This window comes from Rhodanobacter sp. FW021-MT20, from assembly GCF_041107475.1.
Lineage (GTDB): Bacteria > Pseudomonadota > Gammaproteobacteria > Xanthomonadales > Rhodanobacteraceae > Rhodanobacter_A > Rhodanobacter_A glycinis.
Map to the genome: position 1 here is coordinate 55524 of NZ_JBGBPX010000011.1, position 57671 is coordinate 113194.

Consider the following 57671-nt stretch of genomic DNA (forward strand, 5'->3'; position numbering starts at 1 on the left):
GGACGGGCAGTAAACCCAGCAGGGCTGAGGGTTTACCCTGGAGAAGATATACGCCATTGACGCATATACACCATTGGCGTAGATTTACGACATGATCTTCATTGAGACCTCGGTTTTCACTCGTCAGATCACCGCGCTTGTGGATGATGATGACTACGCCGATTTCCAGCGTGGATTAGCCGATGATCCCGAGTCAGGTGACGTGATTCCTGGGCGGAGGGCTCAGGAAGATCCGCATGGCCGCCAAAGGCCATGGCAAGCGTGGCGGCGCCCGAGTGATCTATTACTACTTCACCAGCGCTGCCCAGATAGCCCTTCTGCTGGCATATGCAAAAAATGAAGCCGATGATCTCACCGCTTCACAGAAGAAGGGGCTGAAGCAAGTGATCGAGCAGTGGAGGTAGCCATGGAAAAAGAACTTTTCAAAGACCTGCTACAGAGCGTCACCCAGATGGATGAAATCCGTCGAGGCGAGCGAGCTCCGTCACGCGAGACCTACGTTGCATCCGAGCAGGTAAAACGCATTCGCGCCCTTACCAAACTCTCTCAGGCCAAGTTTGCGAAGGTCATTGACGTTGAAATTGGCACGCTTCAGAACTGGGAGCAGGGGCGCCGCAACCCGACCGGCCCAGTAAGAGCGCTACTGCGTGCCATCGAGAAAGATCCACAACACGTCCTTGCCGCGCTACTCGACTGAAATGGCGATGTAACAAACAGACCGCTGTCTGGTCTGGTCCTCCAGTGACTGTATGGCCTGAGCAGGTGTGGTCGCCACTGAACAACCAGATCTTCGTCTGTTGAAAAACCTTCCGCCTACGCAGAAATGACGAACAGAATCAAAGGTTTCCTAAAGGAAACCTCGAATAACGGAACCATTCAGGCTGGATCCCTGTCATCAGACTTGATAGTAATGCAATGTAGCATTACATTGTGCCTTGACCGTAACTCAAGGACACCCTCATGACTACATTGACCGTTACCGCACGGGGACAAGTCACCTTTCGAAAGGAGGTACTCCAACACCTCGGCATCAAGCCAGGGGAGAGGATCGAACTGGATTTGCTGCCTGATGGCCGGGCCGCACTGAAGGCAGCCAGGCCTACCGGGTCAATCGCTGGCTTTGTCGGTCTGCTGGCGGGGCGGACAACCAAGGTCGCCAGCATCGAGGAAATCAACGAGGCCGCGGCCGAGGGCTGGGCGGGCCGCAAGTGAAGATCACGGTCGACACCAATGTTCTGGTTCGCGCCGTTGTTCGCGACGACGCCAAGCAAGCGAAGCTTGCAGCCAAGCTGCTGACGGATGCCGGCCTGATAGCTGTTGCGCTGCCGTGCCTTTGCGAGTTCGTCTGGGTGTTGCGCCGCGTGTATGGTTTTTCTCCTGCCGACGTGGGCGGTGCGATCCGTGCACTGCTCGATGCAGCCAATACAGAAACGAACCGACCGGCCGTCGAAGCTGGCTTGGCCGTACTCGAAGCCGGGGGTGATTTCGCCGATGGGGTGATCGCTTTTGAGGGTCAATGGCTTGGCGGCGAAACCTTCGTATCGTTCGATCAGAAGGCGGTCGCGTTGCTTACCGCTCAGGGTCAATCCGCCCGTTTGCCATGACCCGCGGGCTCCAAGCTCGATCCCAGCGCATGCCCGTCACCATCGGAACCTTGATCCGCTGGAATCAGCACGGTGATCACGGCGTGCCAGAATCCTGATCACTTATCGCCGGCACGCACATGCGAGACATGCGCACTCACCGCTATCTGGGTGTGGATACCGAAATGACATGGGGCGTCGAACGCGATCTCGAGCCCGTCAACATGACCATCGAGAAAATCGCTGCCCAGCTTGGACTGCATCTGCCCATTTACGGCTGTTGACGACAACACACCCGATGTACATGGCTCGCCCGATTTTCCAGACGGGGCGGTCGGATTCCGCACCGTCACAACATCACTAAGTCAGGCATATTGAACGGATGCGGCACACTAAGAATGTTCTGATCAATCGGCTTTTTGTTCGTCATTCCTGCGAGGCGCGTTTTAGCAGCCGAAGGGCTGGTCAAACAGGAAACGCTTCTCAACAGACGAATGTCTGGTCATCCAGCGTCTTTGCTTTCAATGACCTATAGACACTGGATCCCAGCCTCCGCTGGAATGACGAGCAAAATCAGAGCTTCCCTAAAGCACGTATTCCAAATCAACGTGTCCAGCTTGCACTAGTCCCAATATGGGACTATCATGTGTGCATGAGGATCATCGCCGTAAGCACGCTCAAGGACTTCTGGGTGCATCATCCGGATGCCGAGCAACCGCTCAGGGCATGGTACGACGAAGCAAAACACACTGTCTGGACGGCACCACAAGACATCAAGGCTCGCTACGCCAGCGCCAGTTTTGTCGGCAACAACCGCGTAGTTTTCAACATCAAGGGCAACACTTACCGGCTCATCGTCGCCGTGGCTTATCGCTTCCAAACCGTCTACATCAAGTTCATTGGCACACACGCCGAGTACGACCGGATCGACGCCGAGACCGTGGAGGCTCCATGAATATTCGTCCCATCCATACCAAGAGCGACTACAAGGCCGCCCTGCGTGAACTGTCGGCCTATGTCGACAACGAGCCCCGCCCGGGTAGCGAGGACAGCGATCGCTTCGAAATCCTTGCCACCCTGGTTGAGGCCTACGAAACGAAGCACTTTCCTGTCAAGGCTCCCGACCCCATCGAGGCCATCCGGTTTCGAATGGAACAGGCTGGCCTGACTGTGAAAGACCTCGTACCCTACATCGGTCGGACCAACCGCGTTTACGAGGTACTCAACCGCAAGCGCGGCCTCACCATCGAGATGGTTCGCAACCTGCATCGGCACCTTGGGATTCCGGCGGAAAGCTTGATCGGGGCCTGACCTGGACTGGACCCGCATGGGCGTGGCCGCCCGCATGCCTGTTCGACCTTGCCGCCCTGCGCGACGACTTGGTAGCCGCTATCGCCCGTCCGGTAGACGTGATCAGTGAAAACGGTATCTACCTGCTCAAAATCTTTCTGGCGAGCGCTCAGCCTTGGGGTAAAAGCGGCTTAAGCCGCGATGCTCTTCAAACCTTTCCGAGGCCACGCCCAAAGCATCGCGGCTGAAGCCGCTCCGACCCCGGAAAGATGAGGGCTACAGACGAAATTTTGGGCAGGCCTCCTCATTTCTGGCCCCCTGTTTCGGGACGCCAACCGGACGCCAACCGACGGCCTTGAACCTGCCTTGACTCCACTCCACCGCAGTAGCAGACTCGTTCGCAAGGAGCGTAGAAACTCCACTTAGAGCGGTACCCACCTCCGACAAACCGGTGGGTTTTTTGTGCCTGCACTCGCAGGTGCAACCGACGTGACACCTGCGTCGGGAGGGCGGCTAATACAACACCCTTCGGGGGAATACGCCCGCCGACTCTAAGCGGTTTCTAACCTCCCGACTTCCCATCGCCATCCTGGCGTGCGGGTGCTTCATGGAACGAGGAGGCAATCATGTCCAAGATCGAACTGGAAGATATGGTTACGACCGGCTATTTCCTGCCGGAAGATACTCAACTGCGGCTGAAGCAGCTGCGCGAATACGTGACATTCCTGTCCAACCTGGCCCGGCCGCGCCGGCCGGACGAGGACAACGAATGGTATGCAGAGATTCGCACGGGCGAGGTGGCGATCTGCCTGGAATTGCTGGCCGAGCAGATCACCCAGGTGCTGGACGAACTCTCGTATCCGGCCAAGCGTGGCGACAAGGTGGCTGCGCCCGAGGTCACGGCGGATGCCGAACCGGAAGAAGAAGAGCAGGAAGCGGGTGCGGCGTCCGCTGACGCGGATGACACCAAGCCGGAATCTGCCATCCCGCCGATGAACGAGGCGGGCAAGCGCTATGTGTCTGGCGTCACTCTGGATCAGATCGACGAGTTGGCCCGGCTGGGCGACATGCTCCGCGCCCATGGCGACGTGGTAACAGCCACCGATCAGGCGGATTTCGCCGACGTCACGCTGTCGATCATGGGTGACGCCATCATCCGCGACGCGGAGAAACTGCGCGACATCATCCACGACATCGACAGTGTGCAGCACCTCGATGGGCGTCATCGTTCGCATGCCGACGTCAGAGAGGAAGCCGCTACCTACCTTGCCTCGCTGACATGCTGGCCCCTGCAAGGCGTGCCGCGCCCCTCGGCACGACGTACCGTCGTCGAGCCGCTCGGCGCTTGCGGAAGAACACCTGCACTGGCATACGCCGGGCTTGGCGTCTGAGGCAAAGTCGATACGACCGGGCGCACCGCTTACGCGGCGCGCCCGGTCGGTCGGGTCCGTGCAGTAAGTAGCACTGCCCCGGTGCACTCAAAGCTCGGAAAGTGCACTCTGACCCTGAGGTTTAGGTTTCCCCACGTTTTTCATGCTGGCACACCCAGTTGATCGAGCAATAGTGGGCTTGGATGTCACAGCTGATCAATGAGTTCGCCCACTCGCGTACTTGACCATCGTCGCACCAGCGCTTCGCGCCCCAGCCGCATGACCGAATACAGCCGGCGCTTGCTTCGATAGTGCATCAGCCAGGCCTTCGAGCAGCTCGCCTCGACCCACCAACTGGATGCCACGCTTGCCGTGCGCCTGCGCAAGGCGGTTGGATTCCGCAACCTCGCCGTGCGCAGCTCAGCAGCATCGACGGGACCTCGGTGCGCGCCATCGCCACCCGCCACCCGCCACCTGAGCGACTTCACCGGTTTCACCGCATGGATAGCACCCCAAAAAGCAGACGAGGCCAAACATCGCAACACGGCTTCACATCGCCATTTCGATGAGCCAGCTTCGCCCGGACGCCATGTGATGCACATCACAGTTCATGAGCCAGACGCACCATCTCCCTGAATTGGTACAAGCCGTGCTTACCCGCTGACGTCTCCAGGGGGAAACACAACCATGTCAAACACCCGTTCGTCGCAGGGCTTCACCCTGATCGAGCTGATGATCGTCGTGGCGATCATCGCCATCCTCGCCGCCATCGCCATCCCGGCGTACCAGAACTACTTGATCAAGGCCCAGGTAAGTGAAGGCATGAGTCTCGCTGACAGCGCGAAGGCAGCTGTATGGGAGTACATATCGAACACTGGCACCTTCCCGGCAAGTAACCTGACTGCAGGGTTACCCGAGGAAGCGTCGATCAGCGGCAGCTACGTATCCAGTGTCAATGTCGCCAATGGCAGAATTACTGTCGCCTTTGCAAACCCAAAGGCCAACATAGCCATCCAGAATCAGGTTCTGGTGCTTTCGCCTGCCACGACCGGAGGCAGCATCACGTGGGATTGCAGCACGCACACCACACTGTCAGGCAAGTATCTGCCGTCTGTTTGCCGCAAATGACATGACGGATACGAAAGCCGGGAGCACGCCGCAAGTGACAAAATGCGTCACTTGATGACACAAACATACGGTCACCTTGAGCCCATGGAATTGCACTCGGACGACAACGGATTCGCCAGATTACCGACGACGACGCCGGCATCGTGATGACCTGCACAAACTTGGCGCGATCCGGTATGACAAAGTACGCAGGCCTTGTCGGTGGCACGCATACTGCTTCGACTTTGCACGCTTCCTGGTCGTTCCTGACCAAGTGCATGGGGTCTGATCCCGCCTAGGGGGATTCGGGACTGAGGCTCAGGGGGCATCACAACGGTCAGCTGACCAATCAAGAGGAACCACCATGAAGAACATGCAGAAAGGCTTCACCCTGATCGAACTGATGATCGTGGTCGCGATCATCGCGATCTTGGCCGCCATCGCCATCCCGGCCTACCAGAACTACCTGATCAAGTCGCAGGTTACGGAAGGCATTACGCTGATGGACGGTGCCAAGGTCAACCTTACCGAGTATTACAGCAACTACGGCAAGTTCCCGCCTAGCCAAAAAACAGCTGGCCTCCCTCTTCCCACCTCCATTGCCGGCAGTTATGTGAGCAAGGTGAATATCGACAACACGGGCCTGATCACGGCTACCTTCAGCAACGCCACCGGCTTCAAGGCAAACAAGGCGATCAATGGCGCAGTGGTTTCGCTATCTCCGATCACCATCGCGGGCGGCAACATCAAGTGGACCTGTGAAGCCACGAAGAACGTGGCGGGCACTGGCGTCGACTCCAAGTATCTGCCGTCGACCTGCCGTTGATATCTATCAACTGCTACTGACGTATACAAAAAGGCCGCCCAGTGCGGCCTTTCTCTTGTGGCCACACTTTAGAAAGCCTGATGTGACTCTGCAAAAGCATCACCCATTCCTGCTCCTGCTAGCCAGTGCACTGCTGTTGACCGGCTTGGCCTACGCTCCCGGTCTGCACGGCGGATTTCTGTTCGACGATTTCGCCAACCTGCCGGTGCTGGGCGCCACTGGGCCGATCGATCACTGGGCCACCTTCTGGCGTTACATCACCTCGGGCACTGCTGATCCTACGGGCCGTCCGCTGACCCTGTTGAGCTTCCTGCTGGATGCGCACAACTGGCCGGCTGACCCGTACCCCTTCAAGCGCACCAGCCTGATCCTGCATTTGCTCAACGCCGTGCTGCTTTACGCCTTGCTGACCAAGTTAGGCCGCTCGCTGGATCTCGATGAGCGCCGTCGCAAGCTGGCAGCACTCCTTGGCAGTACGCTGTGGTTGTTGCATCCACTGCTGGTATCCACCACGTTGTATATCGTGCAACGCGAAGCGATGTTGCCCGCCACCTGCGTGATGGCCGGGTTGATGCTGTGGTTGCATGGGCGCCAACATTTGGAAGCAGGCAAGATCAAAACCGGACTGGGCTGGAGTGTGCTCGGGCTGGGTGGATTCACCGTACTGGGCGTCTTGTCAAAGGCCAACGGCGCACTCTTGCCGCTATACGCTCTGCTGATCGAAATTATCGTGCTGGCACCACGCCGCCCCCTGCCCGATGGCAACACACGACGTACCCATCGAGCAGTCATGCTTATGTTCGGGATCATTCCCGCCACCGCCATCGGCATCTACCTAGCGTATATCGGCGTACATGGCATTGTCCTCGGCGGCGTAGAGGACGGGCGATCGTGGAGTATCGGTCAGCGGCTGTTGACCGAACCACGCGTGTTGATGGATTACCTCAAGTTGCTGTGGCTACCGCGACCATTTTCCAGCGGGCTGTTCAACGATCAATACGCCGCTTCCAGTTCGTGGTTGCACCCAGCAACCACGTTGCCGTCACTACTGGCCATAGTCGCCTTGATCGCAGGAGCGTGGCACTGGCGCCGACGTCATCCAGCACTGGCACTGGCCGTAGTGTTCTACTTCGTCGGCCAACTACTCGAGTCCAGCTCCATTCCGCTTGAGCTGTATTTCGAGCACCGCAACTATGTACCGGCATTGTTGATGTTCTGGCCACTGGGGCTGTGGCTGGCCGACACGCGCACGTTGCGCCTGCCAAAATACGCCCTCATGCTGGTATTGCTGCTCACTTTGGCATGGATGACCCATGCGCGTGCCGAGGTTTGGGGCAACGTACAGACGCAGGCGTTGGTATGGGCCACGATCAATCCCGATTCGCCGCGCGCGCAGGCTAATGCCGCTCAAGTCGAGGCGCAGACGGGGCATCCGCGCGCTGCCGTACGCAGGTTGCAAGTCATGCTGGCTAGCCAACCCGATCAAGTCCAACTCGCACTCAACCTGATCGGTGCGCGCTGCGAGAGCGGCGGTGTAAGCCCTGCCAATCTCACTACTGCGCAGCAGGCCATGCGCAACAGTAGCCCCAACATCGGACCGCTATTCGCTCACTGGTTCGAACGCATGCTGCCTGTTGCAATGGCCGACCGCTGCCCAGGCCTGACCTCAACGGCCCTACTCAGCCTAGTCAATGCAGGATTGCAAAACCCGAATCTGTCTGCAGCAGGACCGCAGCAAAGCCTGACCTATCTGCGCGGGCGCATTGCCCTTGCTCAACATCAACCAGACATTGCACTGACCGACTTCACTCGCGCGCTCAGCCTTCAGGTGTATCCCGGCATGGCACTGGAAGCTGCGGCCACCCTGGGTTCACATGGCTACCCGGTACAAGGCCTGCAAATGCTCGACTACTACCAGCAGGTGCAAAGCAAAACCATGCCGCCAAGCTTTGGCATGCCGATGGTGCATACATGGGTAATGGCGCGCGAGAACTACTGGCCACATGAATTGGCCCACCTGCGACATCAGCTAAGCCTCGACGCGAAAGCCGACAGCACTAATACTGCGCCATCGGATTCTGCCCGGAGCACACCCTCTTGATACGCTTGTCGTTACACCGCTGGGTTCTTGCCGCCGCCATCATCGTCACGGCTCTCGTGTACTGGCCAGGTCTCTCCGGCGGTTTCCTCTTCGACGACTACCCCAACATCGTCGACAACCACGGGGTGCAGCCGCATGACGTCAGCGTGCCCTCTCTGGTGCGCGCCGCGTTGTCGTCGCCATCAAGTGAGTTCAAGCGGCCGCTGGCCTCCTTGAGTTTTGCAGCCAATTATCTGGCCACCGGACTTGACCCATATTGGATGAAGCTGACCAACTTGGTCATCCACCTATTGAACGGGCTACTGGTATTCCTGCTGGCGCGGGAGTTGTTGCGATCCGCGTGCATACGCGTAGGAACCCGCTCGCGGGCGATGCCTTTCGACACATCCGAACAGGAGCCCACCAAGAGCATCGCCCACGAGCGGGCTCCTACGACAACAGATGGCGGTGCTGGCGAAGCACAGCGAGCTGGCGTAACCGCAGCGCTGATCGCTGCCGCTTGGATGCTGCTGCCGATCAACCTCACCGGCGTGCTGTATGTGGTTCAACGCATGGAAAGCATGGCGAACCTGTTTGTCTTGCTGGGCCTGATCGGCTACGTCGCTGGGCGGCGACGCATGCTTGTACCTACCACCATTGACCCGGACATTGCTTTTGCTCCCGCCCTTCTCCGCAGGGGAAGGCAAGGACGAGGTAGCTTCTGGCTATGCGTCACCAGCATCACCCTCCCCGCCGCGGTCGGTGTTTTTGCCAAGGAAACAGCGGCGATGCTGCCGCTGTACGCACTGCTTATCGAATGGGCGTTGTTTCGCTTCCGTACAACCAACGGCTCACGTGATCGCCACCTGATCGCACTATTCTTGATCGTGCTGGTGTTGCCGCTGATCACGGGGCTCACGTGGCTGCTGCCCAGCGTACTAAATCATACGGACTGGGCCACGCGCGATTTCACACTGGGCACGCGACTGCTCAGCGAAACGCGTATCGTGGTGGACTACATCAGCTGGACGCTGTTGCCGATACCGCACGAACTGTCGTTTTATCACGACAATTTCCGCATCTCGACCGGCCTGCTTTCCCCATGGACGACGCTCGTCAGCATCTTCGTGCTGGCTGGGTTGGTGGCGTTTACATTGTGGTTACGCCCACGCCGCCCGCTGGTGGCTCTGGGCATCGCCTTGTTTCTCGGCTGCCAATTGCTCACCGGCACCATCATCCCGCTGGAACTGGTGTACGAACACCGCAACTACTTCGCCAGCTTTGGGTTGATGCTGGCCGTGGTGCCGCTGCTGACGGCATTTGCATCCGAGGGAATATCCGCACCCTATGCATTGCCGCGGCGCGTATTGCTTGGTGGCTTGCTGCTGCTGTGGGCCGGTGAAACGGCAATGACCGCCGTAGCATGGGGCAACCCACTGTTACTGGCTGAAACCCTCGCCTCACGCGCACCCGACTCGCCTCGCGCAGAATACGAATTGGGCCGCACTTACATCATCTACTCGCACTACGATCCAGCTTCGCCATTCACCAAGCTGGCTTATACACCGCTGGAACGTGCCGCCGCATTGCCGCACGCTTCGATCATGCCGGAGCAAGCGATGATCTTCATGAACTCGCGCATGCACTTGCCGCTGAAGGACACATGGTGGGACAGCCTGATCACCAAGCTCAAGGCCCGCAAACCTGGTGTACAAGACGAAAGCGCGCTAGGCGCGCTGACTGAGTGCGATCGTGAACATCATTGCGTCTTGCCCGACAATCGTATGACCGAAGCCTATCTTGCCGCGTTGTCACACCCCGACCCAAGCGCGCGCCTGTTGGCGATGTACGGCGATTTCGCGTGGAATGTGCTGCAGGACCGCGCATTGGGTCTGCGCATGACCAATGCCGCCGTGGCCGCTGCACCCAGCGAACCCGCTTACCACATCACGCAAATTCGCATGCTGGTGGTGGAAGGCCATGTGAATGAGGCCCATGAGGCGCTTGGCAAGTTGCAATCGTTGAACATCGGCGGGCGACTGAATTTACAGTTGGCCAACCTACGCAAGCTACCTGGCATGTAACAAATGTAGACGTTGAAACCACACGTAATTTGTCTGACATACCCTTCCACCATTCAGGCAATGCTCGCCAGAAAGCTAATCACGTACCAATCTCCCTTTTCGTCCGAAGAAGGTACGCAGGAACAACGATGTCAGAAGCGAAACCCGATTCCATACCTCCCTTGATGACGATCGGCATGCCCGTTTTCAACGAAGAACGCTTCATTGATTCTGCGTTGACCTCGTTGCGCCACCAAAATTACCCGAACCTGGAAATACTGATTTGCGACAACGCATCGACAGACTGCACTCTGGAAATCTGCCAGCGTCACGCTGCTGAAGATTCGCGCATCCATATCGAACGCGCGGTTGAGAACCGCGGTGCCATCGCAAACTTCCAGCGCGCACTGGACAGGGCATCCGGCACCTATTTCATGTGGGGCGCCGGGCACGATCTGTGGACAGAAAACCTGGTATCAGAATGTGTCGCATTGCTGGAAGCCAACGACGAAGCTTGCCTTGCATTTGCCAGCTCCCGCTGGATCAACGCAGGCGGCGAACCTTTTGCAAGGGCATCAGGCTGGAGCGATACTCGTGATCTCTCCGCAACGGCACGGCTTTTCACCATACTCTGGGGCAATATGCATCCGGTCGTGGGCGTGATAAGAACAGCTCAGTTGCGCGCGTGCTCACCCATTCCAAGCATGGTTGGGGGCGACTTGGTTTTGCTCGCGGATCTCGCTCTACGCGGTAGCTTCCTGCACGCCACAGGATCGTGCTGGTCTCGCCGAGAATTTCGCGTGGAGAAGCACCACAATGACAAATTGAAACGCTATGCATCGGTCTCTACAGGCATCGCCAGATCACGTCTCGCACGCATGTTTCCGCTACTCCAACTCCCTTTCGCACTTCTCAAAGTTGCCTTACGTTCAAAACTTCCGATCATCGACAAGTTACTTGTCGTTGCCGCACTGATTCCGTCACTGCCCCTGCGTTATCTGGTCGGCCGGCGCAAGCATGCTGAATAAGGTCAAAAATGCCTTGCTCGGCAACAGCACACTCCTGCGCATATTCGCCGCATCGCGCTGGATCTTCGGCCCCGCTGCAGTGGCCTTCCTTATCATCGCCGGAATACATGCGCGAGGGGCTTTCCAGTCAGTCTCGTTGCATACACAGCTGATCCCGCTGGTCATCACCGCTCTGCTCTGGGCCTCACTCAACCTGCTTGGCCCGGTCTTTACCTGGCTCGTGTTGCTCGAAACCGGCGCGAACGTTCCATATGGAGCTGCGTTGAAAATCCAGGTAAGCAGGCTCCCCGCCAAGTATCTCCCAGGCGGCATCTGGCAAACCGTTTCGCGGATGATGGATCTGCATCGGCTAGGCGTTGATCGCGCGCAACTCAGCGTACTCGTCATGCTGGAGAACTTGATGCCACTTGCCGTTGCGATGGCCACGGGCGGGGCGTTCATGCTGATCGCTGGCGATGCCAGGCATCTCGCACTGGCGGCGATGCTGGCCGGGTTGATCTTGCTGGCGTGCCTCCCGCTTGTCTTGCGACACCGGCTTTTGTCGCGGAAGAGCCGGTTTAGATTGCGCACCTACGCCCTGGCAGCACTCATCAACGTGGCTTTCTGGCTCATGGCGGCTACTGCTTTTGCCTGCTACTGGTATTCATTTCCTACCATCCACGCTGACGTTTCCCGGCTGCAAGTGTATGGCTCGTACCTGCTCGCCTGGTCCGCAGGGTTCATGAGCATATTTTCGCCTCAGGGTATCGGCGTGTTCGAGTCGGTGATCAGCATTTTCCTGAAGGGCGTGCTCCCCTTTGGCGAAGTTGCCGTCCTGGCGGCGGGATTTCGTGCCGTGATGCTAGCCGCGGATTTCATCGCCTATGGCGCGTGGTTCCTGGGCCGGCATGGCCGCAGGGTTCTTCGTCTGCACAGGCATTGAGGGTATTCTGTTCAAAGGTTCAGCCTGAAATGGCAGCACTACCAGCGAGCACATGACGCGCACTTGCTTCTTCGGAAAAGATCGGACATGAAAGCTGTAATTCTTGCAGGAGGGCTCGGCACCCGCCTGAGCGAAGAAACCACCATCCGCCCCAAACCCATGATCGAGATCGGGGGTATGCCAGTGCTTTGGCACATTCTCAAGATCTATTCCCACCATGGCATCAATGATTTCATCATCTGCCTGGGCTACAAGGGCTATGTGATCAAGGAATACTTCGCCAACTACTTTCTGCACATGTCAGATGTCACCTTCGATCTGGCCAACAATACGCTCGAAGTCCATCAAAAACATGCAGAGCCATGGCGCATCACCTTGGTCGACACCGGCGATCGCACACAAACAGGTGGCAGGTTGATGCGGGTCGTGGATTATCTGGACAGCGAGACATTCTGCTTCACCTACGGCGACGGCCTCGCCGATATCGATATCACGCAGCAACTGGCCTTCCACAAAGCCAAAGGCAGCTTGGCGACCATGTGCGCTGTGCAGCCACCTGGTCGTTTCGGCGCCATCGACATTCAGGATCACCGCATCACCCGTTTCGAGGAAAAACCCTCAGGCGATGGCTCGTGGATCAACGGTGGTTTTTTCGTGCTCGAACCGGGCGCCGTGAACTACATCAAGGACGACACCACGGTGTGGGAACGAGGGCCACTCGAAAGTCTTGCGCGTGAAGATCAATTATCTGCCTACACCCACCATGGTTTCTGGCAACCCATGGACACTCTGCGCGACAAAGTAAGACTGGAAGAGCTCTGGCAAACGGGCAAAGCACCGTGGAAAGTATGGCCTTGAACAGCCTCTTCAGCGGCACGTATACCGATCGCCGCGTTCTGGTAACCGGTCATACCGGCTTCAAGGGCTCTTGGCTATGCCTATGGCTGACGGCACTGGGCGCGCGCGTCACCGGCTTGGCGCTCGCGCCGGATACAGACCCCTCACACTGGTCCCTACTTGGCTTGAACCAAGTGTGCGACTTGCGTTTGGACCTGCGCGACAGCATGAAAGTGCAGCAGGCGCTTGAGCAGGCCCAGCCCGAAATCATTTTTCATTTGGCCGCACAACCGCTTGTGCGACGCAGTTACCGCGAGCCATTGGCCACCTTCGATACCAATGTGCTTGGACTGGTGCATCTGCTGGAGGCCATCCGTAGCGTCCCGTCAGTACGCGCGCTGGTAAATGTCACCACCGACAAGGTGTATCTCGAACAACCCGTCGATACCGGTTATCATGAAGGCCACCCTCTGGGGGGGCATGATCCTTACAGCACCTCCAAGGCTTGTGCCGAACTGGTGACGGAGTGTTATCGCAAGAGTTTCTTCGACGATGGCGGACCACGAGTGGCGACGGCGCGTGCCGGCAACGTGATCGGTGGCGGCGACTGGTCGGAGGACCGACTGGTACCCGATCTGGTGCGCGCCGCGTCGAGTGACTCCGCCTTGAAGATCCGCCACCCGGAAGCCGTCCGTCCATGGCAACACGTGCTGGAACCGCTAGCTGGCTATCTACGGCTAGGCGAACGGCTGCTTGCCGGCGACACGGTCGAAGGGCCATGGAATTTCGGTCCTGCAGCCGATGCCACCCTGCCAGTGCAGGCACTCGTCTCCATGGTGCAAGAGCACTGGCCGAAGCTACGCAGCGAACAGCAACCGGGGCCACATCCACACGAGGCCTCGACCTTACGGCTAGACGCCTCCAAAGCAGCACAGCGCTTGGGCTGGTATCCGGTGTGGGATGCGCAGACCACCTTGCAGTCGACCATCCACTGGTATCGCGACTACTACGAGCGCGGCCAGCTACATAGCCGCGCCGATCTGCAGGCTTATGTCGATGCCGCTAGGCTGGGCGGTCTGGAGTGGACCACGTGAAGTTTCATCCCACGCCATTGACCGGCCTCACCGTAATCGAAACCACGCCGATCGCGGACGAACGCGGCCAATTTTCCCGGGTATTCTGCGCGACCGAATGCGCGGCGCTGCAACACGACCTGCACTGGGTCCAGGTCAACGTGTCACGCACCTATAACAAGGGCACCGTGCGGGGTATGCACTTCCAGTACCCACCCGCGGCAGAAGCCAAACTGATTCGCTGCTTGCGCGGTCGTGTGTTTGATGTGGCCGTCGACCTGCGTGCGGATTCGCCCACCTTTTTGCGTTGGCATGGCATTGAACTGGACGGGGACGGAGCGACCCAGTTCTTCATACCGAAAGGTTTCGCCCACGGCTTTCAGGCACTCACCGACGACGCACAACTGCTGTACCTGCACAGCGCGGCATGGAATCGTGAAATGGAAAGTGGACTTCGGCACGATGATCCCGCCCTTGCCATTGACTGGCCACTGCCCGTGGCACAGATCTCCGACAAGGATCGGTATTTACAGCTGGTAAAAGAAAGCAGGTTCGCGGGAATCAAACCATGAAATGTCGCCATTGCGCCACCCCGTTGCATGATGTCTTCCTCGACCTCGGTAGCGCGCCACCTTCCAATGCGTTCCTGACTGCAGACTCGCTCAGTGCGCCGGAGACTTGGTTTCCGCTGAAGTTGTTCACCTGCGACAACTGTCGACTGGTGCAGGTCGACGAAGTGCAGTCGCATGCCGAGTTGTTTGCACCGGACTACGTTTACCACTCGTCGTTCTCTCGCTCTTGGCTCGCGCATGCCGAGCATTACGTTGGGCAAGCGGCGGCACTGTTGGACTTGAATCAAAAGAGCTTGGTGGTGGAGATTGCCTCCAATGATGGCTACCTGCTGCAATACGTGGCGGCGCGCGGTATCCCCTGCATCGGCATTGAGCCCACCAGCGGTACCGCTCAGGTGGCACGACAGAAGGGCATCGAGACGCTGGAGTGTTTCTTTGGCAGCGACTTTGCCGCGAAGTTCGTGAGTGAGCACAGGACTGCCGACCTGATCGTGGCAAACAACGTTCTGGCCCACGTTCCTGACATCAACGATTTTGTAGCTGGACTAGCCGCGGCACTGGCACCCGAAGGCTCGATCACAGTCGAATTTCCGCACCTAATGGAACTGGTCGCAAAGCGACAGTTCGACACTGTTTACCACGAACACTTCTCCTATTTTTCATTCCACACAGTGCATCGAATCTTTGCGGCGCACGGTTTGAAGATCTGGGATGTGGAACAGCTGCCAACACATGGTGGCTCCTTGCGCCTGTGGGCGGCGCATGCTCACAGCCATCATGCCGAAACACCTGCCGTGCCGGCGCTGTTGCACGTCGAAACGGTGACGGGAATGTTGGACAGCGCCTACTATCAAGGCTTTCAAGCGCAAGCCGATGCGGTCAAGAACGAGTTCCTAACCTTCCTGCTGGAACAGCAGCGAGCTGGACGCAGAGTCGCCGCCTATGGCGCAGCTGCCAAAGGCAACACCTTGCTGAACTACGCTGGCGTGCGACCCGACTTGGTGCCCTACGTGGTCGATGCCTCACCACACAAACAGGACCACTGGCTGCCGGGGTCACGCATTCCCGTCGTCGCCGAGGCGCGACTACGCGAGGAGCGGCCTGACTTCGTGTTGATTATGCCGTGGAACCTGCGCGAGGAAATCATGACCCAGCTCGGCTACATCCGGGAATGGAACGGCCAGTTTGTTGTGGCCGTCCCGCAATTGGCGATCCTATGAACACCGAACCGCCTTCGCGTATCTACTACACCAAGCCATCGATCACCGCGCTGGAGATCGGCTACGCCAATGACGCCGCCAGCAACGGCTGGGGCGAGCATTGCTACGACTACATTCACCGCTTCGAAGCAATGTTTCGTGAACACTTGGGCGTGAAGCATGCGATCGCCACCTCGAGCGCCACCGGCGCATTGCATATCGGCATGGCGGCCATGGGTATCGGCGCGGGTGACGAGGTCGTGCTCGGCGATATCAACTGGGTCGCTTCGGCGGCACCCATCATTCATCTGGGCGCAACTCCGGTGCTGGTCGATGTACTGGCTGACAGTTGGTGCCTCGATCCCGTAGCGGTCGAAGCGGCGATCACCCCTAAGACGCGGGCGATTCTTGCCGTGCACCTGTACGGCAACCTATGCGATATGGATGTCCTACGTGAAATCGGTGAACGTCATGGCATTCCAGTGATTGAGGACGCCGCCGAGGCGATCGGCTCGGTCTGGCATGGCTGTCGCGCAGGCTCAATGGGCATCTTCGGCGCGTTCTCCTTCCATGGCACCAAGACCATCACCACCGGTGAAGGTGGCATCTTTGTCACCAACGACGACGCGCTGTACGAAAAGGCACTGACCTTGTCCAATCATGGACGCGCACGTGAGGAGACACGACAGTTCTGGCCCGCGACCATCGGCTTCAAGTACAAGATGTCGAACCTGCAGGCAGCTATTGGCTGCGGCCAGATGGAACGCATCGAAGAGCTGATCGCTGGCAAGCGCCGGGTATTTGAGTACTATTGCAACGCCCTACGCATGCTGCCCTTGCGCATGAATCCCGAACCTGCCGGTACCATCAATGGGTACTGGATGCCGACCATCGTGGTCGATGACCACGCGTTGTTCGACCGTGACGCGTTGCTAGACGCGTTCAAGGCCAACCATATCGATGGCCGAGTGTTCTTTTGGCCACTGTCGTCGCTACCATCGTTCAAGCCGCGCCCCGAAAATATCGTGAGTCATTCACTATCAAGCAGGGCGATGAACTTACCGAGCTACCACGACATGACGGACGAGGGGCAGAATAGGGTCATTACTTGTGTGAACAAGCTGCTGGCGCTTGAATCATGAAGGAGGTGATCCTCTGGGGCGGCACGGGGCAATCTCGGGTGCTGCGCGAGGCGCTTGCATACTCCGGCTTCCAGGTGGTTGCCATTTTCGACAATCGGCCTATCCGCTCTCCATTTCCCGATGTTCCGATCCACCTCGGTCAAGAAGGATTCCATGCATGGCTCGCAAGCCGAACCACGGCCACCACACTTCATGCCTGCGTGGCCATCGGCGGCAGCCGGGGAAGTGATCGCCTGTCACTGTTGCAATGGCTGCAGCAGCAAGGCGTGCAGCCACTCACCGTGATACACCCGCGCGCCTTCGTCGCCTCTGATGCCCACATCGGCGACGGCGCTCAAATCCTGGCGATGTCTGCGACCTGCTCCAACGTGACACTTGGGCGCGCGGTCATCGTCAACACGTCAGCCTCGATCGATCATGACTGCGTGATCGGCGATGGAGTCCACATTGGCCCGGGCGCGAATCTGGCAGGCGAGGTTTGCGTTGGAGAATATGCGTTTATCGGTGCCGGCGCCGTGGTGTTGCCGCGACTCAAAATAGGACGCTCGGCTATCGTTGGCGCAGGCGCCGTGGTGATTCGTGATGTTGCGGCCGATGAAGTCGTCGTCGGCAATCCCGCTGTAACGCTTCGACGCTGACACGCGTTATATACCTATCCAACTATTCAATCGGTGGAAGATTAAATGGATGCCAGAGAACAGTTTGAAAGTGAATGTCAGAAAAACATTACCTCCATGGGAAATGATCAACTGCTGAAAGAGCATGCTTTTCAGTGGTTCCAGCATTCTCTCCAGTATAAGTACTCGTATAATTTTTCTTCACTTGGCCGACCCATCATCCAGTACCCACAGGATATGGTGGCGATGCAGGAATTGGTCTGGCAGGTCAGGCCGGATCTCATCATTGAGACGGGAATTGCCCACGGCGGATCCCTGATTCTCAGCGCATCGATGTTGGCGTTGCTTGATTACTGCGATGCTGTCGAAAGTGGACAAACGCTTGACCCCATGAATACCCATCGTCGTGTATTGGGCATCGATATCGACATCCGCGCACACAATCGTACCGCCATCGAGGCGCATCCCCTATCGCACCGGATCGACATGATTCAGGGTTCATCGATTGCATCCGAAGTCATCGCACAGGTGCATCAAATTGCGCAGGTGCATCAGCGAGTCCTGGTGATCCTCGACTCAAACCACACCCACGATCACGTACTGGCCGAGCTCGAAGCATATGCTCCATTGACCAGTCAAGGCAGCTACTGCGTGGTATTCGACACCGTGGTTGAGGACCTTCCTGATGCCATGTTCCCCGACCGCCCCTGGGATAAAGCCAATAACCCGAAAACAGCAGTATGGGAATATCAGCGCCGTTTGAAAGAGGAAGGTCGATCGGCAGTCGACGGTGCGCCATTGACGTTTGAAGTCGATAAGGTGCTTGAAAACAAGCTGCTTATTACCGTTGCGCCAGAAGGTTACCTGAGGCGCACTTAAGTAAATTTTCGCCGAACGTCGATGCAGATTCTCCGAGGAGGAATCGGTATCGACGGGGCAAGTTTGTATCCAATAGCGACAACGCTAATCTGCAACATCGCTGACTCTGGCTATATATCGCGCCGGTACGTCAATGCCGTAATCTGCTCAGATACCAGCCCAATCAAGAAAACAATTACAGCCGCGCTCCAGAGAAGCGTACTCATGTTGGTAAGGCGACCGGCATGCATGAAAGTCCACGCATAATTGGCGCAACCCAACAAAAAAAACACTGCGCTCGCCGGCACAAACAGCTTCAACGGCGAATACAACGTCGCAATCTTGAAGATGATGAGTAGAAAACGCACCCCGTCGCGCAGTGGCTTGATATGGCTCTTGCCAACCCTCTGCGCCGCCTTGATCGGCAAATAAGTCACCGGATAAGCACTACGGAAGAACGCCATGGTGCTGGTGGTGGGGTAGCTGAAGCCATTGGGCAGCAGGTGGATGAATTCGCGGAATTTGTCTGCGCGCACGGCACGGAAACCAGAGGTCAGGTCAAGCACCGGGTGGCCGGTCATGCGGGTGGCCAGCCAGTTATAGAAAGTATTGGCGACGCCGCGACCGACACCGGCCTGGCTACCCCAGTCACGGGCGCCGACGACCATGTCGTAGCCTTCGTCCAGCTTGGACAGCAGGCGGGCGACATCGGCGGAGTCGTGTTGTCCATCGCCGTCCATGAATACGAGGATGTCGCCAGTGGCGGCGCGCGCGCCACGCTTGATCGCCGCGCCGTTGCCCATGGAGTACGGAGACGACAGGCATTCCACGCCAGCGGTGGCGCAAACTACACGGGTGTCATCCGTGGAACCATCGTCGACCACGATAATTTCGGCACCCGGCTGGGCTTCGCGCAGGCGTGGCAGCAGGTCGACCAGCGCCTGGGCCTCGTTCTTGGCGGGCAGAATGATGCTGAGACGGCTCAAACGATGACTCCCCTTGATGAACGGCGATCATAACGCGGGAGACGCCTTGGGAATGACAGGCCGTGGGCAAAATGGGGAATTACTGGCCCGACAAGGAATTCGGACGGGCCGCGTTGACTTGCCGTCCAAGTAGCCCTGCACCAGATCAGTGTCATCGTATTCGTCATCCAGGCGAGGGCCGGATCCCGTAGCGATCACGCCTGCTCGGGCCAGACAGTCACTGGATGACCAGACATTCGTCTGTTGAAAGGCACCTCCCGCCTGCGCACACTGCTGTCCGGGATATTTTCGGTTACTGGATTAGCCCCCTCCCTTGCCTGCAGGGGAAGGTGGGAAGGGGCGACGCTTTGATTTCCAAGTCAAAAGCACCCCTCCCCAGCCCTCCCCTGCGCGCAGGGGAGGAAGCCATCAGTCCGCCCGCCGAGGCATGCGGATAGCCTTTGCCGGACTCCATTCGCGGATCTTTGGTACAACCGCTTGATCGAACTCAACAAGTATTTCGGACAGTAGTGGACGAAGGCCGGTATCCAGCAGCGATCACGCCTGCTCAGGCCAGACAGTCACTGGATGACCAGACATTCGTCTGTTGTAAAGCACTTCCTGCCTTCGCAGGAATGACGAGCAAGGGCGTGGTGTCGATGCGCGCTGAGTATGATTGCGGATATTCAAAATTATTCCGGACAGCTCAGTGCGCCCACGCGGGAATGACGGTAGCTTTCGAGGCGCCTGAAGCGGGGTTTCCCGGGCATCTACGGCGTGTCCACGTGGCCGCTGTCAGTATTTCAGCCATGCAGGCGATTTCGGCCACCCGCGCCTCCGGGTATGTGCGGTAGATCGCACCTGGCGTGTGCCGCCCATGGCTTGCAGGCGGAATGTGCGGTAGATTTCCCCATAATTCAGGGGGCTGGGTCACTCTCATCATGTCGTCGCAACCGCAACCAACGCTGGTAGGCCTGTCAGGCATAGCCAGACGACTGGTGACTGAAGGGCTGATGCCCGAAAGCGACGTGCGTCAGGCCGTGGCCGATTCGGGCCAGCAGAAAGCCTCTCTGACCAACTGGCTGCTGGACCGCAACCTGGTCGACAGCATGGTGCTGACCCGGCTGGCATCGGTCGAGTTCGGCATGCCGATGATGGATGTTGCGTCCATCCCCCCGGCCAACATGCCGCTGAACCTGATCAGCGAGGCCCTGCTCAGCAAGCATCATGCCCTGCCCTTGCTCAAGCGTGGCAAGCGCCTGTACGTGGGCATCGCCGATCCGATGCAGTTGCACGCGCTGGACGAGATCAAGTTCCACTCCAACTGCATGGTGGAACCGATCCTGGTCGAGCGTAGCCAGCTCAATCGCGTGATCGAAAGCGCGATCAGCGCGATGAACAACGTCATGCCCGACCTGGGCAGCGACGAGCTGGACGAGTTGGCCCTCGAATCGGCTAGCGACGACGATGCACCATCCAGCGGTGTCGACGCCACCGGCGACGAGGCCCCGGTGGTGAAGTTCGTCAACAAGATTCTGGTGGACGCGATTCGCCGCGGCGCTTCGGACATCCACTTCGAGCCGTTCGAAAGCATGTACCGCGTCCGCCTGCGCATGGACGGCATGTTGCGCGCGGTGGCCAGCCCGCCGATGAAGCTGGCCAACCGCATTTCCTCGCGCCTGAAGGTGATGGCCGGTCTGGACATCGCCGAGCGCCGCGTGCCGCAGGATGGCCGCATCAAGCTCAATCTGTCCAAGAACCGCTCGATGGACTTCCGTGTCAGCTCGCTGCCCACGCTGTTCGGCGAAAAGATCGTGCTGCGTATCCTGGACAGCTCATCGGCCAAGCTGGGCATCGACAAGCTGGGCTATGAGGAGGAACAGAAGAAGCTCTACCTCGATGCCATCGCCAAGCCCTACGGCATGGTGCTGGTCACCGGCCCGACTGGTTCCGGCAAGACGGTGTCGCTGTACACCGCGCTGAACATCCTCAATACCAACGAGCGCAATATTTCCACCGTGGAAGACCCGGTGGAAATCCGTGTCGAAGGCATCAACCAGGTACAGCAGAACGTGAAGCGCGGCATGACCTTTGCCGCCGCGTTGCGTTCGTTCCTGCGCCAGGATCCGGACGTGATCATGGTCGGCGAAATCCGCGACCTGGAAACCGCCGAGATCGCGATCAAGGCAGCGCAGACCGGCCACATGGTGTTGTCCACCCTGCATACCAACGACGCCGCGCAAACCATCTCGCGCCTGATGAACATGGGCATCGCGCCGTACAACATTACCGCATCGGTCACTCTGATCATCGCCCAGCGCCTGGCCCGTCGGCTGCATCACTGCAAGAAGCCGATGGACTTGCCGCCACAGGTGCTGCTGGATGCGGGCTACAGCCAGGCAGACATCGACGCTGGCCTCACGATTTACGAGGCCGTGGGCTGCGACGAGTGCAACGAGGGTTACAAGGGCCGCGTGGGCATCTACCAGGTGATGCCGATGCTGGAAGATATCCAGAAGATCGTCCTGCAGGGTGGCAACGCCATGCAAATCGCCGAAGTGGCGCGCAAGGCCGGCATCAACGACCTGCGCGCCTCAGCGTTGAAGAAAGTGAAGGATGGGGTGACCAGCCTGGCCGAGATCGACCGGGTGACCAAGGATTGATGGATGCACGCCGAACTGACGGATACACGATCGACTGTAGGAGCGCACCCTGTGCGCGAAGATTTGGCACAGAGGTCCAGGCGAGCGTTTTTCGCGCACAGGGTGCGCTCCTACATGGCATCGCCGGGTTTCCGCGGGCTCCCGCGACGATGAAACTGAAAAGCGATAAAGGCCACGGATAGCCAAACTGCGATCAGGATCATGCCGAACTTGCGTTCAGCGGCACGAAACCGGACCAGGTTGTAACGTAAGCTGACATTTGCCCTGCCCGTCGGACAACCAAGACTGGGCTGGATCGGACCACTGGGGGGAACAAGCGCATGGCCACGGCTACCGCTACCGCAAAAAACGCTCACGCCGTCGGCGCCCAACGGGCCCAGGTCAGCCAGCTGACTCCGTACGACTGGATCGCGCTGGACAAGCGCGGCAAACGCATGAAAGGCACGATGCCAGCGAAGAATGCTTCGCTGGTGAAAGCCGAACTGCGCCGCCAGGGTATGAATCCGCAGACCGTGCGCGAGAAGTCCAAGCCACTGTTCGGCTCAAGCGGCAGCACGGTCAAACCCGGTGATGTCGCCATCTTCAGCCGTCAGATCGCCACCATGATGGCCTCCGGCGTGCCGATGATCCAGGCCTTTGACATCATCGCCGACGGCCAGAAAAACCCACGCTTCAAGAACATCCTCAACGATGTGAAGCAGGGCATCGAGGGCGGTCAATCGCTGCATGAATCGCTGGGACGCTACCCGGTGCAGTTCGACGAGCTGTACCGCAACCTGGTGCGCGCGGGCGAATCGGCCGGTGTGCTGGATACGGTGCTGGATACCGTGGCCACCTACAAGGAGCGCACCGAGGCAATCAAGAAGAAGATCAAGAAGGCCTTGTTCTACCCGATGATGGTGCTGGCCGTGGTGTTCATCGTCATCCTGATCATGCTGTTGTATGTGGTTCCCGTGTTTGCCCAAACCTTCCAGAGCGCGGGCGCGTCGCTGCCGGCACCGACCCAGTTGCTGCTGGATGCCTCGCATTTCATGCAGGGCTACTGGTACATCATCGTCGGCGTTATCGGCGGCAGCATTGCTGCGGTGGTCATCAGCAAGAAGCGTTCACCGAAATTCGCCCACTTCCTGGATCGGGTCGCGCTGAAGATGCCGGTCATGGGAAACATCGTGCGCAATTCGGCGATCGCGCGCTTCTCGCGCACGCTGGGCGTGACATTCCGGGCCGGCGTGCCGCTGGTCGAAGCGCTGGACGCCGTGTCCGGGGCCACCGGCAGCGTTGTCTATGGCGACGCCGTAAAGCAGATGCGCGACGACATCGCGGTGGGTCACCAGTTGCAGTTGGCGATGCGCCAGACCGGTCTGTTCCCCAACATGGTGGTGCAGATGACCGCGATCGGCGAGGAGTCCGGCGCGCTGGACAACATGCTGTTCAAGGTCGCCGAGTTCTATGAGGAAGAGGTCGGCAATGCCGTCGATACGCTGTCGACCTTGCTAGAACCGATCATCATGGTGGTGCTCGGCACCATCGTCGGCGGCATGGTGATCGCCCTGTACCTGCCGATCTTCAAGCTGGCAGGTACGTTCTAAGCCCATTGCCCACGTCTTCCTCCCGTAGGAGCGCACCCTGTGCGCGAACGCTCTTTGCCGGTTCCTGGCAACGGCTTTTCGCGCACAGGGTGCGCTCCTACCGGTAACACCGTACTCTTGATTGTTCCATTTGCAGCTTGATGCACATGCCCGACCTGCCCCTTACCGTCTGGATCATCTTCGCCGGCATCCTCGGCCTGCTGGTCGGCAGCTTTCTCAACGTGGTGATCCTGCGATTGCCGGAGCGCATGGCAGCCGAGTGGCGACGCGATGCGCGCGATGTGCTGGAGCTGGGCGATGACGCCGAGACGACGCCGCTGCCGCCGGGTATCGTGCGCGAACCGTCGCATTGCCCGCACTGCAAACACCCGCTGTCGGCGCTGGACAATATCCCGCTGTTCGGCTGGCTACTGCTGCGCGGACGCTGTCGCTACTGCAAGACCCACATCTCGATCCAGTATCCGCTGGTGGAGTTGCTGGGCGGCGTGCTCAGTGCCATCGTGGTGTGGAAGTTCGGCCCCACCTGGACGGCACTCGCCGGCCTGGTGTTCACCTGGGCGCTGATCGCGCTTTCAGGCATCGATTTCCGCACCCAGTTGCTGCCGGACCAGATCACCTTTCCGCTGCTCTGGCTGGGTTTGTTGCTGGCCTTGCTGCCGATGTTCGTGGCCGCGCCGGCGGCCATCATCGGCGCGGCGATCGGCTACCTCAGTTTGTGGAGTGTGTACTGGCTGTTCAAGCTGCTCACCGGCAAGGAAGGCATGGGCCACGGCGATTTCAAGCTGCTGGCTGCGCTGGGCGCATGGATGGGACCGCTGGCGCTGTTGCCGGTCATCCTGCTGTCCTCGTTGCTCGGCGCATTGGTTGGCGGCAGCCTGATTGCGCTGCGCAAGCACGAGCGTGAAATCCCCATGCCGTTCGGCCCATTCATTGCCGCCGCAGGCTGGGTCTGGTTTATCGCCGGACCGCAACTGCTGCACGCCTACATGCATCTCACCGGCTTGCGATGAACGCCACGCATCGTCCCGTCATCGCCCTCACTGGCGGCATTGCCGCGGGCAAGAGCACGGTGGAGCAGCGCTTCAGGGCGCATGACATCTGCGTCTACGATGCCGATCAGGCCGCACGCGAAGTGATCGAACCGGGCACTGACGGCTTGGCGCAAATCGTCGAAGCCTTCGGCCCCGAAGTGATTGGTACCGATGGCCGACTCGATCGCCCGGCGATGCGCCAGCGCATCTTCGCCGACCGCGAGGCACGCCACACCCTGGAAAGCATCGTCCACCCGCGCGTGCGGTTGTGGCTGCAGCAGCGCGCACTGGCCGACACCGGCCCCTATTGCATGCTGGCGATCCCGTTGCTGGCCGAGCATATCGGCCATTACCGCTGGACCGATCGGGTGCTGCTGGTGGACGTGGACGAAGCCACCCAGATCCGACGCCTGATGGCCCGCGACGATATCGACGAAACCCTCGCCCACCGCATCCTCGCCAACCAGGCCACCCGCGAACAGCGACTGGCCGTGGCCGACGACGTGATCGACAACAGTGGTGATCCGGCCATGCTGGATGCGCAGGTGGCGGCCTTGCACGAGCGCTATCTAGCGCTGGCCGCCAACGGCTGACCATACGCCCGAAAGTGTATGGAGATACCCCTGCTTGGGTAGGAGCGCACCCTGTGCGCGATGGCTTTTGACGCTCGACAACACCATCAGGCCATCGCGCACAGGGTGCGCTCCTACCTTAGGGTGTTGAACCTTTCACACCTGCCTGGCCATTGCACCCGCCCCGCCTTCGGAAACCCGCACCGACAGGGTAAACTTGCGATTCTTCAGTCTTCACGTGCAGCCAAATTCCCGATGTCCACTGATTCCGCCGCCAAGCCCGCCGCCGACGCCACCGCCGAGCCGCGCGACTTTGTCCGCCAGATTGTCCGCGACGACCTGGCCAGCGGCAGGCAGGCGGCCATCCGTACCCGCTTTCCGCCCGAGCCGAATGGTTACCTGCACATTGGCCACGCCAAGGCGATCTGCCTGAGCTTCGGCATCGCGCGCGAGTTCGGTGGCTGGTGCAACCTGCGCCTGGACGACACCAATCCGGGCAAGGAAAACCCCGAGTTCGTCGAGGGCATCAAGGAAGACGTGCGCTGGCTCGGCTACGACTGGCACGAACTGCGCCACGCCTCGGATTATTTCGAGGTGTTCTATCACGCCGCGATCAAGCTGATCGAGGACGGCGTGGCCTATGTCGACGACCTCGATGCCGAGCAGGTGCGTGCGTATCGCGGCACGCTCACCGAACCGGGCCGCAATTCGCCGTTCCGCGACCGCAGCGTGGCGGAGAACCTCGACCTGTTCCGGCGCATGCGTGCCGGTGAATTCGATGACGGCAGCAAGACGCTGCGCGCGAAGATCGACATGGCCGCGGGCAACATCAACCTGCGCGACCCGGCGCTCTACCGCATCCGCAAGGTCACCCACCAGAACACCGGCGACGCGTGGCCGATCTACCCGATGTACGACTTCGCCCATGCGTTGTCCGACGCGCTGGAAGGCATCACCCATTCGTTGTGCACGCTGGAGTTCGAGGATCATCGACCGCTGTACGACTGGTGCGTCGACAAGGTCGACCTGGCCCATCATCCCGAGCTGTGGCAGTCGTTGGTCGACGCCGGTCTGCCGACCACACCAGCCAAACCGCGCCAGATCGAATTCTCGCGGCTCAACCTCAGCTACTGCATCACCAGCAAGCGCAAGCTGGCCCAGCTGGTGAACGAGGGGCATGTCGACGGCTGGGACGATCCGCGCATGAACACCTTGCGCGGTCTGCGCCGCCGCGGTTTCACCCCGGCCGGCCTGCGCCTGCTGATCGAGCGCATCGGCATCTCCAAGCAGAACAGCGTGATCGATTACGCCGTGCTCGAAGGCTGTATCCGCGAAGATCTGGACGCCACCTCGCCGCGCCGCATGGCCGTGCTCGATCCGCTCAAGCTGGTCGTCACCAACCTGCCTGACGACCACGATGAAACGCTGGTATTCGCCAGCCATCCCAAGGACGAAAGCTTCGGCACCCGTGACGTGCCGTTCTCGCCGCAGCTGTGGATCGAGCGAGAGGACTTCGCCGAAGTGCCGCCCAAGGGCTTCAAGCGCCTGATCCCGGGTGGCGAAGTGCGCCTGCGTGGCGTGGGCATCGTGAAGTGCGAGGACGTGATCAAGGACGCCGACGGCCACGTGACCGAGCTGCATGTCACGCTGGACCCGGAATCGCGCCACGGCCTTCCCGGCGCCGACCGCAAGGTGAAAGGCACCATCCACTGGGTCAGCGCGAAGCAGGCCGTGGAGGCCGAAGTGCGCCTGTACGACCGCCTGTTCAGCGTGCCGGCGCCGGACGACGAGAGCGACGGCCAGCCGTGGACGGCGCACATCAACCCCGAGGCCAAGCGCATCACGCGTGGCTGGCTGGAGCCGGCTGCAGCAAGCGCCGCGCCGGAACAGCGCTTCCAGTTCGAGCGCATCGGCTACTTCGTGGCCGACCGCGTCGACCATCGCCCCGGCGCGCCGGTGTTCAATCGCATCGTGACCTTGCGCGACACCTGGGCGAAACAGGCCGGGGCGTAATCCGATGTCGATGCTGCCGACCCAGATCCACCTCACCCTGCCGCCCTGGATCGGCGAGGTGGCCGACACCCGCAAGCGTTACCTCACCGACGAGGAACGCGTGGGGTTGGCGATCGAGCTTTCGCGGCGCAATATCGCCCACGGCAGCGGCGGCCCGTTCGGGGCTGCGGTGTTCGACGAACACGGCCGCCTGATCGCCGCCGCGTCAAACCGGGTGGTACCGCAAACCTGCTCCGTGGCGCATGCCGAGATGCTCGCCTACATGGCCGCCCAGCAGCGGTTGTCCAGCTTTCGCCTCAACGAACAGGGCGGCCACTACACCCTCGCCACCAGCGCCCAGCCGTGTTGCCAGTGCTATGGCGCCACCGTGTGGGCCGGCGTCGATGCGTTGCTGATCGGCGCCCGTTCAGAGGATGTGGAAGAGCTCACCGAGTTCGACGAAGGTCCGCTGCCAGCAGACTGGATCGGCGAACTGGAGCGCCGCGGCATCGCGGTGCGTCGCGACATCCTGCGCGACGAGGCACGCGCCGTCCTGGCCGAATACGGCGCCAGCGGAACCCCCTATTGAAGCGCCTGCGCGCCGCGCTGCCGCTGCTGCTGCTGATACTGGCCGGCATCGTGTTGTTCGCCTCCGGGGCGTTCGCGCGCCTGCATCCTGAACATCTGGTGGCCCATCAGCGCGAGCTGCACACGCAGATCATCGAACACCCCTGGCTGAGCCGACTGGTTTATGTCGGCGTCTTGACCCTGGCCACGGCCACCGGCGTTCCGGGCACCATCGTGGTGATCCTCGCCGGTGGCTTCGCCTTTGGCGTGGTCGACGGCACCCTGACCTCATCGGCAGGGCTGACCATGGGGTCGCTGATCCTCTACCTGGCCAGCCGTTACGCCTTCGGCAGCGGCAGCAAACACCCCCCGGCCATCGTCGCGAAACTGCACCACGGCTTCGAACGCCACCCGGTCAGCTACACGCTGTTCCTGCGCTTCGTGCCGGTGGTGCCATTCGGGCTGGTGACGGTGAGCCTGGCGTGGCTGCGCTGTCGGCTATGGCTGTTCCTCGGCGCCACCTGGCTCGGCGGCACCACCATGCTGGTCTTCGAAACCTCGATCGGTGCCGGGCTGGGCAAGGCGCTGAGCCAGGGCGAGCGAATCGGCCCGCACATGCTGATGCATAGCGATGTGCTGTGGCCGCTGGGTGCCATTGCCCTGCTCGCGCTGCTGCCGCTGCTGATCGAATATATCGCCCGCCGCTGGCGCTCGACGCACCACTGAATCACGACGCAGTACCCGCACGTGCGCAGAAAGCGCATGTCGCGCCCATAAAAAACCCGCAGGGCTTGCACCATGCGGGTGAGGTCTTGGTGGGCCGTCCGAGACTCGAACTCGGGACCAATAGATTAAAAGTCTACTGCTCTACCAACTGAGCTAACGGCCCTTGCATCAAGGCAAGCCGGTGATTTTATGGGTTGCGCGCCGATGGCACAAGCCAGGACATGTTCAGACGTAGCGCGTCGGATCGACAAGGCCCGCTTCACTGAAGCCCTGCGCGCGCAAGCGGCAGGCATCGCAATGACCGCAGGCACGGCTCTGCGCGTCGGCCTGGTAGCAGCTCACGGTCTGTGCGAAGTCGACACCAAGCCGCGTGCCTTCGCGTGCGATGTCGGCCTTGCTCATCGCCATCAGCGGTGCACGGATACGGATACCCGCACCTTCCACGCCGGCCTTGGTGGCGAGGTTGGCGAGCTTTTCGAAGGCCTCGATGAAGGCCGGCCGGCAGTCGGGGTAGCCGGAATAATCCACGGCGTTGACGCCACACCAGATCTCGGCTGAACCCAGCACTTCGGCCCAGCCCAGCGCGATGGACAACATGATGGTGTTGCGCGCCGGCACGTAGGTCACCGGAATCTCGCTCTGGCCGGCGGCATCCAGCGGCACGTCGATGTCGGCGGTAAGCGCCGAGCCACCGATGCTGCGCAGGTCCACCTGCACCACCTTGTGCTCGACCGCGCCCAACAGGTGCGCAACGCGCTCGGAGGCTTCCAGTTCGGAGCTGTGGCGTTGGCCATAGGCCACGCTGAGCGCGTGCACCTGATAGCCCTGCTCGCGCGCAATGGCGATGACGACGGCCGAGTCCATGCCGCCGGAGACGAGCACGACGGCCTTGCGAGGCGTGGTTTCAGACATGATTTTGCATCCACTTGCAGTACGGCCGGTCACCGGCCGGGAAAGCGCATGCGGCGACACAGGCCGCAGCGCGTCAGGCTCCCTCCCCTGCTCGCAGGGGAGGGTTGGGGAGGGGTGCTTTCCGGTCGGGAAAAGCTTTACCCCCTCCCGACCTTCCCCTGCAAGCAGGGGGAGGAGGAGAACATCAATGCCCCGCCGCGTCATCCCACAGCAGCTTGTGCAACTGCAACTGGAAGCGCACGGGCAGCTTGTCTTCGATGATCCACTCGGCCAGCTCGCGCGGCTGCACTTTGCCCCAGACCGGCGAGAACAGCACCATGCAGCGACGATCCAGCGCGTGTTCGGCAACGACGCCGCGCGCCCACTCGTAGTCGGCGCGGCTGGCAATCACCACCTTCACCTGGTCGTGCGGCAGCAGATGCTCAAGGTTCGACCACAGGTTGCGCGCGCTTTCGCCGGAATCGGGGGCCTTCAGGTCCATCACCTTGTGCACGCGCGGGTCGACGGCGGAAACATCCAGCGCGCCGGAGGTTTCCAGCGACACCCGGTAGCCCGCGTCGCACAGGCGCTGCAGCAGGATCAGGCAGCGTTTCTGCGCCAATGGCTCGCCGCCGGTGACGCAGACACGCGGCGCACCGTGCGAAGTCACTTCGGCGAGGATGTCGTCGATATCGCGCCAGCCACCACCATGGAAGGCGTATTCGGTATCGCACCACACACAACGCAATGGACAACCGGTAAGGCGCACGAACACGGTGCGCCAGCCGATCGCATCGGCCTCGCCCTGGATCGAGTGGAAGATCTCGGTGATGCGCAGGCGTTCGCCCACGGCGGATGTCGGCGCGTCGGGCGCCATGGTTTCACTGCTACCGACCATGACCGACCCTCAATGCGCCTGGTCGAGGCGACGCAGGCGTTCCTGGGCCAGGCTGGCGGCCTTGGTACCCGGGTATTTGGCGACGACCGATTTCAGCGTGGCCTCGGCCGCGGCATGCTGCTTGAGCTCAAGCTGGGTATAGCCGAGCTTGAGCCGCGCATCGGGCGCCTTTTCGCTGTCCGGGAATTGCGCCAGCAGGTGCTGGAACGCTTCCAGTGCCACCGGATAGTTCTGGGTGACGTAGTACGACTCGCCCAGCCAGTAGAAGGCATTCGGGGTCAGCGAGGTATCCGGGTATTTCTGGATGTAATCGCGGAAACCGCGCGAAGCGGCCACGTAGTCGCCGCCACGCAACGATTTGAATGCGGCGCCGTAGGCGGCCTGCATGGTGGCGTTGGCGGGCGTGGGTGCGGGTGTACCTTGGCTGGCCGCGGAAGCGCTGCCGGCCGCGGGCGGCGGGCTGGCAGTAGCCGCGGCAGCGGCTCCGGTCGACGCAGCATGGGCGGGTTGGCCCGCCGGGTTTGGCGAGGCGCTCGCATGCTCAAGACGCCCGATGCGGGAGTCCAGATCCACGTATTGCGCCTTGCCCTTGTCCTGGAGATCCTGCAACTGATGCTGCAGTTCCTCGATCTGGCCTTGCATCTGCTGCATCTGCGATTGCATCTGCTGCAGGCGATTGACCAGGCTGGTGCCGCTCTGGTCGCGATTCTGCGCCTGCTGCTCAAGCCGGGCGACCCGGTCGGCGAGGCTCAGCGGCGAGTTCTGTGCGTGGAGCGGCCCGACAAACAGCACGGCGGACGCTATCGCGCCCGCCGTGCCGATCCTGGCCATGAAACGTTTAGCCAGTATTTGCTTCATTACTCAGCCGTGTAGACGATCTCGACGCGACGGTTCTTGCTCCAGCAATCCTCGTTGTGCTCACGGCACACGGGCTTTTCCTTGCCGTAGCTGATCACGTTGATCTGGCTGGACGACGCGCCATTGGCTTCCAGAGCGCTGCCCACGGCATTGCCGCGACGCTCGCCGAGGCCCAAGTTGTACTCGCGGGTGCCACGCTCGTCGGTGTTGCCTTCAAGGCGCATGCGAGCGGTCGGGCGATCCTGCAGGTACTTGGCGTGGCACGCCATGATCTGCTGGAATTCCGGCTTGATCTCGGACTTGTCGAAATCGAAATACACGACGCGCTGACGCAGGCAGGCATCGGTATTGAGATCGGCAGGGGTGTACTTGCCATTGCTCTGGGGAGCCGGAGCCTGGGCAGTCTGCTCGGGAGCAGGTGCTTGCGGCTTGACTTCCTGCTTCTTGGCACATGCGGCCGCGCCAACGCAAAGCAGGGCGACCAGAGCGACGCGAACGGTCTTATTCATGGTGACGTTCCTTCAAACGGGTTTGAGATCCGACAGTCGATGACGATTGCGGTTACGGGACAACCATCGCCGGTGGTCCGGCTGTTGTTTTATTTTGACACCTTTAACTGTGCAGATCGCGCGATGTCTTGCCACAACCTGCACGACCGGCCACGACGAAACCGCCGTGGCCCGACAACCGGGGACGCTTTGAACGGCCTCGGGCCCCTCCTTAGGTCACCCGGTGACAGCTTGCAATCGCTGTCACCGAGCCTGATTCAATGCGTCCGGTATGGTCCCCAGGCCGGTTCGCGCACGTCGCCATCGGAAAGCACGAGACGCTGCCTGACCATGCCGTCGTCCGAAACGGCGTAGAGCACACCATGATTGCCTTCGCTGGAGGCATACAGCAGCATGCTTGCATTCGGCGCGAAACTCGGTGATTCGTCCAGCGGACCAGGCGAGATGTAGCGGATCTGGCCGCCCAGACTCTGGTCCATTATCGCAATACGATACACGTTCCCGTTGGCCTGCACCATGGCGATCTGCTTGCCGTCGTAGCTGACGTCGCAATCGTAGTTGCTCTGGCCCTGGAAGGTGACCCGGGTGGGCGTGCCACCGGTCGCCGGCATCTTGTAGATCTGCGGCCGACCGGAACGGTCGGAGGTGAAGTAGATGCTCTGGCCGTCCGGCGACCACACCGGCTCGGTGTCGATCGCAAGATTATGAGTCAGGCGGGTTTCCTGGTGGTTGGCCAGGTTCATCACGAAGATCTCGGGATTGCCCACGTAGGAAAGCGACATGGCCAGTTTGGTGCCATCCGGCGACCACGCCGGCGCGCCATTGATGCCCTTGGCGCGGCCGGATACCAGGGTGCGTGCACCGGTGGTGATGTCCTGCACGTAGATCGCCGAATTGCCGCTTTCGAAGGACACGTAGGCGATCTTGTTGCCGTCGGGCGACCAGCGCGGGGTCAGCAGCGCTTCGTGTGAGCGGGCCACCACCTGCGGGTTGTAGCCATCCGAATCGGCCACGATCAGCGAATAGGTGGTGTGATTGCCCAGCCCCACCGCTGTGATGTAGGCGATGCGCGTCCAGAACGCGCCGCGCACGCCGGTGATCTTCTGGTAGATCTGGTCGGCGATCTGGTGCGCCACGCTGCGCAGGTCACCCACCGGAGCCGGCGGCATCTGCTGGTGCAGCAGGCTTTGCTGCTTGTTCACGTCCCACAGTTCGTACTCGACCTGCACCTTGCCGTCGCCGGCATTGGTGATGCGGCCGACCACGATGTAGTCCTGCTTGAGCAAGCGCCAGGTGGCGAACTTGATCTCCGAGCCCTGCGTCGGCTGTTCGACGATCTCGCTCTTGGCCAGCGAGCGGAACTTGCCGGAGCGGTTGAAATCGTTGCGCATCACGTCGGCCACATCGGTCGGCAACGCGGCGCCGGCGGGCTGTGCGAACGGCACCACCACGATCGGCGTGGCGGTCTTCAGGCCGCCGACGATATCGACATTGAGCGACTGCGCTGCCGCAGGACCCGCAAGAAGCGCCGCCACCGCCATCAGGACGAAGGCAAATAGTGAACTGGGTTTATGCATGGGCTTGATTATTGCGGCATGAAAGTGAGGGTTATGTCGCGACGGAAAACACTTTCGAAGCCCTTGTAGGGCAGCGTCTTGGTGCGCAACACGGCATTTTCGATCGATCGCCTGCCCACGTCGTCATACGGGCAACTGGAATCGACAGTAGCACTCATCACCTCGCCCCCCGGTAACTGCACGATATGAACCTTGCACGGAACATTGGGCATGTTATCCGGACGTAACCAGTTCGGGGTGACTGCGTTCTGAATCGCCGCACCGTACTGGTCCAGCAGCGCGGTGTGATCGCTGTTGGTGCCGCTCTGCCGCTGGGCGGCGTTCGGCAGGTCCGCCTGGCCGTTGTCCTTGGCATTCTTGAGGTCCGCCAGCTGCTGCTTGGCCTGGCGCGCCTTACTGTCCAGCTGATGGGTCTGGCGCGAGGCGGCATCCATCTTGGCGAACAGTTCGTCCACCTTCTTCAGCTCGGCCTTGCGCTTGGCCGCCTGGGCGTCCAGCTCGGCTTGGCGCTGGCGCTCCTTCTGCTGCTGCACGCGCTGCTCTTCGGCCTTCTGCAGGCCCTGCTCGACCACGCGCTCCTGGTCTTTCACGTCCGGATGCTCGGGCGGCGGCGGCAAGGTCTTGATCTTGGGTGCAGGCGTCGGCGGCGGGGTCGGCGGCTTCACCGTGGGCGGTGGCGGCACGGTATGGGGGATCGGCTTGGCCTTGCTGGCCTTCGGCGGCGGGCTGCCGGTCGGCCCCATCAGCGTGGCCTCGATCACCGGGCCCTGCAGTTCCAGCGGCCGGGAACAGGTGATCGGGTTCATCCAGCGCGGCAGATGCAGGGCATCGAAGAAACTTTCATAGCTGGCGCACGGCAGCATCGCGAGGAACAGGAACCCCACGATGCCCAGATGCAGGACGGCGGAGACCACCACCGCCATCGGAGTCGAACTACGGTCGCGCATTCGGCTTGCCCGACTCCGGCGTGCTCATCAGGCCGACCTTGGACACGCCGGCCTGCTGCAGGTCGGTCAAGGCCTGGTAGACCCCGTTGTATTTGCCGGACTGGTCACCGGCCACCAGTACGCTGATGTCCGGGTTCTGCTTCACGATGGCGCCGATCTCGACCTTGAGCTGGTCGGCACTGACCGACTCACAGTCCTTGTCTTTCTTGATGCAAAAGTTGCCGTCGTGATCGACTTCCACGATCAAAGGCTCATTCTTGGTGTGCAGGGCCTTGGCGTCGGCCTGCGGCAGGTTGACGTCGACGCTGGCGTTGATCATCGGCGTGGTGACCATGAAGATGATCAGCAGCACCAGCATCACGTCGATATACGGCACGACGTTGATCTCGGACTTCAGCTTGTAGCGCTTGTGGCGCCGCGATGTTCGCGGGGTACGCATGGTGGTCGTCCCCGCTCAGGCCGCGTCGTCGGACTGGATCTGCCGCTGCAGCACGGAGGAGAACTCCTCCTGGAACACGTCGTAACGCGAAGCCACGCGCTCCACCTTGTTGGCGTAGCGGTTGTAGGCCCACTGCGCGGGAATGGCGGCGAACAGGCCCATGGCGGTGGCGATCAGCGCCTCGGAGATGTGCGGCGCGACCACGGCAATGGTCACGCTCTTGATCTCGCCCAGGCCCTGGAACGCGCCCATGATGCCCCACACCGTGCCGAACAGGCCCACGTAGGGGCTGATCGAACCGACGTTGGCGAGGAATTCCAGGTTGCGCTCCAGCAGGCCGACCTCGCGGGTCACGGTGACCTGCATCGCCCGCTCGGCGCCCTCGATCACCAGTCGCGAATCGGGGGTGCGGCGCTGGCGCTGGCGCGCGAACTCGCGGAAGCCGGACTCGAAGATGTTCTCCATGCCGCCGTTGTCGGCGCCGCGGTTGCTCACCTCGCGGAACAGCTGGGCCAGGTCGGCGCCCGACCAGAAACGCTCCTCGAACGACTCGGCATTCTCCATCGCCGCCTTCATCTGCGAGTACTTGCGCACGATGATGACCCACGACATGAAGGAGAACACCAGCAGTACCAGCAGCACCAGCTTTACCGGCCAGCTCGAATCCGCGATCAACGCGAAAATGTTCAATCCACTGTTCATTGCCTGAGGGTGCTCCGCCGCAAGAAAAAATTGAGGGCCCGAAAGAAACTCGGAAAACCGTTCTAGTGATCGAGCCCGGGAATCGCATCGGCCGGAATGCGTACCGGCTGCATGCGCCGAACATCCACGCATGCCACCCGCACTTGCGCGCGAAGCAGCGGCGTACCGTCGGCCCGAAAGATCGTCTGGGCGAACAGGATACTGGCAGCGCGCCGTTCTTTGACCTCCACCGTCACCTGCAGTTCATCGTCCAGCAGGGCAGCGTGCAGGAAGTCCAGCTGCATCTCGCGCACCATGAAGGCCAGTCCGGTGGCCTCTTTCAGCGCCATCTGGTTCACGCCCAAGGCGCGCAGCCACTCGCTGCGGGCCCGCTCCAGGAAGCACAGGTAGCTGGCGTGATAGACCACGCCGCCGGCATCGGTATCTTCCCAGTAGACCCGGACGGGCCAGGTGAAAGGAACGTGGTCGGAAGCGACAGGAGGCATGGGCGGAACCGGCAGGGAAACGGAAGTGAGTGAAGAGAAGTGAGGAGTGAGAGATCGGCGGAGTGGATTTTCTCTCACTTCTCACTTCTCTGCCCTCACTCCCCAGTCTCGGGGCCGAACAGGTCGACCGGCTGGGGCTGCCGCGGAGGTGGCACCAGCCCCAGATGGCGCCAGGCCTTGGCGCTGGCCATGCGGCCCCGCGCGGTACGGACCAGGAAGCCCTGCTGGATCAGGTACGGCTCGACCACGTCTTCCAGCGTACCGCGATCCTCGCTGAGCGCGGCAGCCAGCGACTCCACGCCGACCGGGCCGCCGTCGAAATTCTCGATGATGATGGCCAGCAGGCGGCGATCCAGCTCGTCGAAACCCTCGGCGTCCACTTTCAACATGCCCATGGCCGCCCGCGCGGCTTCCAGCGTGATGCGGCCATCGGCGCGCACTTCGGCGTAATCACGGACCCGGCGCAGCAGGCGGTTGGCGATGCGCGGCGTGCCGCGCGAGCGACGGGCGATTTCCTGGGCGCCTTCCGCCGCGCAATCGATGCCGAGGATACGCGCCGAGCGGCGCACGATCGCGGCCAGTTCGTCAGTCGAATAGAACTCCAGCCGCTGCACGATGCCGAAACGGTCGCGCAGCGGCGCGGTGAGCAGGCCGGCACGGGTGGTCGCGCCGATCAGGGTGAACGGCGGCAAGTCCAGCTTGATCGAGCGCGCGGCCGGGCCCTCGCCGATCATGATGTCGATCTGGAAATCCTCCATCGCCGGATAGAGCACCTCCTCGACCACTGGCGACAGGCGGTGGATCTCGTCCACGAACAGCACGTCGTGCGGTTCCAGGTTGGTCAGCAACGCGGCCAGATCGCCGGCGCGCTCCAGCACCGGGCCGGAAGTGGAGCGCACGCTGACGCCCAGTTCATTGGCAATGACGTGGCTGAGCGTGGTCTTGCCCAGTCCGGGTGGCCCGAAGATCAGCACGTGATCGAGCGCCCCGCCGCGTTTCTTCGCCGCCTCGATATAGATCGACAGCTGCTCGCGCACGGCCTGCTGGCCCAGGTATTCGGCCAGCCGCTTCGGACGGATGGATGCTTCCAGCGCCTCGTCGTCGAGCTGGGTGTCCGGCGTGATGATGCGGTGGTCGGTCATGGCGCCATTATGAGGCCATGAGCGAGGAGTGAGGGAAGAGAAGTGAGGAGTGAGAGAACGCGAAAGCCTGGCCAGGTGCAAGCTTTTCTCTCACTTCTCACTCCTCCACTCACTTCTCAGATCTCAACCTGCGCTCCCAACTCGATCAACCGGTTGCCGGGGATCTGGAAGAAGGCCGTCGCCGGCAGCGCGTTGCGCGCCATGAACACGAACAGCTTGTCGCGCCACAGCGCCATGCCCGGGCGCCGCTTGTCGGCAACGACGGTCTCGCGCGACAGGAAGAACGTGGTATCCATCATGTCGAACGGCAGCCCGGCCCGCGCGCATTGCGACAGCGACAGCGGCACGTTCGGGTCCTCGGCAAAGCCGAAGCGCAGCTCCAGACGGTAGAACTCGCCACCCAGCGACTCGACCCGCAGATGTTCCGTGGCGTCGGCCATCGGCGTATCCAGCACCTCCACCGTCAGCAGCACGTTGCGCTCGTGCAACACCTTGTTGTGCTTGAGATTGTGCAGCAAGGAATGGGGCACCGACGCCTGGTTGGCGGTAAGGAACACGGCCGTGCCCGGCACGCGCAGCGGCGGGTGCTCGCTGATGTTCTCGATGAACGGCGCCAGCGCCAGTCCACCCTGCCGGATTCCGCGCACCACCAGTTCGCGCCCCCTGCGCCAGGTGGTCATCAGCACGAACACACCCAGTCCCAGCACCAGCGGGAACCAGCCGCCGTGGTCGACCTTGATCAGGTTGGCGCCAAAGAACGACAGGTCGATCGTCAGCAGCACCGCCCCCACCAACACGACCACGACGCCGTTCCAGTGCCACTGGCGGCGTGCCACCACCAGGGCCAGCAGGGTGGTGATCGCCATCGTGCCGGTCACCGCAATGCCATACGCTGCGCTGAGGCTGTCCGAACTGCGGAAGCCGACCACCGCCAGCAGCACCATGACCAGCAGGAAACTGTTGACCCAGGGCACGAACACCTGGCCGGACATCTCGCGCGAGGTGTGCACCACCGGCATGCGCATCGAATAACCCAGCGACATCGCTTCGCGCGTCATCGAGAACGCACCGGAAATCACCGCCTGCGAGGCGATCACCGCCGCCGCCGTGGCCAGCCCGATCATCGGGTACAACAACGCGTGCGGCACGATCTTGAAGAACGGATTGTCCACCGCCGCCGGATGTTCCAGCAGCATGGCGCCCTGGCCGAAATAGTTGAGCACCAGCGCCGGCAGCACGAAGCCGAACCACGCCAGCCGGATCGGCCGTTTCCCGAAATGGCCCATGTCGGCATACAACGCCTCGGCGCCGGTCAACGCCAGCACCACGCCACCCAGCGAAATGAAGGCCTGCAATCCATGCGTGTGGAAAAAGCGCACCCCGTACCAGGGATCCAGCGCCCACAGTACTTCCGGGTTGCGCACGATCATGCGCACGCCGAATACGGCGATCGCCACGAACCAGAGCACCATCACCGGGCCGAATATCCGGCCGACCCGCGCCGTGCCGTAACGCTGCATCGCGAACAGCAGCAGCAATACCGCCACCGTCACCGGCACCACCCAATGCGCCATGCCCGGAGCGGCCACCTTCACGCCTTCGACAGCGCCGAGCGTGGTGATCGCCGGCGTGATCACGCCGTCACCGTAGAACAAGGCCGCGCCGAAGATGCCCAGCGTCAACAGCACCCAGCGCAAGCGCGGTTGCTCGCGCACGCAGCGCTGCGCCAGTGCCATCAGCGCCATGATGCCGCCTTCGCCCTTGTTGTCGGCGCGCATGATGAACACCATGTATTTCAGCGACACCACGATGATCTGTGCCCAGAAGATCAGCGACAGCACGCCGAAGATGCTCGCCGGCGTTGGCCGCATGCCGTCGTGGCTCAACGTGGTCTGCAAGGTGTAGAGCGGGCTGGTGCCGATATCGCCGTAAACCACGCCGATCGCGCCCAAAGCGAGCGCGGCAAGACGCGGATGCGACTGGCTGGCGGACTTGTCGAGAGTGGACATGAAGGTGGGCTTGGCGGGACGCGTGAAAAAGCGGGGAGTGAGTGAAGAGGAGTGAGAAGTGAGAGAAGGCGGTAAATCCCGCAGGCTTTCTCTCACTCCTCACTCCTCTTACCTCACTTCTGGACTTCTAGATTTCCACCTGCGCACCCAGCTCGATCAGCCGGTTGCCAGGAATCTGGAAGAAGGCTGTGGCGGGTAACGCATTACGCGACAGGAAGGCGAACAGCTTGTCGCGCCACAGCGCCATGCCGGGGCGCCGCGCATCGGCCACGATATTCTCGCGCGACAGGAAGAAGGTGGTGTCCATCATGTCGAACGGCAGCCCGCCGCGCGCGCATTGCGACAGCGCCAAGGGCACGTTCGGGTCCTCGGCAAAGCCGAAGCGCAACTCCAGGCCGTAGAACTCGCCACCCAGATCCTCGATCTTGATGCGTTCCTCCGAATCGGCCACCGGCGTTTCCAGTACTTCCACCGTCAACAGCACGTTACGCTCGTGCAACACCTTGTTGTGCTTGAGGTTGTGCAGCAATGCGTGCGGCACCGCCTCCTGGTTGGCGGTAAGAAACACCGCCGTGCCCGGCACGCGCAGCGGCGGATGCTCGCTGATGTTCTCGATGAACGGCGCCAACGCCAAACCGCCCTGCTTGATCTCGCGCACCACCAGCTCACGGCCGCGGCGCCAGGTGGTCATCATCACGAACATCGCCAGGCCCAGCACCAGCGGGAACCAGCCGCCGTCGGGAATCTTCAGCGTGTTGGCGCCAAAGTAGCTGAGGTCGATGGTGAGCAGCACGATCGCGGTCAGGATCACCACCGCGCGGTTCCAGTGCCACATGCGCCGCGCCACGATCATGGTCAGCGTGGTATCGATCGCCATCGTGCCGGTCACCGCGATGCCATAGGCGCCGGCCAGCGCGTTGGACGAACCGAAGAAGATGACGGTAAGGATCACCGTGATCATCAGCGAGCGGTTCACCCACGGCAGGAAGATCTGCCCGATCGCCTCGCGCGAGGTGTGCACCACCTGCATGCGCGGCACGAAACCCAGTTGGATCGCCTGCCGCGTCACCGTGAACGCGCCGGAGATCACCGCCTGCGAAGCGATCACCGTGGCCAGCGTGGCCAGCGCGATCATCGGGTACAGAGCCCAGCCCGGCACCGCGTGATAGAACGGATTGGCGATCGCCTCGGGATGCGCCAGCAGCAGCCCGCCCTGCCCGTAGTAATTGAGCAGCAAGGCCGGCATCACGAAGCCGAACCACGCGGCACGGATCGGGAAACGGCCGAAATGGCCCATGTCGGTATACAGCGCCTCGGCGCCGGTGACGCACAGCACTACCGAACCCAGCGCGAGGATCGAGGTGCGGCCGTGGGTCATGAAGAACTCCACCGCGTACCACGGGTTCAGCGCCCGCAACACGCCCGGCGCCTGGAAGATGTTCCACACGCCGATCGCACCGAGGCTCAAGAACCACAACACCATCACCGGGCCGAACAGCGCGCCCACCTTGGCGGTGCCATGGCGCTGCAGCCAGAACAATCCCAGCAGCACGGCCACCGTGACCGGCACCACCAGATGCTCCATCTGTGGCGCAGCCACCTTCACGCCTTCCACCGCCGACAGCACCGAAATGGATGGGGTAATCACGCCATCGCCAATGAACAGCGCCGCGCCCAGCACCGCCATCAGCACCACCAGCCGGCGCATGTGCACGGAGCTGCCGCTGGCGCGCTGGGCCAGGGCCATCAAGGCCATGATGCCGCCCTCGCCCTTGTTGTCGGCGCGCATCACCAGGCTGACGTACTTCACCGCCACCACCATGATCAGCGACCAGGTGACCAGCGACAGAATGCCCAGCACCGTGCTCGGATACGGATGCAGGCCGTGCTCGGGCAGGAAGGTTTCGTGCATGGTGTACAGCGGGCTGGTGCCGATGTCGCCGAACACCACGCCGACCGCGCCGAGAATCAATGCCTTCTTGCTGCCGTGCAGGACGTCGCCATCACTGGCGGCCTGCGCCGGCTGGTCCGTCTTTGCCTGTTCGCTCATGGGTATCCCGTGGCTCAGGTGCCGAGTGCGGCACGCAATGCCTTGCGAATGATGGTTTCGGCGCTGTCGCCATCGGCGGCGACCTTCTGCACCAAGCGGGTGACCTCGACCGGCTTGTAGCCGAGTTGCTGCAATGCCACGGTGGCTTCGCCGGCCGCGTCCAGTGGCGCGCCGGCGGGCATGCCGGAAGCGCCGGGCAGGCTCGTGGCCATGCCTTCCACGCGATCGCGCAATTCCACCACGATGCGTTCGGCGGTCTTCTTGCCGATCCCGGGGATCTTGGTCAGCGCGACCACGTCGCCGGCCTGCACCAGTCGCGCGAAATGCTCGGTGGATACGCCGGACAACACCGCCAGCGCGATCTTCGCGCCGATGCCCGAGACCTTCAGCAGGCTGCGGAACAACACGCGCTCGCCCTCGCGCAGGAAGCCGTACAGCGTCACGCTGTCTTCCTTCACCGCGTGATGGGTAAGCAGGATCACTTCCTGACCAATACCCGGCAGGTCGTAGATGGTGGACATCGGCGCTTCCACTTCGTAGCCGACGCCGCCCACCTCCACCAGCAAGGCTGGTGGCTGCTTCGACAGCAGCGTACCGCGCAGCCGGCCGATCATCGGCCGCGCCTCCAGGCCGTGCGCGGAATGCCCACGCGGCCCAGGCTGGCGCGCGTATGCGCGTGCGTCACCGCGATCGCGAGCGCGTCGGCAGCGTCGGCCTGCAACGGGCCTTTCAGGCTGAGCAGCACGCCGATCATGTGTTGCACCTGGCTTTTGTCGCCACGACCGCTGCCCACTACCGCCTGCTTCACTTCCGTCGCTGCGTATTCGTGCACCACGATCCCCTGGCTGACCACCGCGCAGATCGCGGCCCCGCGTGCCTGCCCCAGCTTCAGGGCCGAATCGGCATTGCGCGCCATGAAAACGCGCTCGATGCCGCACTCGTCCGGCCGATGAGCGCCGATGATGTCACTCAGTTCGTCAAAAATGCGTTTCAGGCGCAGCGGAAAGCTGGCTTCGCCCGCCACGACCAGCGCCGCATGGAAGACATGCGTCAGCTTGCCGCGCTCGTCCACGTCGAGGATGCCCACCCCGGTGCGCTGGCTGCCGGGATCGATGCCGATGATGCGTGCGGCCCGGGGCATGGACACGGCGGGCGCGATGGGAGACGACATCTTCATGGTCCAGTCGGATGCGTGACGGGAAACGGGGCCATGCAGCCACCTTTTCCGTCCCGGCATCCCAGGAGCGTGGGCGGGAGAAACTTTCGAGGCGAAAAAGTGGCTGCGTGAGGACAGATTTTCGACGATTCGCCGGCCCATAGTGATTCTATGGGCCAAGAAGCGACGGACATATGGACCACGCAGACGCTTTTGCAGCCCGGAAGATTTCTGCCGCCCACGCTCCTAGACCCGAAGTCCCGTGCGTGCCTGCATCACGTCAGCAAGGCGTTGTGGTAGACCTCGCTGACATCGTCCAGCGCGTCGAGCTTCTCGAGCAGCGTGGCCAATGTTTCCTGCGCATCCTCGGGTACGGCCACGCGGTTGTTCGGACGCATGCTCACGCCGGCGTGTTCGGATTCCAGCCCCGCCGCGGACAGCGCCTGCTGCACCGTCTCGAAATCTTCCGGCGCGCACAGCACCGTGCTTTCGCCATGTTCGTTGACGACGTCGTCGGCACCGGCCTCCAGGGCTGCTTCCAGCACCTTCTCCTCGGCCGCCTCGTCGCCGCGGGTGGCGAATACCAGCTCGCCGCAGCGGGTGAACTGGAACGCCACCGAGCCGGAGGTGCCGAGATTGCCGCCATGCCGGGTCAGCGCGTGGCGCACGTCGGCCACGGTGCGGGTGGGGTTGTCGGTGAAGCAGTCGATGATCAGCGCGATACCGGCCGGGCCGTAGCCCTCGTAGCGCAGTTCCTGCATGTCGGCGCCGCCATCGGCACCGGAGCCGCGCTTGATCGCGCGCTCGATGGTGTCCTTGGTCATGTTGGCGGCCAGGGCCTTGTCCATGGCCGCGCGCAGGCGCGGATTGCCGGCCGGATCGGCCACGCCGGAGCGGGTCGCGACGGTGATCTCGCGGATCAGCTTGGTGAACACCTTGGCGCGCTTGGCGTCTTCGGCATTCTTGCGGCCTTCGATGGACGGGCCTCTACCCATGGGAATTCCTGCGGCTGGCTATGGGACAAGCCGGCGATTTTACTTCAATCCGGGCCCGCAACGGCAAACCGGGCTCAGATCGAGCCCGGGTGCTCGAATCCGCCGCTGTGCAGGAATCGCGTCACCTGCCGCGCCACGTCCTGCGAGAACAACAGGCCGGTATGGCTGGTATCCATCACGCAGTGGTCGGTCAACCCGGGCAAGCGGGTCTCCTCCACCGCCACGGTGCCGTCATGCTGGCCTTCCACCTGGCCCAGCATGGCGCCCAGCCCGAGCGGTGTGCAGCCGGCGATCACGCCCAGTTCGCGCGGATCGTCCCAGCGTTCGAAGCCATGCTCCAGCAACTCGCGATTGTTCCCCAGCAACACCTCGCCACCCCGCCCGAGCCCGGCAAAACGGCGCGCGGCGGCACTGCCCTTGAGCGGCGAGCCCAGGCAGACGATGCGCCCCGGCGGCAGTTCATCGGCATGTTCGGCACAGACGCGCAGCGCCAGCAGGCCGCCCAGGCTGTGACCGACCAGGTGCACCGCATGGCCGCCGTCGGCCAGCTCGACCATCTGCTCCTGCAGGCGCTGCAGGATGCGCTCCTGCTGCGCCGCCACGCTGAGGTAATCAAAGCGATGCACGCGGAAATCGGCCTCGATCAACCGCCGATGCAGCATCGACAGCGCGAAACCGCGCATCCACAAGCCATGCAGCAGGATGATGTGGTCGGTCATGGGAAAGGGTCAGGAAGAAGCCGGCGACATCACCATAGTCTCATTCCGATGAATGATCGGAATGAGACCCGCTTCCTCAATGCTCCGGCGTTTCCCCGGCCACGCGCACGTGCAGCTCCTTGAGCTGTGCGTTGCCTACCGGCGAAGGCGCATCGGTCATCAGGTCCTGCGCGCTGGTGGTCTTGGGGAAGGCGATCACGTCGCGGATCGACTCGGTACCCGCCATCAGCGCGGCGATGCGATCGATGCCGAAGGCCAGGCCACCATGCGGCGGCGCGCCGAACTTCAGCGCCTTCAGCAGGAAGCCGAACTTCGCCTCGGCTTCTTCCGCGCCGATGCCGAGCAATTCGAACACCGCGCTCTGCATCTCCGGACGATGGATACGGATCGAGCCGCCGCCGATCTCGTTGCCGTTGAGCACCATGTCGTAGCCGCGGCTGACCGCGGTGGCGGCATGGGTCTTCAGGTCGGCGATATCGTCGATCTTCGGCGCGGTGAACGGATGATGCAGGGCGACGTAGCGCTGCTCTTCCTCGTCGTACTCGAACATCGGGAAGTCAGTGACCCACAGCGGCTTCCAGCCGTCTTCGACCAGGCCACGATCCTTGGCCACCTTCAGGCGCAACGCGCCCATGAAATCGGTGACTGCCTTCCACTTGCCGGCGCCGATGAACACGATGTCGCCGGACTGCGCGGCGGTCGCCTTCAGCACGGCATCCAGCGCCGTATCGTCGAGGAACTTCGCCACCGGCGAGCTGACGCCTTCGCGGCCCTTGGCCAGATCGTCCACCTTGATCCAGGCCAGGCCCTTGGCGCCGTAACGGGTGACGTATTCGGTCAGCCCGTCGATCTCCTTGCGGCTCAACGTGGCCGCACCCGGCACGCGCAAGGCGGCGACGCGACCGGCCGGATCGTTGGCCGGATCGGCGAACACCTTGAATTCGACCTGCTTCAGCGCATCGGCCACATCGACCAGCTCCAGCGCAATGCGCAGGTCCGGCTTGTCCGAGCCGAAGCGACGCATCGCCTCAGCCCAGGTCATGCGCGGGAAGGCGGCATCCAGCTCGACGCCCTGCACTTCCTTGAACACGTGGCGGATCAATGCCTCCACGAAGTCCTGAACGTCCTTTTCCTCGACGAAGGCGAACTCCAGGTCGAGCTGGGTGAATTCGGGCTGGCGGTCGGCGCGCAAGTCCTCGTCGCGGAAGCAGCGCGCGATCTGATAGTAGCGATCGAAACCGGCCATCATCAGGATCTGCTTGAACAGCTGCGGTGACTGCGGCAACGCGTAGAACTGGCCCGGGTGCACGCGGCTGGGCACCAGGTAGTCGCGCGCGCCTTCCGGCGTGGCCTTGGTCAGGATCGGCGTCTCGATGTCCTGGAAGCCGCGCGCATCGAGATAGCGGCGCAATGCCTGCACCAGCCGGGTCCGCTTGCGCATCATCGCCTGCATTTCCGGGCGACGCAGGTCGAGGTAGCGGTAGGTCATCCGCATGTCTTCGTTCGGATTCTCGTGCAGCGCGAACGGCAGGTCCTTCGCGGCATTGAGGATCTCGACCTTGTCGGCGACCAGCTCGACCGTGCCGGTCTTCAGCTTGTCGTTGACCGAAAGCCGCTTGCGCAACGTGCCGGTGACGCGCACGCAATACTCGTAGCCCAGCTCGCCGGCCACGGCGAAGGCATCGGCGTTGTCGCGCTCCACCACCACCTGTGCCAGGCCTTCGTGGTCGCGCAGGTCGACGAAGGCCACGTGGGCCTGCAGGCGGATCTTGTTGACCCAGCCGCACAGGATGACGGTCTGGCCGATAAGCGTCTCGTCGATGAGACCGCAGTAATGCGTGCGCATGCGCTTGGAACTCCGGGCCGTGGCCCTCGGGAAACGGGAGGAAAGACCTGCAATCTTAGCACCCCGCGCCCCAGCCCAGCGCCCCGCCCGGCGCGTTCGCCCGAGCCGGCATCACCAATGCCGATAGCCACCACGTGCTTCGCGGAACTGGCCGCGGCAGCCCTTCTTCACCCACACGGAATAGCGGTCGCTGCCCCAGGTCTGACCCTCGATGCACGGCGCATCGGACATCTGCCTCGACAACTCGGCATGGCGCCACGGCACCTGGCAGCGCGCGCCGCGATTGTCGTTGCTGGCGCAGTACACCTCACGATCGTCGCCTGGACGATGGTCGCCGCCCGGCCAGCCAAAGGCGCGCGCGTCACGAAAATTGCCGCGGCAGCCGCCTTTCACCCAGACGCTGTACGGGTCGCGCCCCCAGGTTTCGCCTTCGACGCACGCCGCATGCGACATCTGTTGCGCCAGCACCGAATCGCGCCACGGCATTTGGCAACGCGTTCCACGGCTGTCGTTGCTGGCGCAGTACACCTCGCGCCCACCGCCCCCACGCTCCGCCCGGCCCTGCGCGTGTGCAAAACCGCCAAAGACCGCAAACATCGTCAGCAACGCAACGACGGCAACGACAGGGGCACGGACAGGCTTCATGCGGACCTCGGACATGGACGTACACCGCCACGATAACCACACGACACCCCAGCGGTACACCCTGCCCGACGCCTGATCAGGGCAGTGTTCAGCTTGTACCGTCACTTCGTGGTGGCAGAACCTGATGAGGTCGTCGGCGCAGGCGCGGGCGCGGCAGAAGGCGCAGGGGCAGCAGAAGGCGCGGGAGCGGCAGTGGACTGGCCGGCATCACCCGCCAGGTTGTGCTTCTTGTCGCCGGCCTTCTTGAAGTCGGTTTCATACCAGCCGCTGCCGGCCAGGCGGAACGAGGGTGCGCTGACCAGCCGATGCACCTGCGGCGCCCCGCACGTGGGGCAGGCTGCCGGGTCCGGATCGGACAATTTCTGCAGGCGGTCGAAGTGATGGCCGCACTGGGTGCACTCAAATTCGTAGATGGGCATTCGATCTCTCCGGGCGCAATCGCCCGATTCACAATGACCGCCATTATCGATCCAGCGGGCCACATTTCAACGAGCACGATGCTCCGGGCATGCCTTTCGGCGGTTGGTGCCGCCCAGGCGTAAAGAGTAGCCTGACCGCGGGAGAAGTATCGGCGGCGGTTGCCGCCCTGGATCTGTCGAGTCATTTGCTTATGCCGCAATAGACGTCTAGACGTCTATTGACCGGTATCGGGCAAGGCAATACCCTGCCTACGTTGCAATGCAACATATCTTCGGAGAGCCCCATGAAAAAGAAGAACTCATCCATCGTCCCGTTGCGCATTGCCCTGCTTCCCGCCGCCCTGTTGCTGGCCTTCGCCTCCACTGGCGTCGCCGCGCAGGACACCAACACGCCGTCTTCCGCCAACGCCAAGAAACTGCAGACGGTGATCGTCACCGGCACCCGCGCCGACAACCGCACCGAAAGCAGCTCGCTCACGCCGATCGACGTGGTCTCGGCCAAGGTGCTGCAGCAGACCGGCACCAACGACCTGCCCACCGCGCTGGCGCGGATCATCCCGTCACTGAATTTCCCCCGCCCCTCCGCCGCCGACACGGCGGACACGCAGCGCCCGGCGCAGTTGCGCGGACTGTCGCCCGATGAGGTGCTGGTGCTGGTCGACGGCAAGCGCTGGCATCCCGGCGCGATCCTGCTCAACAACGGCGTGATCGGACGCGGCTCGCAGCCGGTGGATCTCAACACCATCCCGATTTCGGCGATCGACCATATCGAAGTGCTGCGCGATGGCGCCTCGGCGCAATACGGTTCCGACGCCATCGCCGGCGTCATCAACATCATCCTGAAACACGGTGCGAAGGGCGGTGATATCGAAGTCACCGGCGGCCAGTATTCCGCCGGTGACGGCCGCCAATGGCAGGGCACGGCCAACTTCGGCATCCCGCTCAACAACGACAAGGGCTGGCTGCGCTTCTCCCTGGAAAGCGGCAACGAGGACAACACCAACCGTGCCGGCGTGGACAACCGTTCGCCGGCCTGGGAAGCGCTCGGCGTGAACTACCGCCAGGGCGACCCCTGGGTGCACAGCAACAACGTGCTGCTCAATGCGCAATACGACATTACGCCCGACGTGCAGTTCTACGCCTTCGGCCATTACAGCCGCCGCAACAGCATCTCGCCGGCGTTCTACCGCTACGGCCTGAATTCGCCCTCACCGAAAAGCCCGCTGATGGCCTCGATGTACCCCAACGGCTTCCTGCCGCTGGAGAACGCCGACTCCTTCGATCAGTCGCTGGTGGCTGGGGTGCGCGGCAAGGTGAACGGCTGGCGCTGGGACGTCTCGGCCAATGCCGGCGGCAATCGCGTTTCCTACGAGACGCGCAACAGCATGAACTTCGCCTTCTTCAACGACTTCGGCTACTCGCCCAGCATATTCCAGGACGGCGTGCTCAAGTCCAGCCAGCAATCGTTCGACATCGACATTGCCAAGGATCTCAATCCGGGCTGGCTGCCCAATCCGGTGACCCTGGCCTTCGGCACCGAGTACCTGCGCCAGGGCTACCAGATCAATCCGGGCGAACTGGCCTCCTGGTACGTGGGTACCTCGGGCGTCTCCGGCGGCGCGCAAGGCTTTGCCGGCTGGCAACCGGCCAACACGGTGAATGCCGCGCGCCATGACGTGGCCGAGTACATCGACCTCGAAACCAACCTCACCGACAAGCTCGGCGCCTCGCTGGCCGTGCGCCACGAGAACTACTCCGACTTCGGCGGCACCACCTCGGGCTCGCTGTCGGCGCGCTACGACTTCACCGACAGCTTCGCCCTGCGCGGCAGCGCCTCCACCGGCTTCCGAGCACCGTCACTGGCGCAGCAGTACTTCTCGCAGATCTCGTCGTTCTATTACGCGGCCGGCTCCAAGAACCTGTGCCCCAACGGTCCGACACAGCCATGCCTGCCGGCCGGCATCTACAACAGTGGTCTGGTGCCGGCGAACAGCCGGATCGGCGCCTTGCTCGGCGCCGAATCGCTGAAGCCGGAAAAGTCGCGCAACTACACTTTCGGCGCAGTGTGGAGCCCGACCGACACGCTGAACCTGAGCCTTGACGTCTACCAGATCTACATCGACAACCGCATTGCGTTGTCCACCAGCCTCGGCATCACCTCGCCCACCGTCGTCGATTACCTGAAGGCGAACGGCATCACCAACCTCGATTACACCAGCATCAACTACTTCACCAATGCCGGTGACACGCGCACCCGCGGCGTGGACTTCGTGGGCACGTGGGTGAAGGATGCCGGAGACATCGGCACGTTCACCACCACGCTGAGTGCGAACTACAACCAGAACGTGGTCACCAGCATCAAGCCCAACCCTGCCGTGCTCGACAATCTCGGGATCAACCTCACGCGCCTCAGCCGCCAGGACATCAAGGGCTATCTCGCCAATTCCTCGCCGCGCAGCAAGTTGATCCTCAACGAGCAATACGCCATCGGCAACTGGAGCTTCAACGGCACGCTGACCCGCTACGGCCGCTACACCAGCTACCTGAGCAACATCAGCCAGTACGGCACCCACGACAAATACGGCAACCTGGTCACCGACCAGACCTTCAGCCCGAAGTGGGTGCTGGATCTGTCCGGCAGCTACCGCTGGCAGAACTGGACCTTCACCCTGGGCGTGGACAATGCCACCGACACCTACCCGGATCGGAACATCGCCACCAACACCAACACCGGCACGCTGCCATACTCCACGTTCTCGCCATTCGGTTACAACGGCGCCTACGCGTACGGCAAGGTGCGCTACAGCTGGTGATTCCGGCCGGGCATGGCGTTGTCGCATTCGCCTGCAGTGAAACGACGCAGGCAACCCCCGGCCAGACCGGGGGTTGCCTGTTGGATGCGACTCGAATTTCTTTCCCGCAACAGCCACCACTATGCTGTGGCCATCGACTGGCAGGCATGGGCGTGAAGAGATAACCGGAGCACGCGTTCCTCTCTCGCCGCCACCGTGGTGATGGTGGCGAGCGAGACCTGCTGGCCCCATGACTTCACACCCGGCGCCGACGGAGCAACAACATGCACAAATCATTGATCGCCGGCATCGTCATCGCTGCATGGATGACGGTGCCCGTTGCCTCGGCACGTCAAGCGGCACCCAACCAGCACGATATCTCCAGCCAGGCGCTGGATGTCTCGGCTCCGGCCACCACGATGGCATCGCTGGCACAGGTGAAGCTGGTCACCGCCAAGCACGCCATGGTCGTGTCCGCGCAGCATCTGGCCACCATGGTCGGCGTGGACATTCTCAAGCAAGGCGGCAATGCGGTCGACGCCGCGGTAGCCGTCGGCTACGCACTGGCCGTGGTGCATCCGTGTTGCGGCAACATCGGCGGCGGCGGCTTCATGACCGTGCACCTGGCCAACGGCAAGAACCTGTTTCTGGACTTCCGCGAAAAGGCACCGCTGAAAGCCAGCCCGACCATGTACCAGGACGCCAAGGGCAACGTGATTCCCGGCAAGAGCACCGGCACCTGGCTGGGCGTGGGCGTGCCGGGCACGGTGATGGGACTGGACAGCGCGCTGAAGAAATACGGCACGATGTCGCTGCAGCAGGTCATCGCTCCGGCGATCAAGCTGGCGCGCGACGGTTTCGTCCTGCAGCAGGGCGACGTCAACATCCTCAATGAGCGGGTGAAGACCTTCGCCAAGCATCCCAACGTGGCGGCGATCTTCCTCAACCACGGCAAGCCCTATGTCGTGGGTGACCGACTGGTTCAGCCGCAGCTGGCGCATACGCTGGGACTGATCGAACACGGCGGCACCAATGCCTTCTACAAGGGCGAAATCGCCCGCAAGGTGGTGGCCGCGAGCAAGGCCGATGGCGGCATCCTGTCGATGCGCGACTTCGCCGACTACAGCGTGAACTGGGCCAGGCCGGTGACCTGCACCTATCACGGCTACACCTATATTTCCGATCCGCCGCCCAGCTCCGGCGGCACCACCATTTGCCAGATCCTGGAAATCCTCGAGCCGTATTCGTTGAGCCAGTGGGGCTACGGTTCGCCCAAGGCCGTGCATTATTTCATCGAGGCCGAGCGGCGCGCCTTTGCCGATCGCAACACGTACCTGGGCGACCCGGCCTTCGTGCACAACCCGCTCGACCGACTGCTGTCAAAAGCGCACATCGACAAACTGCGCAGCACCATCCAGCCGGACAAGGCCACGCCGTCGTCCGAGGTCAAGGGCAGCCTGGGTGCGACGGAAGGCACCAACACCACCCAGTATTCGGTGGTGGACGCGAAGGGCAATGCCGTGTCGGTCACCTACACCATCAACTACCTGTTCGGCGTGGGCCAGATCGCGGGCGACACCGGCTTCTTCCTCAACAATGAGATGGACGACTTCACCTCCAAGCCGGGCGTGCCCAATTCCTTCGGCCTGGTGCAGGGCAAGATCAACGACATCCAGCCGGGCAAGCGCCCGCTGAGTTCGATGTCGCCCTCCATCGTGCTGAAGAACGGCAAGCTGTTCATGGTCACCGGCAGCCCCGGCGGTTCCACCATCATTTCCACCACGGTGGAAAGCTTCCTCAACGTGGTGGCGTTCGGCATGAACATGCAGCAGGCGGTGGATGCGCCGCGCCTGCACCAGCAGTGGTTGCCCGAGCTGACCATGATCGAGCCCGGCCTGCTCACGCCCAAGGCCCGGCAGACGCTCGAAGCCATGGGCCATCACTTCAAGGAAGTCAAATCCTGGGGTGCGGACGAAGCGATCCTGGTCAACCCGAAGACGCACTTGCTGGAAGGCGCCAACGACCGCCGGCGACCGGCCGGGCTGGCCGCTGGCTACTGAGCGCACGAACCAGCCCGCCCGGAGGCATTCCAGGCGGGATTTCAAAAACGCGGCGTCCACACGTCTTGGCCATAACCCGGCATGACGTGGCGCCTCCATGAAAAGCACTCCATCGAAAGCGATAGCACGGTTGTGGCTTGAAGCCGTGCGCAGCCGCTGGTCGCTGCGGCTGGCCGCGGGCGAGAGCGCATGGTGGCTGGCGTGGCGGATGCTGTGCTGGCTGTGCGTGTTTCCGCGCCAGACGCGCTGGCTGCAGACAGTGGACGCCTCGCCGGCACTGCGTCAGGCCGCGCGCACCGATCCGCGGCTGTACGAACGCTGGCACGCCCCCTTCGTCTCGTCACGCTTCGGCCCCGACGCGCGCTGCCGGATCGTCGCCGCGCACTACGCCTTCGTGCAGCAGCACCTTCCCGCGCGCATGCGCCAGCGTGTCCTGCATGGCCAGGATATCCGCGTGGCCACGCTGCGCCCCGCAGGGCATGCTCCGGTCAGCCTGCATCTGCGCAAGCCCGCGCGTGCCGAAGCCGGCGAGCTGGCCTTGCTGCTGTTGACCGGCGACAAGACGGTATTGGCCACCTGTGCGCTCACCTTTGCCGGCGACGATGGCCTGCTGGTGGCGGCCCTGCCCTCTCCCCCGCCACAAGCCGACGATGCCACCATGCGCGCCTTCCTGCGCAGCAGCCACGGCGTGCATCCCCGGGAATTGCTGCACCTACTGACGCGCGAACTGGCCACACTCCACCAGTTGACCTGCGTGCATGTCACCCCGCTGCACGCGGGTTGCGGCGAAGCGGCACGCCACCCGGCGCCATGCCATGACACGGTGCCGACGCCCGCACAGATGTTCTGCCGCGACGCATGCGCCGCGTTCCTTGCAGCATTCCACGGTTCCGCCCGACGCCAGTCGTCGCTGGCGAAATCGGCCGGCCCGGCGCCCGACCGGCAGCCCGCTGCACGGGACCGGCACCTGCTGGCCACCAGCCCGTGAGTGTCATCCAAGCCCGCTCAGGACCTCAGAGATCGAACGCGGCGCTGAGCCGTACCACGCGGCCTTCGCGCAACGGCACGAACGACTGGTTGGCGTCCACCGCATAAAGCGTGCGTGCGAACAGGTTCTTCGCCCCCAGCGTCATCCGCCAGCGATCGGCATGGTAGGTGATGCCAAGCTCCATGCTGGCCTGGCCGGGGATGTCGAAATACGTGCCGTCCCCGGCATGCCCGAGGCTGCGGCTGCGCGCGAAAATGCCGCCGGCCACGCTCCACGCCTGCCACCCTGCGCGCTGGAAGCGGTAATTGACCCACACGTTGGCCTGACGCCGCGGCGACGCGACCGGCAAACTGCCGTCATGATTGCGGATGCGCGCCTGGATGTAACTGGTGGAAAGATCCAGGCCCGGCAGCGGCTGGCCCTCGAACTCGATCTCCACGCCACGGTTGGTCTGTCCCGGCCCGGGCGTGGCAAAGTACGGCGGCTCTGGCGAAATCAGGTCGACGCTGTGATCGAGCCGGATCCGGTAAGTGGCCACGGTCAACCGCGCCCGCTGGTCGAACAGGCCGAAGCGGGCCCCCGCCTCGAGCTGGCGCGACACCGACGGCGGCAACGGGCGACCATCCTCGCCCAGCAGCGAATCGGCCTGGAAGCCGGTGGCGCTGGACGCGTACAACGACACGTCCGGTGCCGGCTTGTAGACCACGCCCAGGCGCGGGATCCAGATCGATCGGCGCTGTGTCGGCGCCGTATCCGTACCGTTGCCGTGCAGCGCATAAGTGGTACGCCGCAGTGCCGCCAGCACATCCCATGATTCGCCCACCGCGATCTGGTCCTGCGCAAACACGCCGGTCTGGGTCGACCAGGAGCCACCCAGCGGGCGTACCGCGTCGATCGACAATTCGTTCGAACGCGCCGAGGGCAGATGGCCGCCAAGCATCAGGTTGAAGCTGTGCAGCCGGCTGGTCGTCACCGTATTGGCCGTATCGGCCAGGGCATCACTGCCATTGCCCGTACCCGTACCGGTGCGCGTGCGCGCGTAATCGAAACCAAACAGCAGCTCGTGCGTCAGCGCGCCCTTCTCGAAATGCCCTGCCAGTTCGTTCTGCAGCGTGTAGAACGCATCGGAGTAACGGTAGGCATTGGCCTGTGCCCCCGCCTCGCCCGAGGGCTGCGTGTTGACGAAGGCCCACGCCTGGCCGCTGTCGTGCTGGCTCACGTACTGGCCGCGACTGCGCAGGCTCCAGCCACTGCCCAGGCTCTGTTCGGCCATGTAGTAGGCGCGACGGGTGCGGAAACGCGCATGGTCGCTGGCATTGCCCGGCAACACGTCGAACGGCGACGAGGCGCCGAGCGTGTCGCCAAGCAGCACCACGTGATCGGGTACCGGCACGCGGTTGTCGATGTACTCGGCGCCCAGCAGCAGGCGCGTGCCACCACTGCGCCAGGCGATCGACGGCGCCAGGTAACTGCCGCGCTTGCCACGGTAGCCCTGGGCCGTGCGATGGGCGTCGTTGCCTTCGGCGATCAGGCGATAGGTGAACTGCCCCTGCGCATCCAGCGCGCCGGCGAAATCGAAGCCCAGGCGCGTGCCGTCGTAACGCCCGGCGGACACCGTCATCTGCCGCACCGGCTCGGCCTGCGGGCGCTTCATCACGATGTTCACCGCACCGCCGAAGTTGTTGTCGACCGAGGCTTCGCCCAGGATCGCCTCCGGCCCTTTCAGCACTTCCACCCGTTCCACGCCGATCAGCGGTGGCAAATCCTCGATCCGCGCCACGCCATTGGGCATGCCGTCGGTGAGACCGTTGCCGGCGTTGAAACCGCGGATGCGGAACAGCGGCGGGCCGCCGAAACCATCGACGTAATCCACGCCCGCCACGTGGCGCACCACGTCAGCCACCTCGAAGGCCTGTTGCGAGTCCATCAGGTCACGCGTCACCACGCTGACCGATTGCGGCACGTCGACCAGGTCGGTATCGGTGCGCGTGGCGCCGCGGGTGGCATCCGCCTTGAAGCCGATGTCGCCCGGGATCACGCCCGACACCTGCACCGGATCCAGCGCGCTGACGATCGGTACGCTGGGCTTGGCGCCGCGCAAGCGGCTTTCGAACGACAGCGCCGGCATGAAGGCACGCCGGCGCACCACCACCGTGCGTGCGCCGACCACTTCGTAGTCCAGATCAGTGCCCTGCAACAGCCGGGTCAAGGCCTGTGCCAGCGGCAGCGAACCGCTGGCACCGGGGCTGTGTCGCCCCTCCACGGCACCACTGGCGGCCAGGATCTGCACATCGGCCTGGCGTCCCAGCGCCATCAGCGCTTCGGGCAAGGGCTGCGCGGGGATCGAAAGCGTGGTTTGCGTCGACAGCAGCGGTGCCACCGCAAGCACCCGCGGACTGGCCAACGCCAGCGCGAGCAGCATGCCCGCACCGCAAAGTCCATGTCGTGTCCGGCGTGCCGTTACCACGACCCGCGGAGGCCATGACGGCCCTGCCATGCCGCCGCGCAGTGACCGCCGCGACGCTCGTACCCATCCGCCATGCCTGCCTTAGCTCCGCAGCGATTTCAGTGCGCAGCGCTCGAAAGCACCACGTGGTCGGCAAACCGGCTCACCTGCAACGGGAAAACGTGTGGCAGCGCGCCGATCCAGCCGTCGATGTTAGTGGTGTTCACGGTTCCGGTGAACATCAGCTGGCCCAGCTGCGGATCGGCCAGCTGTACCGGATGCCGACTGTAGCGGTTGACGTTGGCAATCACCATGGACAGGGGCTCGTCGACAAACTCCAACTGGTGATGGCGCCAGGCCGTGGCACGCTGCGCCGCCAGATGCGACACGCGCACCATGCCGCTGCGCGGATCGTATTCGGCACGCTGGCCGGCCTCCAGTTCCAACTGACCGTCCGCTGCCGTCGACGACGAGACCCGCACGCGCCCCTGGGTCACCGCCACGCTGACGCGCTGGCCGGTGCGTCGCACGTTGAAGGCCGTACCGAGGTCCTCGATGCGCAGCGAACCGGCATCCACCACGAATGGCCGGCTGCGGTCGTGCACCACGGTGAAATACGCCTCGCCCGCCGCCAGGTCGACGTTGCGGCGGCCGCGGCCGTAACGGGCGGTCAATGACGAATCCGCTCCCAGCGCGATATCGGTGCCGTCCGGCAGGCGGATGTCGCGGTCCTGGCCTACCGCGCTGGCGTAATGCTGCGCCGGCATGCCGCGGCCACCGACAAAGCGCGCCCCCCACCAGCCGAGCATGGCCAGCACCAGAGTAGCCGCCACGGCCAGCGCATAGGGACGCCGCCGTGCCCAGGTAACGCGCGGTGCGAATTCATCCCGCAATTCCTGCCGTTGCGACGTGGACGCCACGCACAACCACTCGCCCAGCGCGTTGAGCTGGTCGAACGCGCGGGCATGGCGCTCGTCCCGGGCCATCCACGCCTCCCAGCGGGCCAGCGTCTCGGCCGACGGCGCCGTTTCGCGCAAGCGCGTCCACCAGTCCGCGGCTTCCCGCGCGACCTCCTGCTCGGTGGCGGCCTTGTTTTCCATCACGACACCTCCGGTGCGAAACAACGTTCCCAGCAATGGGCCAGGGCATGACTGACGTGGTAGCGCACCATGCGTTCGCTCAACTTCATCTCCCGCGCGACGGTGGCAAAATCGCGCCCCTCGACCACATGCAGCACGAAGGCGCGACTGGTCTTGGCCGGCAACTCGCGCAACGCGATCTGCACCCGCTTCCATTGCTGCATGGCCCAGGCATGCTGTTCTGGCAGCGGCGTGGCCTGCCAGTCCTCGTCCTGCGGCTCGTGCGGCTGGTTCGAGCGCACTGCGCGCTTGCGCAGGTAATCCACGGAAAGATTGGTTGCCATGCGAAACAGGAAAGCCCTGGGTGAATCGATGTGCTCCATGCCACTCATGGCCAGCAACTTCACGTAGACCTCTTGCGCGATCTCCTGCGCATCCGCGCGCGAGTTCAGGCGGCACTGCAGGAAGGCGACCAGCACACCGTGATGCTCGCGGTACAACGCGGCCACCTGTTCGGCGTGGCCAGGTTGCGCGGCCGCATCGGCCGGGGCGCGGTGGTCGGGATCTTCCATTGGGTCAGGTATACGCGGGTCGTCGGCTCATGGCGTGTCCCGACAGCAAGCCGGTTGCAAGCCTGGACGCGCAAGTCGGGAAAAATTGAAATGAAGGCGGCGACTGGCGCTTGGGCCAGTCGCCGCCGGTGCCGCCGGAACACGGCCAGCGCTGCTGGCCTCGGTCAGCTTTCGGCAAACACCAGGTGGCCGCCCTCGGCATGCACGCGGATCGTGCTGCCGGGTGCGAAGCGGCCCTCCAGAATCGCCTTCGCCAGCGGGTTCTCCAGTTGCTGCTGGATCGCCCGCTTCAGCGGCCGCGCGCCATACACCGGATCGAAACCGACGTTGCCCAGCAGGGCCAGGGCATCGTCGGCCACCTCCAGCGCGATCTCGCGCTCGGCCAGCCGCTTCTCCAGATAGACCAGCTGGATCTTCGCGATGGCACGGATCTGCGCCTTGTCCAGCGGGCGGAACACCACCAGCTCGTCCAGCCGGTTGATGAATTCCGGCCGGAAGTGCGCCTGCACCACGCCCAGCACCGAGGCCTTCATCTGCGTGTACTGCTCTTCCGCGTCAGCGCTTTCGCCATTGTCCGCGGCATCCTGGATCATCTGCGAGCCGAGGTTGGAGGTCATCACGATGACGGTGTTGCGGAAATCCACCGTGCGGCCCTGACCGTCGGTGAGGCGGCCATCGTCGAGCACCTGCAGCAGGATGTTGAACACGTCCGGGTGTGCTTTCTCCACCTCGTCCAGCAGGATCACGCTGTACGGCCGGCGACGCACGGCCTCGG

The 57671-nt window shown here is 62.6% G+C and carries 55 protein-coding genes and 1 tRNA gene (1 of these 56 only partly in view); 31 read left to right on the top strand and 25 right to left on the bottom strand.

What is annotated here, in order from left to right; all coding sequences use genetic code 11:
• Positions 1-236 precede the first annotated feature (236 nt).
• From AB7849_RS12580 to AB7849_RS12680, 21 genes are all read left to right on the top strand, one after another.
• A complete protein-coding gene (locus tag AB7849_RS12580; RefSeq protein WP_008208396.1) occupies positions 237-404 on the top strand; it encodes a toxin RelE in 168 nt (55 codons plus the stop codon).
• A gap of 2 nt (positions 405-406) precedes the next feature.
• Positions 407-697 carry a NadS family protein gene (nadS, locus tag AB7849_RS12585; RefSeq protein WP_008208397.1) on the top strand — a complete coding sequence of 97 codons (291 nt, stop codon included), beginning with the start codon at positions 407-409 and terminating at the stop codon, positions 695-697.
• 263 nt (positions 698-960) lie between these two features.
• Positions 961-1212, top strand: coding sequence for an AbrB/MazE/SpoVT family DNA-binding domain-containing protein (locus AB7849_RS12590; protein WP_008208399.1), 252 nt, complete (start codon positions 961-963; stop codon positions 1210-1212).
• Positions 1209-1604, top strand: a complete 396-nt coding sequence (locus AB7849_RS12595) for a type II toxin-antitoxin system VapC family toxin (protein WP_008208401.1) — start codon at positions 1209-1211, stop codon at positions 1602-1604. Before AB7849_RS12590 ends, AB7849_RS12595 begins: the two co-directional genes overlap by 4 nt.
• A gap of 128 nt (positions 1605-1732) precedes the next feature.
• A complete protein-coding gene (locus AB7849_RS12600; RefSeq protein WP_369501121.1) occupies positions 1733-1867 on the top strand; it encodes a hypothetical protein in 135 nt (44 codons plus the stop codon).
• Positions 1868-2235: 368 nt separating this feature from the next.
• Entirely contained in the window at positions 2236-2538 is a 303-nt protein-coding gene (locus tag AB7849_RS12605) for a type II toxin-antitoxin system HigB family toxin (protein ID WP_369501122.1), read from the top strand.
• On the top strand, positions 2535-2894 hold the full coding sequence (locus tag AB7849_RS12610; protein ID WP_008208406.1) for a helix-turn-helix domain-containing protein: 360 nt from the start codon (positions 2535-2537) through the stop codon (positions 2892-2894). Before AB7849_RS12605 ends, AB7849_RS12610 begins: the two co-directional genes overlap by 4 nt.
• A 605-nt stretch (positions 2895-3499) precedes the next feature.
• Positions 3500-4264, top strand: a complete 765-nt coding sequence (locus AB7849_RS12615) for an XAC0095 family protein (protein ID WP_008208407.1) — start codon at positions 3500-3502, stop codon at positions 4262-4264.
• 666 nt (positions 4265-4930) lie between these two features.
• Positions 4931-5371, top strand: coding sequence for a pilin (locus AB7849_RS12620; RefSeq protein ID WP_008208410.1), 441 nt, complete (start codon positions 4931-4933; stop codon positions 5369-5371).
• Between the two features lie 343 nt (positions 5372-5714).
• On the top strand, positions 5715-6176 hold the full coding sequence (locus tag AB7849_RS12625; RefSeq protein WP_369501123.1) for a pilin: 462 nt from the start codon (positions 5715-5717) through the stop codon (positions 6174-6176).
• 82 nt (positions 6177-6258) lie between these two features.
• Complete coding sequence (locus AB7849_RS12630; RefSeq protein WP_008210242.1) at positions 6259-8277, top strand: hypothetical protein; 2019 nt, start codon at positions 6259-6261, stop codon at positions 8275-8277.
• Between the two features lie 5 nt (positions 8278-8282).
• Entirely contained in the window at positions 8283-10340 is a 2058-nt protein-coding gene (locus tag AB7849_RS12635; protein ID WP_008210244.1) for a hypothetical protein, read from the top strand.
• 128 nt (positions 10341-10468) lie between these two features.
• Positions 10469-11347, top strand: a complete 879-nt coding sequence (locus tag AB7849_RS12640; RefSeq protein ID WP_008210246.1) for a glycosyltransferase family 2 protein — start codon at positions 10469-10471, stop codon at positions 11345-11347.
• A complete protein-coding gene (locus tag AB7849_RS12645; protein ID WP_008210248.1) occupies positions 11337-12269 on the top strand; it encodes a lysylphosphatidylglycerol synthase domain-containing protein in 933 nt (310 codons plus the stop codon). The genes AB7849_RS12640 and AB7849_RS12645 overlap by 11 nt, the downstream gene beginning before the upstream one ends.
• An 87-nt stretch (positions 12270-12356) precedes the next feature.
• On the top strand, positions 12357-13127 hold the full coding sequence (rfbF, locus tag AB7849_RS12650; protein ID WP_008210251.1) for a glucose-1-phosphate cytidylyltransferase: 771 nt from the start codon (positions 12357-12359) through the stop codon (positions 13125-13127).
• Positions 13118-14200, top strand: coding sequence for a CDP-glucose 4,6-dehydratase (rfbG, locus tag AB7849_RS12655; protein ID WP_008210253.1), 1083 nt, complete (start codon positions 13118-13120; stop codon positions 14198-14200). The genes rfbF and rfbG overlap by 10 nt, the downstream gene beginning before the upstream one ends.
• Entirely contained in the window at positions 14197-14751 is a 555-nt protein-coding gene (gene rfbC / locus AB7849_RS12660; protein WP_369501124.1) for a dTDP-4-dehydrorhamnose 3,5-epimerase, read from the top strand. Before rfbG ends, rfbC begins: the two co-directional genes overlap by 4 nt.
• The gene (locus tag AB7849_RS12665) at positions 14748-15971 is read left to right on the top strand and encodes a class I SAM-dependent methyltransferase (RefSeq protein ID WP_008210257.1); all 1224 of its coding nucleotides are present in this window, start codon (positions 14748-14750) and stop codon (positions 15969-15971) included. The genes rfbC and AB7849_RS12665 overlap by 4 nt, the downstream gene beginning before the upstream one ends.
• Positions 15968-17092: a DegT/DnrJ/EryC1/StrS family aminotransferase gene (locus tag AB7849_RS12670; protein WP_008210259.1), complete on the top strand. Its 1125-nt coding sequence runs from the start codon at positions 15968-15970 to the stop codon at positions 17090-17092. The genes AB7849_RS12665 and AB7849_RS12670 overlap by 4 nt, the downstream gene beginning before the upstream one ends.
• Entirely contained in the window at positions 17089-17730 is a 642-nt protein-coding gene (locus tag AB7849_RS12675; protein ID WP_008210262.1) for a NeuD/PglB/VioB family sugar acetyltransferase, read from the top strand. The genes AB7849_RS12670 and AB7849_RS12675 overlap by 4 nt, the downstream gene beginning before the upstream one ends.
• Positions 17731-17775: 45 nt before the next feature.
• Positions 17776-18588, top strand: a complete 813-nt coding sequence (locus AB7849_RS12680; RefSeq protein WP_008210264.1) for a cephalosporin hydroxylase family protein — start codon at positions 17776-17778, stop codon at positions 18586-18588.
• 110 nt (positions 18589-18698) lie between these two features.
• Here AB7849_RS12680 and AB7849_RS12685 read toward each other — a convergent pair whose 3' ends face one another.
• A complete protein-coding gene (locus tag AB7849_RS12685) occupies positions 18699-19553 on the bottom strand; it encodes a glycosyltransferase family 2 protein (protein WP_008210265.1) in 855 nt (284 codons plus the stop codon).
• Between the two features lie 920 nt (positions 19554-20473).
• Here AB7849_RS12685 and pilB point away from each other — a divergent pair.
• From pilB to AB7849_RS12720, 7 genes are all read left to right on the top strand, one after another.
• On the top strand, positions 20474-22195 hold the full coding sequence (pilB, locus tag AB7849_RS12690; RefSeq protein ID WP_008210266.1) for a type IV-A pilus assembly ATPase PilB: 1722 nt from the start codon (positions 20474-20476) through the stop codon (positions 22193-22195).
• 320 nt (positions 22196-22515) lie between these two features.
• Complete coding sequence (locus AB7849_RS12695; RefSeq protein WP_008210267.1) at positions 22516-23784, top strand: type II secretion system F family protein; 1269 nt, start codon at positions 22516-22518, stop codon at positions 23782-23784.
• Positions 23785-23930: 146 nt separating this feature from the next.
• Positions 23931-24794, top strand: a complete 864-nt coding sequence (locus AB7849_RS12700; RefSeq protein ID WP_037099265.1) for a prepilin peptidase — start codon at positions 23931-23933, stop codon at positions 24792-24794.
• A complete protein-coding gene (gene coaE / locus AB7849_RS12705) occupies positions 24791-25408 on the top strand; it encodes a dephospho-CoA kinase (protein WP_008210269.1) in 618 nt (205 codons plus the stop codon). The genes AB7849_RS12700 and coaE overlap by 4 nt, the downstream gene beginning before the upstream one ends.
• Positions 25409-25642: 234 nt before the next feature.
• Positions 25643-27400 carry a glutamine--tRNA ligase/YqeY domain fusion protein gene (locus tag AB7849_RS12710; RefSeq protein WP_008210270.1) on the top strand — a complete coding sequence of 586 codons (1758 nt, stop codon included), beginning with the start codon at positions 25643-25645 and terminating at the stop codon, positions 27398-27400.
• Positions 27401-27410: 10 nt separating this feature from the next.
• Positions 27411-27968 (top strand): nucleoside deaminase, encoded by a 558-nt coding sequence (locus AB7849_RS12715; protein WP_092702837.1) that lies wholly within the window; start codon positions 27411-27413, stop codon positions 27966-27968.
• On the top strand, positions 27965-28672 hold the full coding sequence (locus AB7849_RS12720) for a TVP38/TMEM64 family protein (protein ID WP_008210272.1): 708 nt from the start codon (positions 27965-27967) through the stop codon (positions 28670-28672). Before AB7849_RS12715 ends, AB7849_RS12720 begins: the two co-directional genes overlap by 4 nt.
• Positions 28673-28759: 87 nt before the next feature.
• Here AB7849_RS12720 and AB7849_RS12725 read toward each other — a convergent pair.
• From AB7849_RS12725 to AB7849_RS12820, 20 genes are all read right to left on the bottom strand, one after another.
• Positions 28760-28835: transfer RNA gene (locus AB7849_RS12725), tRNA-Lys, on the bottom strand.
• Positions 28836-28897: 62 nt separating this feature from the next.
• The gene (gene queC, locus AB7849_RS12730; RefSeq protein ID WP_008210274.1) at positions 28898-29584 is read right to left on the bottom strand and encodes a 7-cyano-7-deazaguanine synthase QueC; all 687 of its coding nucleotides are present in this window, start codon (positions 29582-29584) and stop codon (positions 28898-28900) included.
• Positions 29585-29768: 184 nt separating this feature from the next.
• Positions 29769-30440 carry a 7-carboxy-7-deazaguanine synthase QueE gene (gene queE / locus AB7849_RS12735; RefSeq protein WP_008210276.1) on the bottom strand — a complete coding sequence of 224 codons (672 nt, stop codon included), beginning with the start codon at positions 30438-30440 and terminating at the stop codon, positions 29769-29771.
• Between the two features lie 30 nt (positions 30441-30470).
• Positions 30471-31319 carry a tol-pal system protein YbgF gene (gene ybgF / locus AB7849_RS12740; protein WP_369501125.1) on the bottom strand — a complete coding sequence of 283 codons (849 nt, stop codon included), beginning with the start codon at positions 31317-31319 and terminating at the stop codon, positions 30471-30473.
• Positions 31319-31828, bottom strand: a complete 510-nt coding sequence (pal, locus tag AB7849_RS12745) for a peptidoglycan-associated lipoprotein Pal (protein WP_008211303.1) — start codon at positions 31826-31828, stop codon at positions 31319-31321. Before pal ends, ybgF begins: the two co-directional genes overlap by 1 nt.
• Before the next feature lie 257 nt (positions 31829-32085).
• Complete coding sequence (gene tolB, locus AB7849_RS12750) at positions 32086-33405, bottom strand: Tol-Pal system beta propeller repeat protein TolB (RefSeq protein WP_037099727.1); 1320 nt, start codon at positions 33403-33405, stop codon at positions 32086-32088.
• An 8-nt stretch (positions 33406-33413) separates the two neighbouring features.
• Positions 33414-34352, bottom strand: coding sequence for a cell envelope integrity protein TolA (tolA, locus tag AB7849_RS12755; RefSeq protein WP_037099724.1), 939 nt, complete (start codon positions 34350-34352; stop codon positions 33414-33416).
• A complete protein-coding gene (gene tolR / locus AB7849_RS12760) occupies positions 34339-34791 on the bottom strand; it encodes a protein TolR (protein WP_008211296.1) in 453 nt (150 codons plus the stop codon). Before tolR ends, tolA begins: the two co-directional genes overlap by 14 nt.
• 15 nt (positions 34792-34806) lie before the next feature.
• Positions 34807-35493, bottom strand: coding sequence for a protein TolQ (gene tolQ, locus AB7849_RS12765; RefSeq protein ID WP_008211294.1), 687 nt, complete (start codon positions 35491-35493; stop codon positions 34807-34809).
• A 62-nt stretch (positions 35494-35555) separates the two neighbouring features.
• A complete protein-coding gene (ybgC, locus tag AB7849_RS12770) occupies positions 35556-35978 on the bottom strand; it encodes a tol-pal system-associated acyl-CoA thioesterase (RefSeq protein ID WP_008211293.1) in 423 nt (140 codons plus the stop codon).
• 95 nt (positions 35979-36073) lie between these two features.
• Positions 36074-37120 carry a Holliday junction branch migration DNA helicase RuvB gene (ruvB, locus tag AB7849_RS12775; RefSeq protein WP_008211291.1) on the bottom strand — a complete coding sequence of 349 codons (1047 nt, stop codon included), beginning with the start codon at positions 37118-37120 and terminating at the stop codon, positions 36074-36076.
• A 116-nt stretch (positions 37121-37236) separates the two neighbouring features.
• Complete coding sequence (locus AB7849_RS12780) at positions 37237-39129, bottom strand: potassium transporter Kup (protein ID WP_008211290.1); 1893 nt, start codon at positions 39127-39129, stop codon at positions 37237-37239.
• A gap of 127 nt (positions 39130-39256) precedes the next feature.
• Positions 39257-41179 carry a potassium transporter Kup gene (locus AB7849_RS12785; RefSeq protein ID WP_369501126.1) on the bottom strand — a complete coding sequence of 641 codons (1923 nt, stop codon included), beginning with the start codon at positions 41177-41179 and terminating at the stop codon, positions 39257-39259.
• 14 nt (positions 41180-41193) lie between these two features.
• Positions 41194-41793, bottom strand: a complete 600-nt coding sequence (gene ruvA / locus AB7849_RS12790) for a Holliday junction branch migration protein RuvA (protein WP_008211287.1) — start codon at positions 41791-41793, stop codon at positions 41194-41196.
• Positions 41790-42320 (bottom strand): crossover junction endodeoxyribonuclease RuvC, encoded by a 531-nt coding sequence (gene ruvC, locus AB7849_RS12795; RefSeq protein ID WP_008211285.1) that lies wholly within the window; start codon positions 42318-42320, stop codon positions 41790-41792. Before ruvC ends, ruvA begins: the two co-directional genes overlap by 4 nt.
• Positions 42321-42610: 290 nt before the next feature.
• Positions 42611-43330 carry a YebC/PmpR family DNA-binding transcriptional regulator gene (locus AB7849_RS12800; protein ID WP_008211015.1) on the bottom strand — a complete coding sequence of 240 codons (720 nt, stop codon included), beginning with the start codon at positions 43328-43330 and terminating at the stop codon, positions 42611-42613.
• 74 nt (positions 43331-43404) lie between these two features.
• A complete protein-coding gene (locus AB7849_RS12805; RefSeq protein WP_008211014.1) occupies positions 43405-44049 on the bottom strand; it encodes an alpha/beta fold hydrolase in 645 nt (214 codons plus the stop codon).
• Positions 44050-44125: 76 nt separating this feature from the next.
• Positions 44126-45895, bottom strand: a complete 1770-nt coding sequence (gene aspS, locus AB7849_RS12810) for an aspartate--tRNA ligase (protein ID WP_008211013.1) — start codon at positions 45893-45895, stop codon at positions 44126-44128.
• Between the two features lie 111 nt (positions 45896-46006).
• Positions 46007-46540, bottom strand: a complete 534-nt coding sequence (locus AB7849_RS12815; RefSeq protein ID WP_157618070.1) for a DUF3011 domain-containing protein — start codon at positions 46538-46540, stop codon at positions 46007-46009.
• A gap of 101 nt (positions 46541-46641) precedes the next feature.
• A complete protein-coding gene (locus AB7849_RS12820) occupies positions 46642-46959 on the bottom strand; it encodes an FmdB family zinc ribbon protein (RefSeq protein ID WP_008211010.1) in 318 nt (105 codons plus the stop codon).
• Between the two features lie 284 nt (positions 46960-47243).
• Here AB7849_RS12820 and AB7849_RS12825 point away from each other — a divergent pair, with 284 nt between their 5' ends.
• The 3 genes from AB7849_RS12825 (at position 47244) to AB7849_RS12835 (ending at position 52799) form a co-directional block, all read left to right on the top strand.
• Positions 47244-49772, top strand: coding sequence for a TonB-dependent receptor plug domain-containing protein (locus AB7849_RS12825; RefSeq protein ID WP_008211008.1), 2529 nt, complete (start codon positions 47244-47246; stop codon positions 49770-49772).
• A gap of 263 nt (positions 49773-50035) precedes the next feature.
• The gene (gene ggt / locus AB7849_RS12830) at positions 50036-51811 is read left to right on the top strand and encodes a gamma-glutamyltransferase (RefSeq protein WP_369501128.1); all 1776 of its coding nucleotides are present in this window, start codon (positions 50036-50038) and stop codon (positions 51809-51811) included.
• A 97-nt stretch (positions 51812-51908) separates the two neighbouring features.
• Positions 51909-52799, top strand: a complete 891-nt coding sequence (locus AB7849_RS12835) for a DUF535 family protein (RefSeq protein ID WP_369501129.1) — start codon at positions 51909-51911, stop codon at positions 52797-52799.
• A 25-nt stretch (positions 52800-52824) separates the two neighbouring features.
• On the opposite strand, the gene AB7849_RS12840 is transcribed toward AB7849_RS12835, so the two are convergent.
• The 4 genes from AB7849_RS12840 to clpB form a co-directional block, all read right to left on the bottom strand.
• The gene (locus AB7849_RS12840; protein ID WP_008211003.1) at positions 52825-55221 is read right to left on the bottom strand and encodes a TonB-dependent siderophore receptor; all 2397 of its coding nucleotides are present in this window, start codon (positions 55219-55221) and stop codon (positions 52825-52827) included.
• A 143-nt stretch (positions 55222-55364) separates the two neighbouring features.
• The gene (locus AB7849_RS12845; RefSeq protein ID WP_008211001.1) at positions 55365-56345 is read right to left on the bottom strand and encodes a FecR family protein; all 981 of its coding nucleotides are present in this window, start codon (positions 56343-56345) and stop codon (positions 55365-55367) included.
• The gene (locus tag AB7849_RS12850) at positions 56345-56896 is read right to left on the bottom strand and encodes an RNA polymerase sigma factor (RefSeq protein ID WP_008210999.1); all 552 of its coding nucleotides are present in this window, start codon (positions 56894-56896) and stop codon (positions 56345-56347) included. The genes AB7849_RS12845 and AB7849_RS12850 overlap by 1 nt, the downstream gene beginning before the upstream one ends.
• 164 nt (positions 56897-57060) lie before the next feature.
• On the bottom strand, positions 57061-57671 hold the final stretch of the coding sequence (gene clpB / locus AB7849_RS12855; RefSeq protein WP_092703045.1) for an ATP-dependent chaperone ClpB. Its footprint extends 1987 nt past the window's final position; only the last 611 of its 2598 coding nucleotides appear in the window; its start codon lies off the right edge, out of view; its stop codon occupies positions 57061-57063.

What these genes read in the sequence shown, in the direction of transcription:
- queC (WP_008210274.1), bottom strand. Translation starts at nt 29,584, where the DNA reads ATGTCTGAAACCACGCCTCGCAAGGCCGTCGTGCTCGTCTCCGGCGGC.
- AB7849_RS12645 (WP_008210248.1), top strand. Translation starts at nt 11,337, where the DNA reads ATGCTGAATAAGGTCAAAAATGCCTTGCTCGGCAACAGCACACTCCTG.
- AB7849_RS12840 (WP_008211003.1), bottom strand. Translation starts at nt 55,221, where the DNA reads ATGCTGCTCGCGCTGGCGTTGGCCAGTCCGCGGGTGCTTGCGGTGGCA.
- AB7849_RS12845 (WP_008211001.1), bottom strand. Translation starts at nt 56,345, where the DNA reads ATGGAAAACAAGGCCGCCACCGAGCAGGAGGTCGCGCGGGAAGCCGCG.
- AB7849_RS12600 (WP_369501121.1), top strand. Translation starts at nt 1,733, where the DNA reads ATGCGCACTCACCGCTATCTGGGTGTGGATACCGAAATGACATGGGGC.
- AB7849_RS12605 (WP_369501122.1), top strand. Translation starts at nt 2,236, where the DNA reads ATGAGGATCATCGCCGTAAGCACGCTCAAGGACTTCTGGGTGCATCAT.
- AB7849_RS12590 (WP_008208399.1), top strand. Translation starts at nt 961, where the DNA reads ATGACTACATTGACCGTTACCGCACGGGGACAAGTCACCTTTCGAAAG.
- tolB (WP_037099727.1), bottom strand. Translation starts at nt 33,405, where the DNA reads ATGCATAAACCCAGTTCACTATTTGCCTTCGTCCTGATGGCGGTGGCG.
- AB7849_RS12610 (WP_008208406.1), top strand. Translation starts at nt 2,535, where the DNA reads ATGAATATTCGTCCCATCCATACCAAGAGCGACTACAAGGCCGCCCTG.
- AB7849_RS12675 (WP_008210262.1), top strand. Translation starts at nt 17,089, where the DNA reads ATGAAGGAGGTGATCCTCTGGGGCGGCACGGGGCAATCTCGGGTGCTG.
- ruvA (WP_008211287.1), bottom strand. Translation starts at nt 41,793, where the DNA reads ATGATCGGCCGGCTGCGCGGTACGCTGCTGTCGAAGCAGCCACCAGCC.
- ruvC (WP_008211285.1), bottom strand. Translation starts at nt 42,320, where the DNA reads ATGCCCCGGGCCGCACGCATCATCGGCATCGATCCCGGCAGCCAGCGC.
- ggt (WP_369501128.1), top strand. Translation starts at nt 50,036, where the DNA reads ATGCACAAATCATTGATCGCCGGCATCGTCATCGCTGCATGGATGACG.
- queE (WP_008210276.1), bottom strand. Translation starts at nt 30,440, where the DNA reads ATGGCGCCCGACGCGCCGACATCCGCCGTGGGCGAACGCCTGCGCATC.
- tolR (WP_008211296.1), bottom strand. Translation starts at nt 34,791, where the DNA reads ATGCGTACCCCGCGAACATCGCGGCGCCACAAGCGCTACAAGCTGAAG.
- AB7849_RS12825 (WP_008211008.1), top strand. Translation starts at nt 47,244, where the DNA reads ATGAAAAAGAAGAACTCATCCATCGTCCCGTTGCGCATTGCCCTGCTT.
- rfbF (WP_008210251.1), top strand. Translation starts at nt 12,357, where the DNA reads ATGAAAGCTGTAATTCTTGCAGGAGGGCTCGGCACCCGCCTGAGCGAA.
- nadS (WP_008208397.1), top strand. Translation starts at nt 407, where the DNA reads ATGGAAAAAGAACTTTTCAAAGACCTGCTACAGAGCGTCACCCAGATG.
- pilB (WP_008210266.1), top strand. Translation starts at nt 20,474, where the DNA reads ATGTCGTCGCAACCGCAACCAACGCTGGTAGGCCTGTCAGGCATAGCC.
- AB7849_RS12805 (WP_008211014.1), bottom strand. Translation starts at nt 44,049, where the DNA reads ATGACCGACCACATCATCCTGCTGCATGGCTTGTGGATGCGCGGTTTC.
- AB7849_RS12615 (WP_008208407.1), top strand. Translation starts at nt 3,500, where the DNA reads ATGTCCAAGATCGAACTGGAAGATATGGTTACGACCGGCTATTTCCTG.
- AB7849_RS12715 (WP_092702837.1), top strand. Translation starts at nt 27,411, where the DNA reads ATGCTGCCGACCCAGATCCACCTCACCCTGCCGCCCTGGATCGGCGAG.
- AB7849_RS12670 (WP_008210259.1), top strand. Translation starts at nt 15,968, where the DNA reads ATGAACACCGAACCGCCTTCGCGTATCTACTACACCAAGCCATCGATC.
- AB7849_RS12695 (WP_008210267.1), top strand. Translation starts at nt 22,516, where the DNA reads ATGGCCACGGCTACCGCTACCGCAAAAAACGCTCACGCCGTCGGCGCC.
- AB7849_RS12820 (WP_008211010.1), bottom strand. Translation starts at nt 46,959, where the DNA reads ATGCCCATCTACGAATTTGAGTGCACCCAGTGCGGCCATCACTTCGAC.
- pal (WP_008211303.1), bottom strand. Translation starts at nt 31,828, where the DNA reads ATGAATAAGACCGTTCGCGTCGCTCTGGTCGCCCTGCTTTGCGTTGGC.
- aspS (WP_008211013.1), bottom strand. Translation starts at nt 45,895, where the DNA reads ATGCGCACGCATTACTGCGGTCTCATCGACGAGACGCTTATCGGCCAG.
- ruvB (WP_008211291.1), bottom strand. Translation starts at nt 37,120, where the DNA reads ATGACCGACCACCGCATCATCACGCCGGACACCCAGCTCGACGACGAG.
- ybgC (WP_008211293.1), bottom strand. Translation starts at nt 35,978, where the DNA reads ATGCCTCCTGTCGCTTCCGACCACGTTCCTTTCACCTGGCCCGTCCGG.
- AB7849_RS12580 (WP_008208396.1), top strand. Translation starts at nt 237, where the DNA reads ATGGCCGCCAAAGGCCATGGCAAGCGTGGCGGCGCCCGAGTGATCTAT.
- AB7849_RS12680 (WP_008210264.1), top strand. Translation starts at nt 17,776, where the DNA reads ATGGATGCCAGAGAACAGTTTGAAAGTGAATGTCAGAAAAACATTACC.
- AB7849_RS12835 (WP_369501129.1), top strand. Translation starts at nt 51,909, where the DNA reads ATGAAAAGCACTCCATCGAAAGCGATAGCACGGTTGTGGCTTGAAGCC.
- AB7849_RS12625 (WP_369501123.1), top strand. Translation starts at nt 5,715, where the DNA reads ATGAAGAACATGCAGAAAGGCTTCACCCTGATCGAACTGATGATCGTG.
- coaE (WP_008210269.1), top strand. Translation starts at nt 24,791, where the DNA reads ATGAACGCCACGCATCGTCCCGTCATCGCCCTCACTGGCGGCATTGCC.
- tolA (WP_037099724.1), bottom strand. Translation starts at nt 34,352, where the DNA reads ATGCGCGACCGTAGTTCGACTCCGATGGCGGTGGTGGTCTCCGCCGTC.
- AB7849_RS12850 (WP_008210999.1), bottom strand. Translation starts at nt 56,896, where the DNA reads ATGGAAGATCCCGACCACCGCGCCCCGGCCGATGCGGCCGCGCAACCT.
- AB7849_RS12700 (WP_037099265.1), top strand. Translation starts at nt 23,931, where the DNA reads ATGCCCGACCTGCCCCTTACCGTCTGGATCATCTTCGCCGGCATCCTC.
- AB7849_RS12665 (WP_008210257.1), top strand. Translation starts at nt 14,748, where the DNA reads ATGAAATGTCGCCATTGCGCCACCCCGTTGCATGATGTCTTCCTCGAC.
- ybgF (WP_369501125.1), bottom strand. Translation starts at nt 31,319, where the DNA reads ATGAAGCAAATACTGGCTAAACGTTTCATGGCCAGGATCGGCACGGCG.
- rfbG (WP_008210253.1), top strand. Translation starts at nt 13,118, where the DNA reads ATGGCCTTGAACAGCCTCTTCAGCGGCACGTATACCGATCGCCGCGTT.
- AB7849_RS12620 (WP_008208410.1), top strand. Translation starts at nt 4,931, where the DNA reads ATGTCAAACACCCGTTCGTCGCAGGGCTTCACCCTGATCGAGCTGATG.
- AB7849_RS12785 (WP_369501126.1), bottom strand. Translation starts at nt 41,179, where the DNA reads ATGAGCGAACAGGCAAAGACGGACCAGCCGGCGCAGGCCGCCAGTGAT.
- AB7849_RS12800 (WP_008211015.1), bottom strand. Translation starts at nt 43,330, where the DNA reads ATGGGTAGAGGCCCGTCCATCGAAGGCCGCAAGAATGCCGAAGACGCC.
- AB7849_RS12815 (WP_157618070.1), bottom strand. Translation starts at nt 46,540, where the DNA reads ATGAAGCCTGTCCGTGCCCCTGTCGTTGCCGTCGTTGCGTTGCTGACG.
- AB7849_RS12710 (WP_008210270.1), top strand. Translation starts at nt 25,643, where the DNA reads ATGTCCACTGATTCCGCCGCCAAGCCCGCCGCCGACGCCACCGCCGAG.
- AB7849_RS12640 (WP_008210246.1), top strand. Translation starts at nt 10,469, where the DNA reads ATGTCAGAAGCGAAACCCGATTCCATACCTCCCTTGATGACGATCGGC.
- AB7849_RS12780 (WP_008211290.1), bottom strand. Translation starts at nt 39,129, where the DNA reads ATGTCCACTCTCGACAAGTCCGCCAGCCAGTCGCATCCGCGTCTTGCC.
- tolQ (WP_008211294.1), bottom strand. Translation starts at nt 35,493, where the DNA reads ATGAACAGTGGATTGAACATTTTCGCGTTGATCGCGGATTCGAGCTGG.